The 57,340-nt window shown below is 59.6% G+C and carries 50 protein-coding genes and 2 tRNA genes (1 of these 52 cut by a window edge); 33 read left to right on the top strand and 19 right to left on the bottom strand.

Features of this window, described 5'->3' with window-relative positions; genetic code table 11:
* The 3 genes in view from carB to HBO24_RS19875 are tightly spaced (at most 28 nt apart) and all read left to right on the top strand, a layout consistent with a single transcriptional unit that may run on beyond the window.
* Nucleotides 1-1,956: the 3' portion of a carbamoyl-phosphate synthase large subunit gene (carB, locus tag HBO24_RS19885; protein ID WP_057960660.1), read on the top strand. Its footprint begins 1,266 nt before the window's first position; the window shows 1,956 of its 3,222 coding nt (coding positions 1,267-3,222); its start codon lies beyond the left edge, outside the window; the stop codon is at nt 1,954-1,956.
* On the top strand, nt 1,953-2,429 hold the full coding sequence (gene greA, locus HBO24_RS19880; RefSeq protein WP_032862903.1) for a transcription elongation factor GreA: 477 nt from the start codon (nt 1,953-1,955) through the stop codon (nt 2,427-2,429). The genes carB and greA overlap by 4 nt, the downstream gene beginning before the upstream one ends.
* 28 nt (nt 2,430-2,457) lie before the next feature.
* Nucleotides 2,458-2,862, top strand: coding sequence for an MFS transporter (locus tag HBO24_RS19875; RefSeq protein ID WP_170060191.1), 405 nt, complete (start codon nt 2,458-2,460; stop codon nt 2,860-2,862).
* A gap of 8 nt (nt 2,863-2,870) precedes the next feature.
* Here HBO24_RS19875 and HBO24_RS19870 read toward each other — a convergent pair whose 3' ends face one another.
* A complete protein-coding gene (locus tag HBO24_RS19870) occupies nt 2,871-3,179 on the bottom strand; it encodes a YhbY family RNA-binding protein (RefSeq protein ID WP_029298992.1) in 309 nt (102 codons plus the stop codon).
* 105 nt (nt 3,180-3,284) lie between these two features.
* On the opposite strand from HBO24_RS19870, the gene rlmE reads away from it, so the two are divergent.
* From rlmE to HBO24_RS19790, 16 genes are all read left to right on the top strand, one after another.
* Entirely contained in the window at nt 3,285-3,935 is a 651-nt protein-coding gene (gene rlmE, locus HBO24_RS19865) for a 23S rRNA (uridine(2552)-2'-O)-methyltransferase RlmE (RefSeq protein WP_038445965.1), read from the top strand.
* Between the two features lie 200 nt (nt 3,936-4,135).
* On the top strand, nt 4,136-6,046 hold the full coding sequence (gene ftsH / locus HBO24_RS19860) for an ATP-dependent zinc metalloprotease FtsH (RefSeq protein WP_029298988.1): 1,911 nt from the start codon (nt 4,136-4,138) through the stop codon (nt 6,044-6,046).
* An 8-nt stretch (nt 6,047-6,054) separates the two neighbouring features.
* Entirely contained in the window at nt 6,055-6,906 is an 852-nt protein-coding gene (gene folP / locus HBO24_RS19855; RefSeq protein ID WP_170060139.1) for a dihydropteroate synthase, read from the top strand.
* 16 nt (nt 6,907-6,922) lie between these two features.
* On the top strand, nt 6,923-8,260 hold the full coding sequence (glmM, locus tag HBO24_RS19850; RefSeq protein ID WP_057440170.1) for a phosphoglucosamine mutase: 1,338 nt from the start codon (nt 6,923-6,925) through the stop codon (nt 8,258-8,260).
* Nucleotides 8,261-8,326: 66 nt separating this feature from the next.
* Complete coding sequence (tpiA, locus tag HBO24_RS19845) at nt 8,327-9,082, top strand: triose-phosphate isomerase (RefSeq protein WP_057960657.1); 756 nt, start codon at nt 8,327-8,329, stop codon at nt 9,080-9,082.
* A gap of 4 nt (nt 9,083-9,086) precedes the next feature.
* Nucleotides 9,087-9,470 carry a preprotein translocase subunit SecG gene (secG, locus tag HBO24_RS19840; protein WP_029298979.1) on the top strand — a complete coding sequence of 128 codons (384 nt, stop codon included), beginning with the start codon at nt 9,087-9,089 and terminating at the stop codon, nt 9,468-9,470.
* Nucleotides 9,471-9,491: 21 nt separating this feature from the next.
* Nucleotides 9,492-9,577 (top strand) — tRNA-Leu (locus HBO24_RS19835).
* 96 nt (nt 9,578-9,673) lie between these two features.
* A tRNA-Met gene (locus HBO24_RS19830) sits at nt 9,674-9,750 on the top strand.
* A gap of 140 nt (nt 9,751-9,890) precedes the next feature.
* Nucleotides 9,891-10,349: a ribosome maturation factor RimP gene (gene rimP, locus HBO24_RS19825; protein ID WP_032862957.1), complete on the top strand. Its 459-nt coding sequence runs from the start codon at nt 9,891-9,893 to the stop codon at nt 10,347-10,349.
* Nucleotides 10,350-10,408: 59 nt separating this feature from the next.
* A complete protein-coding gene (gene nusA / locus HBO24_RS19820; RefSeq protein ID WP_038445977.1) occupies nt 10,409-11,890 on the top strand; it encodes a transcription termination factor NusA in 1,482 nt (493 codons plus the stop codon).
* 27 nt (nt 11,891-11,917) lie between these two features.
* Nucleotides 11,918-14,443, top strand: a complete 2,526-nt coding sequence (gene infB, locus HBO24_RS19815; protein ID WP_057440169.1) for a translation initiation factor IF-2 — start codon at nt 11,918-11,920, stop codon at nt 14,441-14,443.
* Between the two features lie 159 nt (nt 14,444-14,602).
* On the top strand, nt 14,603-14,998 hold the full coding sequence (gene rbfA, locus HBO24_RS19810; RefSeq protein ID WP_029298974.1) for a 30S ribosome-binding factor RbfA: 396 nt from the start codon (nt 14,603-14,605) through the stop codon (nt 14,996-14,998).
* Between the two features lie 3 nt (nt 14,999-15,001).
* Nucleotides 15,002-15,919 (top strand): tRNA pseudouridine(55) synthase TruB, encoded by a 918-nt coding sequence (gene truB / locus HBO24_RS19805; RefSeq protein ID WP_003176136.1) that lies wholly within the window; start codon nt 15,002-15,004, stop codon nt 15,917-15,919.
* A 115-nt stretch (nt 15,920-16,034) separates the two neighbouring features.
* A complete protein-coding gene (rpsO, locus tag HBO24_RS19800; RefSeq protein ID WP_003176135.1) occupies nt 16,035-16,304 on the top strand; it encodes a 30S ribosomal protein S15 in 270 nt (89 codons plus the stop codon).
* A 194-nt stretch (nt 16,305-16,498) separates the two neighbouring features.
* On the top strand, nt 16,499-18,604 hold the full coding sequence (gene pnp, locus HBO24_RS19795; protein ID WP_057960656.1) for a polyribonucleotide nucleotidyltransferase: 2,106 nt from the start codon (nt 16,499-16,501) through the stop codon (nt 18,602-18,604).
* 296 nt (nt 18,605-18,900) lie between these two features.
* Nucleotides 18,901-19,248, top strand: coding sequence for a BON domain-containing protein (locus HBO24_RS19790; RefSeq protein WP_057440167.1), 348 nt, complete (start codon nt 18,901-18,903; stop codon nt 19,246-19,248).
* Nucleotides 19,249-19,480: 232 nt separating this feature from the next.
* Here HBO24_RS19790 and HBO24_RS19785 read toward each other — a convergent pair whose 3' ends face one another.
* From HBO24_RS19785 to dksA, 14 genes are all read right to left on the bottom strand, one after another.
* Nucleotides 19,481-22,414 carry a DUF748 domain-containing protein gene (locus tag HBO24_RS19785; protein WP_170060138.1) on the bottom strand — a complete coding sequence of 978 codons (2,934 nt, stop codon included), beginning with the start codon at nt 22,412-22,414 and terminating at the stop codon, nt 19,481-19,483.
* Nucleotides 22,415-22,521: 107 nt separating this feature from the next.
* A complete protein-coding gene (locus HBO24_RS19780; RefSeq protein ID WP_057444148.1) occupies nt 22,522-23,538 on the bottom strand; it encodes a class I SAM-dependent methyltransferase in 1,017 nt (338 codons plus the stop codon).
* A gap of 130 nt (nt 23,539-23,668) precedes the next feature.
* On the bottom strand, nt 23,669-24,538 hold the full coding sequence (locus HBO24_RS19775) for an oxygenase MpaB family protein (RefSeq protein WP_057440165.1): 870 nt from the start codon (nt 24,536-24,538) through the stop codon (nt 23,669-23,671).
* Nucleotides 24,539-24,554: 16 nt separating this feature from the next.
* Complete coding sequence (gene acs, locus HBO24_RS19770) at nt 24,555-26,492, bottom strand: acetate--CoA ligase (RefSeq protein WP_169961055.1); 1,938 nt, start codon at nt 26,490-26,492, stop codon at nt 24,555-24,557.
* 122 nt (nt 26,493-26,614) lie between these two features.
* Nucleotides 26,615-28,279 carry a glucose-6-phosphate isomerase gene (gene pgi, locus HBO24_RS19765; protein WP_115127384.1) on the bottom strand — a complete coding sequence of 555 codons (1,665 nt, stop codon included), beginning with the start codon at nt 28,277-28,279 and terminating at the stop codon, nt 26,615-26,617.
* A gap of 317 nt (nt 28,280-28,596) precedes the next feature.
* Entirely contained in the window at nt 28,597-29,451 is an 855-nt protein-coding gene (gene panC, locus HBO24_RS19760; RefSeq protein ID WP_057960651.1) for a pantoate--beta-alanine ligase, read from the bottom strand.
* Complete coding sequence (gene panB / locus HBO24_RS19755; protein ID WP_115127386.1) at nt 29,448-30,248, bottom strand: 3-methyl-2-oxobutanoate hydroxymethyltransferase; 801 nt, start codon at nt 30,246-30,248, stop codon at nt 29,448-29,450. The genes panC and panB overlap by 4 nt, the downstream gene beginning before the upstream one ends.
* Before the next feature lie 272 nt (nt 30,249-30,520).
* Entirely contained in the window at nt 30,521-31,006 is a 486-nt protein-coding gene (gene folK, locus HBO24_RS19750; protein ID WP_057440161.1) for a 2-amino-4-hydroxy-6-hydroxymethyldihydropteridine diphosphokinase, read from the bottom strand.
* 5 nt (nt 31,007-31,011) lie between these two features.
* A complete protein-coding gene (locus tag HBO24_RS19745) occupies nt 31,012-32,409 on the bottom strand; it encodes a polynucleotide adenylyltransferase PcnB (protein WP_057960649.1) in 1,398 nt (465 codons plus the stop codon).
* A gap of 712 nt (nt 32,410-33,121) precedes the next feature.
* The gene (locus HBO24_RS19740) at nt 33,122-34,549 is read right to left on the bottom strand and encodes a sigma-54 dependent transcriptional regulator (protein ID WP_170060137.1); all 1,428 of its coding nucleotides are present in this window, start codon (nt 34,547-34,549) and stop codon (nt 33,122-33,124) included.
* A gap of 22 nt (nt 34,550-34,571) precedes the next feature.
* Nucleotides 34,572-37,526: a sensor histidine kinase gene (locus HBO24_RS19735; RefSeq protein ID WP_170045325.1), complete on the bottom strand. Its 2,955-nt coding sequence runs from the start codon at nt 37,524-37,526 to the stop codon at nt 34,572-34,574.
* A complete protein-coding gene (locus tag HBO24_RS19730) occupies nt 37,510-37,686 on the bottom strand; it encodes a hypothetical protein (RefSeq protein WP_003176118.1) in 177 nt (58 codons plus the stop codon). The genes HBO24_RS19735 and HBO24_RS19730 overlap by 17 nt, the downstream gene beginning before the upstream one ends.
* A 62-nt stretch (nt 37,687-37,748) precedes the next feature.
* The gene (gluQRS, locus tag HBO24_RS19725; RefSeq protein WP_057960646.1) at nt 37,749-38,636 is read right to left on the bottom strand and encodes a tRNA glutamyl-Q(34) synthetase GluQRS; all 888 of its coding nucleotides are present in this window, start codon (nt 38,634-38,636) and stop codon (nt 37,749-37,751) included.
* Between the two features lie 84 nt (nt 38,637-38,720).
* Nucleotides 38,721-39,164 carry an RNA polymerase-binding protein DksA gene (dksA, locus tag HBO24_RS19720; RefSeq protein WP_057440158.1) on the bottom strand — a complete coding sequence of 148 codons (444 nt, stop codon included), beginning with the start codon at nt 39,162-39,164 and terminating at the stop codon, nt 38,721-38,723.
* A 320-nt stretch (nt 39,165-39,484) separates the two neighbouring features.
* Here dksA and HBO24_RS19715 point away from each other — a divergent pair, with 320 nt between their 5' ends.
* On the top strand, nt 39,485-40,657 hold the full coding sequence (locus HBO24_RS19715; protein WP_170060136.1) for a pyridoxal phosphate-dependent aminotransferase: 1,173 nt from the start codon (nt 39,485-39,487) through the stop codon (nt 40,655-40,657).
* Nucleotides 40,657-41,370 (top strand): DNA/RNA nuclease SfsA, encoded by a 714-nt coding sequence (gene sfsA, locus HBO24_RS19710; RefSeq protein WP_057440157.1) that lies wholly within the window; start codon nt 40,657-40,659, stop codon nt 41,368-41,370. Before HBO24_RS19715 ends, sfsA begins: the two co-directional genes overlap by 1 nt.
* Here the strand turns inward: sfsA and HBO24_RS19705 are convergent.
* Nucleotides 41,367-41,684, bottom strand: coding sequence for a Rieske (2Fe-2S) protein (locus tag HBO24_RS19705; protein WP_170060135.1), 318 nt, complete (start codon nt 41,682-41,684; stop codon nt 41,367-41,369). The two genes, sfsA and HBO24_RS19705, sit on opposite strands and share 4 nt — an antisense overlap.
* A 174-nt stretch (nt 41,685-41,858) precedes the next feature.
* On the opposite strand from HBO24_RS19705, the gene HBO24_RS19700 reads away from it, so the two are divergent.
* The 3 genes from HBO24_RS19700 to HBO24_RS19690 are packed head-to-tail and all read left to right on the top strand — an operon-like array spanning nt 41,859 to nt 44,538.
* Entirely contained in the window at nt 41,859-42,737 is an 879-nt protein-coding gene (locus tag HBO24_RS19700) for an ABC transporter substrate-binding protein (protein WP_170060134.1), read from the top strand.
* Nucleotides 42,734-43,771, top strand: coding sequence for an iron ABC transporter permease (locus HBO24_RS19695; protein ID WP_057440154.1), 1,038 nt, complete (start codon nt 42,734-42,736; stop codon nt 43,769-43,771). The genes HBO24_RS19700 and HBO24_RS19695 overlap by 4 nt, the downstream gene beginning before the upstream one ends.
* Nucleotides 43,771-44,538 (top strand): heme ABC transporter ATP-binding protein, encoded by a 768-nt coding sequence (locus HBO24_RS19690; protein WP_170060133.1) that lies wholly within the window; start codon nt 43,771-43,773, stop codon nt 44,536-44,538. The genes HBO24_RS19695 and HBO24_RS19690 overlap by 1 nt, the downstream gene beginning before the upstream one ends.
* 270 nt (nt 44,539-44,808) lie before the next feature.
* Here HBO24_RS19690 and HBO24_RS19685 read toward each other — a convergent pair whose 3' ends face one another.
* From HBO24_RS19685 to HBO24_RS19675, 3 genes are all read right to left on the bottom strand, one after another.
* The gene (locus HBO24_RS19685) at nt 44,809-45,081 is read right to left on the bottom strand and encodes a TfoX/Sxy family protein (protein WP_057440152.1); all 273 of its coding nucleotides are present in this window, start codon (nt 45,079-45,081) and stop codon (nt 44,809-44,811) included.
* A 201-nt stretch (nt 45,082-45,282) separates the two neighbouring features.
* Nucleotides 45,283-45,627, bottom strand: coding sequence for a pentapeptide repeat-containing protein (locus HBO24_RS19680; protein ID WP_057960641.1), 345 nt, complete (start codon nt 45,625-45,627; stop codon nt 45,283-45,285).
* A gap of 91 nt (nt 45,628-45,718) precedes the next feature.
* Nucleotides 45,719-47,275, bottom strand: a complete 1,557-nt coding sequence (locus HBO24_RS19675) for a bifunctional aminoglycoside phosphotransferase/ATP-binding protein (RefSeq protein ID WP_115127392.1) — start codon at nt 47,273-47,275, stop codon at nt 45,719-45,721.
* 117 nt (nt 47,276-47,392) lie between these two features.
* On the opposite strand from HBO24_RS19675, the gene mrcB reads away from it, so the two are divergent.
* From mrcB to msrQ, 9 genes are all read left to right on the top strand, one after another.
* Complete coding sequence (gene mrcB, locus HBO24_RS19670) at nt 47,393-49,717, top strand: penicillin-binding protein 1B (RefSeq protein ID WP_057444144.1); 2,325 nt, start codon at nt 47,393-47,395, stop codon at nt 49,715-49,717.
* Between the two features lie 16 nt (nt 49,718-49,733).
* Complete coding sequence (locus HBO24_RS19665; protein WP_057440150.1) at nt 49,734-50,465, top strand: tetratricopeptide repeat protein; 732 nt, start codon at nt 49,734-49,736, stop codon at nt 50,463-50,465.
* Nucleotides 50,465-50,794: a YqcC family protein gene (locus tag HBO24_RS19660; RefSeq protein WP_057960637.1), complete on the top strand. Its 330-nt coding sequence runs from the start codon at nt 50,465-50,467 to the stop codon at nt 50,792-50,794. The genes HBO24_RS19665 and HBO24_RS19660 overlap by 1 nt, the downstream gene beginning before the upstream one ends.
* 431 nt (nt 50,795-51,225) lie before the next feature.
* Nucleotides 51,226-52,950, top strand: coding sequence for an acetolactate synthase 3 large subunit (locus tag HBO24_RS19655; protein WP_057960672.1), 1,725 nt, complete (start codon nt 51,226-51,228; stop codon nt 52,948-52,950).
* Between the two features lie 2 nt (nt 52,951-52,952).
* Complete coding sequence (gene ilvN / locus HBO24_RS19650; RefSeq protein ID WP_003176102.1) at nt 52,953-53,444, top strand: acetolactate synthase small subunit; 492 nt, start codon at nt 52,953-52,955, stop codon at nt 53,442-53,444.
* A gap of 47 nt (nt 53,445-53,491) precedes the next feature.
* On the top strand, nt 53,492-54,508 hold the full coding sequence (gene ilvC / locus HBO24_RS19645) for a ketol-acid reductoisomerase (RefSeq protein WP_003194132.1): 1,017 nt from the start codon (nt 53,492-53,494) through the stop codon (nt 54,506-54,508).
* Nucleotides 54,509-54,651: 143 nt separating this feature from the next.
* Entirely contained in the window at nt 54,652-55,509 is an 858-nt protein-coding gene (gene pssA / locus HBO24_RS19640) for a CDP-diacylglycerol--serine O-phosphatidyltransferase (RefSeq protein ID WP_090292973.1), read from the top strand.
* Between the two features lie 63 nt (nt 55,510-55,572).
* Complete coding sequence (gene msrP / locus HBO24_RS19635; protein WP_170060132.1) at nt 55,573-56,586, top strand: protein-methionine-sulfoxide reductase catalytic subunit MsrP; 1,014 nt, start codon at nt 55,573-55,575, stop codon at nt 56,584-56,586.
* Entirely contained in the window at nt 56,586-57,206 is a 621-nt protein-coding gene (msrQ, locus tag HBO24_RS19630; RefSeq protein WP_170060131.1) for a protein-methionine-sulfoxide reductase heme-binding subunit MsrQ, read from the top strand. Before msrP ends, msrQ begins: the two co-directional genes overlap by 1 nt.
* Nucleotides 57,207-57,340: the final 134 nt, after the last annotated feature.

Genomic DNA, 57,340 nt, shown 5'->3' with positions numbered 1-57,340 from the left:
ATCCTCAAGCGCGAGCTGACCGTGCCGGGCGCCGAGCGTATCTGGTACGTGGCTGACGCCTTCCGCGCGGGCATGACCGTCGAAGACATCTTCGGCATGAACATGATTGATCCGTGGTTCCTCGTGCAGATCGAAGATCTGATCAAGGAAGAAGAGAAGGTCAAGACCCTGGGTCTTTCCTCTATCGACCGCGACCTGATGTTCCGTCTCAAGCGCAAAGGCTTCTCCGACCAGCGTCTGGCCAAACTGCTGGGCGTGACCGAGAAAAACCTGCGCACCCACCGCCACAAACTGGACATCTTCCCGGTCTACAAGCGTGTTGACACTTGCGCCGCAGAGTTCGCCACCGACACCGCGTACCTGTACTCCACCTACGAGGAAGAGTGCGAAGCCGCGCCGTCGGGCCGCGACAAGATCATCATCCTGGGCGGCGGTCCAAACCGTATCGGTCAGGGCATCGAGTTCGACTACTGCTGCGTACACGCCGCCCTCGCCCTGCGCGAAGACGGGTACGAGACCATCATGGTCAACTGCAACCCGGAAACTGTTTCCACTGACTACGACACTTCCGACCGCCTGTACTTCGAGCCGGTAACGCTGGAAGACGTGCTGGAAATCTGTCGCGTCGAGAAGCCAAAAGGCGTGATCGTGCAGTACGGCGGGCAAACCCCGCTGAAACTGGCGCGTGCCCTGGAAGCGGCTGGCGTGCCGATCATCGGTACCAGCCCTGACGCCATCGACCGTGCCGAAGACCGTGAGCGCTTCCAGCAAATGGTCGAGCGCCTGAACCTGCGCCAGCCGCCAAACGCGACCGTGCGCAGCGAAGACGAAGCCATCCGTGCAGCCAGCAAGATCGGCTACCCGTTGGTGGTGCGTCCGTCCTACGTGCTGGGCGGCCGGGCGATGGAAATCGTCTACGAAGAAGAAGAACTCAAGCGTTACCTGCGTGATGCGGTGAAAGTGTCCAACGACAGCCCGGTGCTGCTGGACCACTTCCTCAACTGCGCCATCGAGATGGACGTGGATGCGGTCTGCGACGGTACCGACGTGGTGATCGGCGCGATCATGCAGCACATCGAGCAGGCGGGTGTTCACTCCGGTGACTCCGCGTGCTCCCTGCCGCCGTACTCGCTGCCGCTGCACATCCAGGACGAGATGCGCGAGCAGGTCAAGAAAATGGCCCTGGAACTGGGCGTGGTCGGCCTGATGAACGTACAGTTGGCGCTGCAAGGCGAAGACATCTACGTCATCGAAGTCAACCCGCGTGCTTCGCGTACCGTGCCGTTTGTTTCCAAGTGCATCGGTGTGTCCCTGGCGATGATTGCCGCCCGTGTCATGGCCGGTAAGACCTTGAAGGAAATCGGCTTCACCAAGGAAATCATTCCGAACTTCTACAGCGTGAAAGAGGCGGTATTCCCATTCGCCAAATTCCCTGGTGTGGACCCGATCCTGGGCCCAGAGATGAAGTCCACCGGTGAAGTGATGGGCGTGGGCGATACCTTCGGCGAAGCATTCGCCAAGGCCCAGATGGGCGCCAGCGAAGTGCTGCCGACCGGCGGTACTGCGTTTATCAGCGTGCGTGATGATGACAAGCCGCTGGTTGCAGGCGTGGCCCGTGATCTGATCAACTTGGGCTTCGAAGTCGTGGCCACCGCCGGGACCGCCAAGCTGATTGAAGCCGCTGGCCTGAAAGTGCGTCGCGTGAACAAGGTAACGGAAGGTCGTCCGCACGTGGTCGATATGATCAAGAATGACGAAGTCACCCTGATCATCAACACCACCGAAGGTCGCCAGTCGATCGCGGATTCCTACTCCATTCGTCGTAACGCCTTGCAGCACAAGATCTACTGCACCACCACCATTGCTGCTGGCGAAGCCATCTGTGAAGCGCTCAAGTTCGGTCCGGAAAAGACCGTGCGTCGCTTGCAGGATTTACACGCAGGATTGAAGGCATGATCAAATACCCAATGACTGTCCAGGGCGCCAAGGCCCTGGAAGAGGAGCACGCCCATCTGACCAAGGTCGTACGTCCAAAGCTGAGCCAGGACATCGGTACGGCCCGTGAGCTGGGCGACTTGAAGGAAAACGCCGAATACCATGCTGCCCGTGAGCAGCAGGGGATGGTCGAGGCGCGGATCCGTGATATCGAAGGGCGCATGCAGAATGCGGTCATCATTGATGTCACGACTATTCCCAAGACCGGCAAGGTGATTTTCGGCACGACTGTAGAAATCGCCAACGTCGAGACGGATGAAAGCGTGACTTACCACATCGTGGGTGAGGACGAGGCTGACTTCAAGCTCGGCAAGATCTCCGTCGGTTCGCCCCTGGCCCGCGCCTTGATTGCCAAGGAAGAGGGTGATGTGGTGGCCGTCAAGACGCCCGGTGGCGTGATCGAGTACGAGATTGTCGAAGTTCGTCACATCTGAAAAACGGCGCCCGCTTCGAGCGGGCGCCATGCTTTGGCAGTTTGCCCAGATGCTTTGGGTTGGCGGGCTATGGCTGCTGCATCTTGGTGTATTGCCGGTGCTGGGCATGATTGGCCTGGCGCCGTTGCTGATCGATGAGATCGGCGGATTATTGAGTGCGCTGCTGGTGGGATTTGCGGCGGCGTGCGTGATTCTCCAGGCATTGGTGCTGGTCAAGGCCGAGGGCTTGGGGAGTTTGTGGCGGGATATGCGCGGGCAACTGCTGTTGATGGCGCTGTATGCGTGCGCAATGTATTGCGTGGTGCGCATATTGCTGCCGGAAGCGTTGCGCTGGCAGCTGTTCAGCTATCTTGTGCTAGGGTTTTCTGGCTTGGTGCTGGTGGTGCAGCCTGCGCCGGGATGGAGTGGCAGGGCGCGCGAAGCGCGCCCGTGACCCTTGCATCATTTGAAGCGATGAACGTTCGACAGTTGCTTGTTGGCGCTGAAATTCTTGCGATACAGCAGCGCCATCTTGCCGATGACCTGAACCAGGTCCGCTTTGCCCACCTTGCACAGTTCTGCAATGGCGGCCAGGCGCGCTTCGCGATCAAGGATGTTGACCTTGATCTTGATCAGCTCGTGATCGCCTAATGCGCGTTCAAGTTCGGCTAACACACCTTCAGTCAAACCGTTGTCGGCCACAATCAAAACTGGTTTCAGATGGTGGCCAATGGATTTGTACTGTTTCTTCTGCTCTTGAGTGAGCGGCATAATCTGACCCCTGCGTCTGATCTTGTAAAAAGCGGCGGCCAGTTTACCCGAGCGAGTCCGGGACCGCCCAGTTAATCACGACCCGTTTTATTTTCGAGGTGGCCCGTGGCCCGTTCCAAAACTAGCCTTAACTGGCTTAAAGAGCATTTCAACGATCCTTACGTAAAAAAGGCGCAAAAGGATGGCTACCGTTCCCGGGCCAGCTACAAGCTGCTGGAGATCCAGGAAAAGGACCGGTTGATCCGTCCCGGCATGAGCGTAATTGATCTCGGCGCAGCCCCCGGTGGCTGGTCCCAGGTGACCAGTCGTCTGATTGGTGGGCAAGGCCGTTTGATCGCTTCCGATATCCTGGAAATGGATAGCATCCCTGATGTGACCTTCGTCCATGGCGACTTTACCCGTGATGATGTATTGGCACAGATCCTCGAGGCTGTCGGAAATTCGCAGGTAGACCTTGTGATTTCGGATATGGCCCCCAATATGAGTGGATTACCAGCCGTGGATATGCCACGCGCCATGTTCCTGTGCGAATTGGCACTGGATCTGGCAGGAAGGGTTCTGCGTCCGGGTGGTGATTTTCTGGTCAAGGTCTTCCTTGGGGAAGGTTTTGACGAGTACCACAAGAACATGCGCAAGCTGTTCGACAAGGTGCAGACCCGCAAGCCTGACTCCTCGAGGGACAGGTCTCGCGAGCAGTATTTGCTGGGCCGCGGCTATCGCGGTGTCGAAGGCGCTGCCAGTGATGAGCGTCTTTAAAGGTTTTAAGGGAGTCGATAGGTATTTTTATATCGCTTTCGTCACGAAGCTTTACGAATATTGTGTAGTCAAAGTTTCACAAAGGGTTACAGACGGCGCCTGCCAGAGTTGTAGGTAATGTAGTAAGTTAGGCCGGTGAATATCATGCGAAGCGCGCGCCAGTAGCGGAGCTTGCTTCAGAGGGTAGTTAATTGAACGATATGGCAAAGAATCTGATCCTGTGGTTGATCATCGCGGCTGTCCTGGTGACGGTGATGAACAACTTCTCCAGCCCTAACGAGCCGCAGACCCTCAACTATTCCGACTTCATCCAGCAAGTTAAGGATGGCAAGGTCGAGCGCGTAGCGGTTGATGGCTACGTGATCACTGGCAAGCGCAACGATGGCGACAGCTTCAAGACCATCCGTCCGGCGATCCAGGACAATGGTCTGATCGGCGACCTGGTGGACAACAAGGTGGTCGTTGAGGGCAAGCAGCCTGAGCAGCAGAGCATCTGGACCCAGCTCCTGGTGGCCAGCTTCCCGATCCTGGTGATTATCGCCGTGTTCATGTTCTTCATGCGCCAGATGCAAGGCGGCGCAGGGGGCAAGGGCGGACCGATGAGCTTCGGCAAGAGCAAGGCCCGCCTGCTTTCCGAAGACCAGGTAAAAACCACCCTGGCTGACGTTGCCGGTTGCGACGAAGCCAAGGAAGAAGTTGGCGAGTTGGTCGAGTTCCTGCGCGATCCGGGCAAATTCCAGCGCCTGGGTGGCCGTATTCCTCGCGGTGTACTGATGGTCGGTCCTCCGGGTACCGGTAAAACCCTGCTCGCCAAGGCTATTGCCGGCGAAGCCAAGGTGCCGTTCTTCACCATTTCCGGTTCCGACTTCGTCGAGATGTTCGTCGGTGTGGGCGCCAGCCGTGTGCGTGACATGTTCGAGCAGGCCAAGAAGCACGCGCCATGCATCATCTTCATCGACGAAATCGACGCTGTTGGTCGCCATCGTGGTGCTGGCATGGGCGGTGGTCATGACGAGCGTGAGCAGACCCTCAACCAGTTGCTGGTCGAGATGGACGGCTTTGAAATGAATGACGGCATCATCGTGATTGCCGCCACCAACCGTCCTGACGTACTTGACCCGGCGCTGCTGCGTCCGGGCCGTTTCGACCGTCAGGTTGTGGTTGGCTTGCCAGATATCCGTGGCCGCGAGCAGATTCTCAAGGTCCACATGCGCAAAGTGCCAATGGGCGACGACGTCGCTCCAGGCGTGATTGCTCGCGGTACCCCTGGTTTCTCCGGTGCCGACCTGGCCAACCTGGTGAACGAGGCCTCGCTGTTCGCTGCCCGTACCGGCAAGCGCATTGTCGAGATGAAAGAATTCGAGCTGGCCAAAGACAAGATCATGATGGGTGCCGAGCGCAAATCCATGGTCATGTCCGAGAAAGAGAAGCAGAACACCGCTTATCACGAGGCTGGTCACGCCATTGTCGGTCGCGTTGTGCCTGAGCACGACCCGGTCTACAAAGTGTCGATCATTCCTCGCGGCCGGGCACTGGGTGTCACCATGTTCCTGCCGGAAGAGGATCGTTACAGTCTCTCCAAGCGCGCTCTGATCAGTCAGATCTGCTCGCTGTACGGCGGTCGTATCGCTGAAGAGATGACCTTGGGCTTTGACGGTGTGACCACCGGCGCTTCCAACGACATCATGCGTGCCAGCCAGATTGCCCGGAATATGGTTACCAAGTGGGGCCTGTCCGAAAAACTCGGCCCGCTGATGTATGCCGAGGAAGAAGGCGAAGTGTTCCTGGGTCGTGGTGGTGGCGGTCAAAGTGCCAGCTTCTCCGGCGAGACTGCCAAGCTGATCGACTCTGAAGTGCGCAGCATCATTGACCAGTGCTACGGCACGGCCAAGCAGATCCTCACCGATAACCGTGACAAGCTCGACGCCATGGCCGATGCCCTGATGAAGTACGAGACCATTGATGCCGAGCAGATCGACGACATCATGGCTGGTCGTACGCCTCGCGAGCCTCGTGATTGGGAAGGTGGTTCGGGTACTTCAGGCACACCGCCAGTGGTACAGAACGAACGCCCGGAAAACCCAATCGGCGGCCCGGCTGCCGACCTTTAAGGCTTGAAATGACTTCTGTGTTGTCCTCCACCCGGTTGCCTTGCGGCAGCCGGGTTCTTGATTTGGCCCATACGCATGTTATGGGCATTCTCAATGTAACCCCTGATTCCTTTTCCGATGGTGGTCGCTTCAGCCAGCTGGATGCGGCGTTGCGCCATGCAGCGGCAATGGTAGCTGCGGGTGCGACCATTATTGATGTGGGGGGCGAATCAACCCGGCCTGGCGCGCGTGCTGTTTCCCCTGTGGAGGAAATGGAGCGTGTTGCGCCGATTGTCGAGCGTATTCACCGCGAACTGGATGTCATTATTTCGGTGGACACCTCGACCCCGGCGGTCATGCGCGAAACCGCGCGGCTCGGGGCCGGACTGATCAATGACGTGCGCTCGCTGCAGCGCGACGGCGCGCTGGATGCGGCGGCGGCCACCGGGTTGCCTGTCTGTCTGATGCATATGCTCGGCGAGCCCGGGACGATGCAGGACGCGCCGCACTATGATCACCTGGTCGAAGAAGTGACGGAATTTCTTGTCGATCGCATTGCCCAATGCGCCGCTGTGGGAATTGCCCCTGAGCGGATCATTCTCGATCCCGGGTTTGGTTTTGCCAAAACCCTGCAGCACAATCTGAGCCTGTTCAAACATATGGAATCGCTGCATGCCCTTGGTCGCCCCCTGTTGGTTGGGGTGTCGCGCAAGAGCATGATAGGCATGGCCTTGAATCGCCCTGTGGGTGAGCGTCTGTACGGCGGCCTGGCCCTGGCGGCGCTTGCTGTGGCCAAGGGCGCGCGTATTCTGCGGGTGCACGATGTGGCCGAGACAGTTGACGTTGTACGGATGATCGAAGCAGTAGAATCAGCCGAATAAGAATGATGGAGCACTTATGACAAAGAAATATTTTGGCACCGACGGTATTCGTGGTCGGGTCGGCGAATTCCCGATCACTCCGGACTTTATGCTCAAGCTGGGCTGGGCGGCCGGGATGGCCTTCCGCAGCATGGGGGCATGCCGCATCCTGGTGGGTAAGGATACGCGGATTTCTGGCTATATGTTCGAGTCTGCACTCGAGGCGGGCCTGTCTGCCGCCGGGGCAGATGTGATGTTGCTGGGGCCGATGCCTACGCCGGCGATCGCTTATCTGACGCGTACCTTTCACGCTGAAGCCGGTATTGTGATCAGTGCCTCGCACAATCCCCATGATGACAATGGCATCAAGTTCTTCTCGGGCCAGGGCACCAAGCTGCCGGACGCGATCGAGCACATGATTGAAGAGTTGCTGGATGCGCCGATGACCGTCGTCGAATCGAGCAAGCTGGGCAAGGTTTCACGGATTAACGATGCGTCTGGCCGTTATATCGAGTTTTGCAAAAGCAGCGTGCCTACCAGCACCAATTTTGCCGGGCTCAAGGTGGTCATCGACTGTGCCCATGGTGCAACCTACAAGGTTGCTCCCAGTGTATTCAAGGAGTTGGGTGCCGAGGTTACAGTGCTGTCGGCCCAGCCCAACGGCCTGAACATCAACGATAACTGTGGTTCGACCCATATGGGTCAATTGCAGGCAGCGGTATTGGCCGAGCACGCGGACCTGGGTATTGCCTTCGATGGCGACGGTGACCGCGTGTTGATGGTCGATCATACCGGCGCCATCGTCGACGGTGACGACCTGCTGTTCATCATTGCCCGCGACCTGCATGAGCGTAACAAGCTGCAAGGTGGTGTGGTCGGTACCCTGATGAGTAATCTGGGGCTGGAGCTGGCCCTGGCAGACCTGGGGATCCCGTTCGTGCGGGCCAATGTGGGCGACCGCTACGTGATTGCCGAGCTGCTGGAGCGCAACTGGCTGGTAGGTGGCGAGAATTCGGGGCATGTCGTGTGCTTCCAGCACACCACTACCGGGGATGCGATCATCGCGGCGCTGCAGGTGCTGTTGGCCCTGCGTCGGCGTGACGAAAGCCTGGCCCTGGCGCGCCAGGCACTGCGCAAGTGCCCGCAGGTGCTGCTCAATGTGCGTTTTTCGGGCGGCGAAAACCCTATCGAGCACCCGGCGATCAAGGAAGCCTGTGAGCGCGTAACCGTCGCTATGGCGGGGCGTGGTCGGGTCTTGTTGCGCAAGTCGGGGACCGAGCCTTTGGTGCGTGTGATGGTCGAAGGCGATGATGAAACACAGGTTCGCGGCTACGCCGAAGAGCTGGCAAAACTGGTAACTGAAGTTTGCGCCTGAATTCGGCTTGCCAGTGTTGATGTGGTTGGGTAACATCTGCGCCCACTTTGACCGACGAGGTACAGCATGCGTCGCACTATGGTAGCTGGTAACTGGAAGATGCACGGTACCCGCGCCAGTGTCGCTGAGCTGGTCAATGGCCTTCGTCACCTGGCCCTGCCGAGCGGTGTTGATATCGCGGTATTCCCGCCTTGCTTGCATATCAACCAAGTGGTTGATGGCTTGAAAGGCAAGTCGATCCAGGTCGGCGCGCAGAATTCTGCGGTGGAAGCCATGCAGGGTGCGTTGACCGGTGAGATTGCACCGAGTCAGCTGGTGGATGCGGGTTGTTCCTATGTGCTTGTTGGGCACTCCGAGCGCCGTCAGATGATGGGCGAACGTGATGGGATACTCAATCGCAAGTTCGCAGCAGCACAGGCTTGTGGCTTGATTCCGGTGTTGTGCATAGGGGAGACCCTTGAGCAGCGTGAATCGGGCAAAACTCTTGAAGTTGTCTCGCGTCAGCTGGGCAGCATCATCGAGGAGCTGGGTGTTGGTGCGTTTGCAAAGGCAGTGATTGCTTACGAGCCGGTCTGGGCCATTGGCACCGGGCTGACTGCTACACCGCAACAGGCGCAGGATGTGCACGCAGCCATCCGCGCGCAGTTGGCGGCAGAGAATTCTGAGGTCGCACAAGGTGTGCGGCTTCTATACGGCGGCAGCGTGAAGGCGGCCAATGCGGTCGAACTGTTCGGCATGCCGGATATCGATGGGGGGCTCATTGGTGGAGCTTCCCTGAATGCAGATGAGTTCGGTGCGATTTGTCGCGCCGCGGGAAACTGAGAAAATGCTGGAAACAGTCGTAGTCGTTTTTCATCTGTTGGGTGCACTGGGCGTTGTTGCCCTGGTATTGCTGCAACAGGGTAAAGGTGCGGACGCTGGTGCGTCTTTCGGGGCAGGTGCTTCAAATACTGTGTTCGGAAGCCAAGGTTCCTCTACCTTTCTTAGTAAGTTTACTGCTATACTTGCCGCCGGTTTCTTCATAACCAGTCTGGGGTTAGGTTACTTTGCTAAAGAGAAAGCTCATGTGCTGACTCAAGCAGGTTTACCAGATCCAGCAGTGTTGGAAGTTCCAAAAGCAAAACCGGCTTCTGATGATGTCCCGGTGCTTCAAGAGCAAAAGTCGGCTACTCCAGCGACTGACGTGCCTCCAGCTCAAGAGCAGAAGTAAGAAGGTTGTAAACGCTGTATTGCCGAGGTGGTGGAATTGGTAGACACGCAACCTTGAGGTGGTTGTGCCCATAGGGTGTAGGGGTTCGAGTCCCCTTCTCGGTACCAATTATCAGGAGAGCCCGCTGTTGCGGGCTTTCTTGTAGGTGGAAGGTTACATTGACCCTGTAAGGGATCGGTCGTATACTTCCGCCCCAGCTTTGTCGCGGGGTGGAGCAGTCTGGTAGCTCGTCGGGCTCATAACCCGAAGGTCGTCGGTTCAAATCCGGCCCCCGCAACCAGTTTTAGCGGAGCCCCTTTTAAGGGGCTTTTTGTTAGCTGGACACTTTCAACGCCGCTGTTCGACGGCGTTTCAAGGATGGGCGTTTCGCCCATTTTTTTATTTTGCACAGCATGCACATACATGCACGAGGGGGTTCAGGTGTCGAGCAAGCTAGAAGAGTTGCAGGCCTTGCTGGCCCCGGTGGTCGTGGCCCTAGGCTATGAATGCTGGGGTATTGAGTTTTCGGCTCAAGGTCGCCACTCAATGTTGCGCGTTTATATCGATAAAGAGGGCGGTGTGCTGGTGGACGATTGTGCCATCGTCAGCCGTCAGATCAGCGGTGTCCTGGATGTTGAAGATCCGATCGCCGTTGAATACACCCTCGAAGTTTCCTCGCCAGGCATGGAACGCCCACTGTTCACTATTGAGCAGTTTGCTAAATATGTCGGTGAACAAGTGAAGATCAAGCTGCGATCCCCTTTCGAAGGGCGACGCAACTTTCAGGGCCTTCTGCGCGGTGTAGAAGAACAGGATGTAGTGGTGCAGGTAGAAGACCACGAGTTCCTGTTGCCGATCGATATGATCGACAAGGCCAACATTATTCCCAGTTTTGACTGAGACGTGCCAGAAACTGCGGATCCCGCGGATCCAATGGCTTGCGAAAGGCGAGGCGTACGATGAGCAAAGAAGTACTGCTGGTTGTTGAGTCGGTATCCAATGAAAAGGGCGTACCGGCTAACGTGATTTTTGAAGCGCTGGAGTTGGCCCTGGCCACTGCTACCAAAAAGCGTTTTGAAGACGAAGTTGATCTGCGTGTGGAAATCAATCGCCACACCGGAGCTTATGAGACTTTCCGTCGCTGGACAGTCGTTGAAGAAGCCGATCTTGATGATCCGGCCATCGAAACCTGGCCAAGCAAGGTTGCGCAAACGCATCCGGGCGCCCAGGTGGGTGACGTCGTCGAGGAAAAGATCGAGTCCATCGAGTTCGGCCGCATCGCTGCACAGACTGCCAAGCAAGTCATTGTGCAAAAGGTCCGTGAAGCCGAGCGCGCTCAAGTCGTTGACGCCTATCGCGAGCGCCTGGGGGAAATCATCTCCGGCACCGTGAAGAAAGTGACCCGCGACAACGTGATCGTCGATCTGGGTAACAATGCTGAAGCGTTGCTGGCCCGTGAAGACATCATTTCCCGCGAAACCTTCCGTGTCGGCGTGCGTTTGCGTGCGCTGCTCAAGGAAATCCGCACTGAGAACCGTGGCCCTCAACTGATCCTGTCGCGTACCGCGCCGGAAATGTTGATCGAGCTGTTCCGTATCGAAGTGCCGGAAATTGCCGAAGGCCTGATCGAAGTCATGGCTGCGTCCCGCGACCCAGGTTCGCGCGCCAAGATCGCGGTCCGCTCCAAGGACAAACGCATCGACCCGCAGGGTGCTTGCATTGGTATGCGCGGTTCGCGCGTCCAGGCAGTGTCGGGCGAATTGGGCGGTGAGCGTGTGGATATCGTGCTGTGGGACGATAACCCGGCGCAGTTCGTGATCAACGCCATGTCCCCGGCTGAAGTCGCGGCAATTATTGTTGACGAGGATGCCCATGCAATGGACATCGCCGTTGGCGCAGACAATCTGGCCCAGGCCATCGGTCGCGGTGGTCAGAACGTGCGTCTGGCCAGCCAGTTGACTGGCTGGACCCTGAACGTCATGACCGAATCGGACATCCAGGCTAAGCAGCAAGCAGAAACCGGCGACATCCTGCGCAACTTCATCGACGAGCTGGAAGTCGACGAAGATCTGGCACAGGTGCTGGTAGATGAAGGCTTTACCAGCCTGGAAGAGATTGCCTACGTACCGGTGGAGGAAATGCTCAACATCGACGGCTTTGACGAAGACACCGTCAACGAGCTTCGCGCTCGGGCCAAGGATCGCTTGTTGACTAAAGCCATCGCTACTGAGGAAAAGCTGGCAGACGCCCATCCGGCCGAAGACCTGCTCTCGCTTGAGGGTATGGACAAGGATTTGGCGATGGAACTGGCGGTGCGCGGCGTAATTACCCGCGAAGACCTGGCCGAGCAGTCTATTGACGACCTGCTCGACATCGACGGCATTGACGATGATCGTGCCGGCAAGTTGATCATGGCCGCCCGAGCCCATTGGTTCGAGTAATTAGGCGCGGCCTGAGGAGAGAAGTGCATGACGCAAGTCACGGTGAAACAACTGGCCGATGAGGTCAAAACACCGGTAGAGCGCCTGTTGCAGCAGATGCGTGAGGCAGGTCTGCCGCACACCGCCGCCGAGGAACATGTGAGCGACAGTGAGAAGCAATCGTTGCTGACTCACTTGAAAAGCAGCCACAAGGCGAAAGTGGAAGAACCGCGCAAGATTACATTGCAGCGCAAAACAACCAGCACCCTGCGGGTGGCTGGTAGCAAGAGCATCAGCGTTGAAGTGCGTAAGAAGAAAGTCTTCGTACAGCGCAGCCCGGAAGAAATCGAAGCCGAGCGCAAACGCGAGATGGATGAACGTCGCGCAGTAGAAAATGCTGCACGTCAGAAGGCTGAAGAAGAAGCCAAGCGTCGCGCCGAAGAAGAAGCGCGTCGCCAGCCTGCTGCTGCGCAACCTGCTGGTACTGACGCAGTCGCTGCGCCTAGCGCGCCTGTAGAAGCTGTGCGTGAGGCCGCTCCGGTTGCCGCTGCACCAGCGCCTGCTGCTGACGCTCGCAAGCGCGACGAACCTCGTCGTCCGGACAAACCACGTGCCGACGATAACAATCGTCGTAGCGGCGGTGGCGATGGCGAGCGTAAAAACGCTCCACATCGTGCTTCGGTCAAAGAGAAAGCGCCTGCTCCGCGCGTTGCCCCACGTACTACCGACGAAGAAAGCGATGGCTTCCGTCGTGGTGGTCGCGGCAAGGCCAAGCTGAAGAAACGCAACGCCCACGGTTTCCAGAGCCCAACCGGCCCTGTCGTGCGTGAAGTGAAGATCGGCGAGACCATCACTGTTGGCGATCTCGCTCAGCAGATGTCGGTCAAGGCTGCTGAAATCATCAAGTTCATGTTCAAGCTGGGTACTCCAGCCACCATCAACCAGGTACTGGACCAGGAAACTGCCCAACTGGTTGCTGAAGAGCTGGGCCACAAAGTGACCCTGGTCAGCGACACCGCCCTGGAAGATTCCCTGGCCGAGTCCCTGAAGTTTGAAGGTGAAGCGGTTTCCCGTGCTCCAGTCGTGACCGTCATGGGCCACGTTGACCACGGTAAGACTTCCCTGCTCGACTACATCCGTCGTGCCAAGGTTGCAGCGGGCGAAGCCGGCGGCATTACCCAGCACATCGGTGCCTACCACGTTGAAACCGACCGTGGCATGGTGACGTTCCTCGACACCCCTGGTCACGCCGCGTTTACCGCCATGCGTGCCCGTGGTGCCAAGGCGACCGACATCGTGATCCTGGTGGTTGCAGCGGACGACGGCGTGATGCCGCAAACCATCGAAGCTGTTCAGCATGCTAAAGCAGCTGGCGTGCCGCTGGTGGTTGCCGTGAACAAAATCGACAAGCCGGGCGCTGATCTCGATCGCATCCGTAGCGAACTGTCGGTTCATGGCGTGACTTCCGAAGAGTGGGGTGGCGACACTCCATTCGTACCGGTCTCGGCGAAGATGGGTACCGGCGTTGACGAACTGCTCGAAGCAGTCCTGTTGCAAGCCGAGGTCCTGGAACTGACCGCTACCCCATCGGCTCCTGGCCGTGGTGTTGTGGTTGAATCCCGCCTCGACAAGGGCCGTGGCCCGGTTGCGACCGTTCTGGTTCAAGACGGTACCCTGCGCCAAGGCGACATGGTGCTGGTCGGTTCGAACTACGGCCGTGTACGTGCCATGCTCGACGAGAACGGCAAGCCAATCAAGGAAGCCGGTCCAGCCATCCCTGTCGAGATTCTCGGCCTGGACGGTACCCCGGACGCTGGCGACGAGATGAGCGTAGTTGCCGACGAGAAGAAAGCCCGTGAAGTGGCTCTGTTCCGTCAAGGCAAGTTCCGCGAAGTCAAGCTGGCCCGTGCTCACGCCGGCAAGCTGGAAAACATCTTCGAGAACATGGGCCAGGAAGAGAAGAAGACGCTTAACATCGTCCTCAAATCTGACGTCCGTGGTTCCCTCGAAGCGTTGAACGGCGCCTTGAACGGCCTGGGTAACGACGAAGTGCAAGTGCGTGTTGTCGGTGGCGGTGTCGGTGGTATCACCGAATCCGACGCCAACCTGGCACTGGCTTCCAACGCTGTACTGTTCGGCTTCAACGTGCGTGCCGATGCTGGCGCACGGAAGATCGTCGAGCAGGAAGGCCTGGACATGCGTTACTACAACGTCATCTACGACATCATCGAAGACGTCAAGAAAGCCCTCACCGGCATGCTTGGCAGTGACGTTCGGGAAAATATCCTGGGTGTCGCCGAAGTCCGTGACGTGTTCCGTTCGCCGAAGTTTGGCGCGATCGCCGGTTGCATGGTTATCGAAGGTACTGTGCACCGTAACCGTCCAATCCGTGTACTGCGTGAAGACATCGTTATCTTCGAAGGCGAGCTGGAATCCCTGCGCCGCTTCAAGGATGACGCTTCCGAAGTACGTGCCGGCATGGAGTGCGGTATTGGTGTCAAGAGCTACAACGACGTCAAGCCTGGCGACAAGATCGAAGTCTACGAGAAGGTTCAGGTTGCTCGCAGCCTCTAACTCGCGCACTTCAGGAGCCACGCCGCGTGTGGGCATGCAAATGCCCCGCGCAGTGTCCGGACTCTAAACGCAACGCCCGGTCTGGCTTTTGTCAGGCCGGGCGTTTGCCGCTTTCAGACCCCACGGGTTTCACCGTGTGGCAGTAACAGGTAACAAGACATGGCAAAAGAATACAGCCGTACCCAACGTATCGGCGATCAGATGCAGCGCGAGCTGGCCCAACTGATCCGTCGCGAAGTCAAAGACCCGCGCGTTGGCCTGGTCACCATCACCGCTGTTGAAGTGAGCCGTGACGTCGGTCACGCCAAGATCTTCATCACCGTGATGGGTCAGGACAACAGCGAAGAAATCGCGCAAAGCATCAAGGTGCTCAACTCCGCTGCAGGTTTCCTGCGTATGCAGTTGGCCCGTGAGATGAAGCTGCGCAGCGTGCCCCAGTTGCACTTCCACTACGACGAAAGCGTCGTGCGTGGTGCGCACCTGTCGGCCCTGATCGAGCGCGCCGTGGCTGAAGACAATCAGCATCCGTCCACACCTGAAGACGCCAAGGAGTAAGCGGTGGCTCAGGTCAAACGTATCCGTCGTAACGTCAGCGGCATCATCCTGCTCGACAAGCCCATTGGTTTTACCTCCAATGCGGCGTTGCAGAAGGTCCGCTGGCTGCTCAATGCCGAAAAGGCCGGGCACACTGGTAGCCTCGACCCCCTGGCTACTGGCGTGTTGCCATTGTGCTTTGGCGAGGCCACCAAGTTCTCGCAATACCTGCTCGATTCGGACAAGGGTTACGAAACCCTTATGCAACTGGGCAAGACCACCACCACGGCAGACGCCGAAGGTGATGTTCTGCAGGTTCGCGACGTGACCGTTGGTCGTGCAGATATCGAGGCTGCCTTACCCGCTTTTCGTGGGCAAATCAGTCAGATACCGCCGATGTACTCGGCTCTCAAGCGTGATGGCCAGCCTCTTTACAAGCTGGCACGTGCGGGCGAAGTAGTGGAGCGTGAACCGCGTTCTGTTACTATTGCGCGCTTGGAATTGCTCGCCTGTGAAGGCGACACCGCCCGCTTGGCCGTGGACTGCAGCAAAGGCACCTATATCCGTACCCTGGTGGAAGATATTGGTGAACAGCTCGGTTGCGGCGCGTACGTTGCAGAACTGCGACGCACCCAGGCTGGCCCTTTCACCCTGGCCCAGACGGTCACGTTGGAAGAGTTGGAAGCTGTACATGCCGAAGGCGGCAATGAAGCTGTTGATCGCTTCCTGATGCCATCGGACAGCGGTTTGCTGGATTGGCCATTGCTGCACTTCTCGGAACACAGCGCGTTCTACTGGCTCAACGGCCAGCCGGTCCGCGCACCGGATGCTCCGAAGTTCGGCATGGTGCGGGTACAAGATCATAACGGTCGCTTTATCGGTATCGGTGAGGTGAGCGAAGACGGGCGCATCGCGCCGCGTCGGCTGATTCGGTCAGAATGACCGAACGAGTGTGGCTGTTAACAGGCACGGTCAACACTCATTTTTAGATACAGGGATTTGTCCCTGGCCTGTTGAAACTGCCCTTTGGGTGGTTTCCTGAAAAAAGGATTGCCTCATGGCTCTCGACGTTCAAGAAAAAGCACAAATCGTAGCTGACTATCAGCAAGCTGTTGGTGACACTGGTTCGCCAGAAGTGCAAGTTGCACTGCTGACCCACAACATCAACAAGCTGCAGGGTCACTTCAAGGCCAACGGTAAAGATCACCACTCCCGTCGTGGTCTGATCCGCATGGTAAACCAGCGCCGTAAGCTGCTGGACTACCTGAAAGGCAAGGATCTGGGCCGTTACCAGGCTCTGATCGGTCGCCTGGGTCTGCGTCGCTAATCAGCGATTGCGCTAGAGGTTGGTTGTTTGCCGTGTGTCAGTGGGTTTCCCGCTGGCCCATGGCAGGCTCCCAGCCTCAAGTTTTATCTGGATACACGTTTTACCCTGGACAAGGGTTGGGCCGATTCCCGACATTGCCCAAGAATTTCGCAAGAAGACAAGTTCCCCAAGAGCCACAAAGAAGGTAGGACACCGTGAACCCGGTAATCAAAAAATTCCAGTTCGGTCAGTCGACCGTTACCCTCGAGACAGGCCGTATTGCCCGTCAAGCCTCCGGCGCAGTGCTGGTCACCGTTGACGACGACGTTACCGTATTGGTAACCGTTGTAGGCGCCAAGACCGCTGACCCAAGCAAAGGCTTCTTCCCTCTTTCCGTTCACTACCAGGAAAAGACTTACGCTGCCGGTAAGATCCCTGGTGGTTTCTTCAAGCGCGAAGGCCGTCCTTCCGAGAAAGAAACCCTGACTTCCCGACTGATCGACCGTCCGATCCGTCCGCTGTTCCCAGAAGGCTTCATGAACGAAGTGCAGGTTGTCTGCACCGTCGTTTCCACCAGCAAGAAGACCGATCCGGACATCGCTGCGATGATCGGCACCTCGGCTGCCCTGGCCATCTCCGGTATTCCTTTCGATGGCCCGATCGGCGCAGCTCGCGTTGCTTTCCACGAAAGCACCGGCTACCTGCTGAACCCAACTTACGAACAACAGAAAGCTTCGAGCCTGGACATGGTCGTTGCCGGTACTTCGGAAGCCGTGTTGATGGTTGAATCGGAAGCCAAAGAGCTGACCGAAGACCAGATGCTGGGCGCTGTACTGTTTGCTCACGACGAGTTCCAGGTTGTGATCAACGCTGTTAAAGAACTGGCTGCCGAAGCCGCCAAGCCGACCTGGACCTGGGCTCCTCAGCCAGAAGCCACTGAGCTGCTGGGCGCTATCCGCTCCGAGTTCGGTGCTGCGATCTCCGACGCCTACACCATCACCATCAAGGCCGACCGTTACGCTCGCCTGGGTGAACTGAAGGACCAGGTTGTTGCCAAGCTGTCCGGTGAAGAAGGCCAGCCTTCTTCCAGCGAAGTCAAAGCAGCCTTCGGCGAAATCGAATACCGCACCGTTCGCGAAAATATCGTTAACGGCAAGCCACGTATTGACGGTCGCGACACCCGCACCGTACGTCCGCTGAATATTGAAGTCGGCGTTCTGCCGAAGACCCACGGTTCGGCCCTGTTCACCCGTGGTGAAACCCAGGCCCTGGTAGTCGCGACTCTGGGTACTGCCCGTGACGCACAACTGCTGGACACCCTGGAAGGCGAGAAAAAAGACCCGTTCATGCTTCACTACAACTTCCCTCCGTTCTCGGTAGGTGAGTGTGGTCGCATGGGTGGTGCTGGTCGCCGCGAAATCGGTCACGGCCGCTTGGCCCGTCGTTCGATTGCAGCCATGCTGCCTGCCGCCGACGTGTTCCCGTACACCATTCGTGTGGTGTCGGAAATCACCGAGTCCAACGGTTCCAGCTCCATGGCTTCCGTTTGCGGTGCTTCCCTGGCATTGATGGACGCTGGTGTGCCGATGAAGGCGCCAGTTGCCGGTATCGCCATGGGTCTGGTTAAAGAAGGCGAGAAGTTCGCCGTCCTGACCGACATCCTGGGTGACGAAGACCACCTCGGCGACATGGACTTCAAAGTAGCCGGTACCGCCAAAGGTGTTACCGCGCTGCAGATGGACATCAAGATCAAGGGCATCACCGAAGAAATCATGGAAATCGCTCTGGGCCAAGCCCTGGAAGCGCGCCTGAACATCCTCGGCCAGATGAACCAGATCATTGGTCAGTCCCGCACCGAGCTGTCGGAAAATGCTCCGACCATGATCGCGATGAAAATCGACACCGACAAAATCCGTGATGTCATCGGTAAAGGCGGCGCGACCATCCGTGCGATCTGTGAAGAAACCAAGGCTTCGATCGACATCGAAGACGACGGTTCGATCAAGATCTTCGGCGAAACCAAGGAAGCGGCTGAAGCTGCACGCCAGCGCGTCCTGGGCATCACCGCTGAAGCCGAGATCGGCAAGATCTACGTCGGTAAGGTTGAGCGCATCGTCGACTTCGGCGCGTTCGTCAACATCCTGCCGGGCAAGGACGGTCTGGTTCACATCTCCATGCTGAGCGATGCTCGCGTAGAGAAAGTGACCGACATCCTGAAAGAAGGCCAGGAAGTGGAAGTGCTGGTACTGGACGTGGACAACCGCGGCCGTATCAAGCTGTCCATCAAGGACGTAGCAGCAGCCAAGGCTTCGGGCGTTTAATAACTCCCAGGCTTTACGCTGAAAAAGAGGACTCTTCGGAGTCCTTTTTTTTGGGCTGCAGGAAAGTGAAGGTAAATCAGCCGTTTAGCCCAGGACAAAAGCCGCAACTTGCATGCAGGCACGATGGGCTTCATGCAAGTTGCACGATTCTGAATTTCGGCAAAAAACATAAGCTATTGAATTTAAAGGTTTTTATTCGTATGCGAAAGTTGGCACAGCGCCTGCAACAGTACTGGTAACCCTGCAGCATTAACGTTGAAACGCTGCAGACCTTCGAAAAAACAGGAGTTACTCGTATGAAGAAGTTCGCTATCGCTGCTGCAACTGCCACCGCGCTGACCCTGACCATGGCTAACGTTGCGTTCGCCCAAACCTCCCAGGCTCCAATGGTTGTAGCCGCCGGTGAAGTGACCAAGGCCAAAGAAGCGACCACCGATACCTGGATCACCACTAAAGTCAAAGCTGACCTGGTTACCGAGAAAGGCATTCCTGGCACCGACATCAAAGTCGAAACCAACAAAGGTGTGGTCTCCCTGTCCTCCACTGTTGCTGTGACTGATGCACAAAAGGAAATGGCAGTAGCCATCACCAAGAAAATCAAAGGCGTTAAAGCTGTATCGGCCGACGGCCTGAAAGCAGAGTAACGTGCAACGACTCGACTGGACTTAGGCAAGGCGGCCACGAGCGAGGCAGATATCCGCTCAATGCACCTTACAGGTTCATGCGACCGACCACAGGGATGTGGTCACTACGGGCCCCGGCACTTGTGTCGGGGCCCGTTTTATTGTGGCGGGGAAAACATGTTTGCGGATTATGCAGATCAAGTGTGGGAGCAGGCAGCCAGTTCCCACACTTTGGACTTATGGTGTCCGGTAGTTACTCGGCATCCAGGTGCATTGGCGTAATTACCCGGCCATCTTTCTCGGCCTGGCCGAGGCTGGCATCAATGAAGTACACCCGATCGTCTTCCAGCTGGCCCTTGTCGACCAGAAAGTCCTTGATCGCACTCGCGCGGTCCTGGCCCAGTTTGCGTAGCAACACATCACTGCCGCTCCAGAACTTGATCACGCCGTCGCGCAGCTTTGCCGAGCGCTCATCGCTGCCCAGGTCTTTCCACTCAGCCGGCGGCTGTTGCTTCAAGCGGGTGCGATAGATGCCTTCGAGCAGTGGCGCCTTTTCCTTTTCCGGTACTACAAGCAATGACGCCTGGGCCGGGACTTTATCGCCACGGCGCTGGAGTATCTTGTAGTAGTTGTACTGATACTCACGCTCAAGCCGCTCGGCGGCCAGGAACGGACCATCGCTGCTGGCTGCCGCAGTGCCTTCGATTTCCAGGCGCAGGGCAGGGCGCTCCTTGAGGGCTTTGGCGAGGCTGTTGAGGGCCGACTCGGCGTCTTTGCTCAGGGCGCTGGAGCCTGCGGCGAACGACACGTTGCCCAGGTCTTCCGAGCCTCCACCGGTCACCAGCCCGCCAATGAACTTGAACGGCGCCGTCGCCGCGCGCACTACCAGGTTGCGCAGGGTTTGCCAGACAATCGGCATCACACTGAACTGCGGGTTGTTCAAGTCGCCGGTCACCGGCAACTCGATGGAGATCTTGCCGTCGGTGTCCTTGAGCAGGGCAATTGCCAGGCGAATCGGCAGGTCCACCGCGTCGGCGCTGTCGACTTTCTCGCCCAGTTGCAGTTGCTCTACCACCACCTTGTTCTCGGCCTTCAACTGGCCCTTGGTGATCACGTAGTGCAGGTCCAGGTTGAGTCGGCCCTTGCGGATACGGAACCCGGCAAACTTGCCCGAGTACGGTGTCAGGGTGGTCAGCTCGACGCGTTTGAAGCTGGTGGCGATATCCAGCGCGGCCATCGGGTCAAACGGGTTGACGCTGCCCTTGATCGTCACGGGTGCATAGCGGTCAACCTTACCCTTGATGTCCACGCTGGCCGGTTTGGCCTGGCGGCTGTCGATGGTGCCGATCTGGCCATTGAGTTGCTGGATCGCCGTGGCAAAGTTCGGCGTCAGGCTGAAGTCGGCAAAGTTGGCCGAGCCGTCATTGATCGCGATCTGCCCGATACGGATGCCCAGGGTTTTTTCATTGCTCGCGCTGGATTTGGCCGTCGATTTGGCGCCACTGTCGGCAGGCTGTGGGATCAGCAGGTCATCGACGTTGGTGGTGCGATCATCGTTGATCATAAAGCGCGCATAGGGTTGCAGCAGGTTGATCTTGTCGATCGACAGGCTGTTGCCGTGCTGGTAGTTCAAGCCTTCCACCACCAGTCGCTGCCACTTGAGGAAGTCGCGGGTCTTGAGCGTGTCCAGGGTGTGCAGCTGATCCACTTGGGCGCGGCCGGTGATCTGCAGCGCGAGGGGCTCGGTGCTCTTGAGGTTCACATCGAGGTTACTGCCGAGCATGCCGCTGCGCAGTTCCAGGCGGATAAAGGGGCTGATATAGGACTGGGCAACCCGCAGGTCGATATCCTTGGTGTCGACTTTCAACTTGGCGCTGACCGGGTTCAGGTTCACCTGGCCGCTCGCCTGGATCTTGCCCTGCTTGCCCAGGCCACTGTCGATCTTGAGGGTGAAGGGGCTTTGATTGAGGCTGTCGAAGTCTTGTACATCGACATTCAGCGGGCCCAGCTCCAGGGCCACCGCAGGTTTTACCTGGCGATCAGCCAAGTGCACCTGATAGTTACGCAGTTGCACATCCTTGAGCAGCACTTGCCAAGGCTTGCTCGGCGCTGTCGACTCGGGTTTTGGCGAATCGGCCGCGGCGGGAGCGCTTGCTGGTTCAGGCTTGGTGGCTGGCTTGCTCGGCTGGCTGGCGAACAGTTTCTGCCAGTCCAGTTGGCCATCGGCTTCACGGGCGGCCCAGGTTTCGAGCTTGTTACTGCGGATTTTGCCCACGATCACTTGCTGCTTGGCCAGGTCGATCGAGGTTTCGCTGACATCCAGGCGCTCCAGGCGGGCCAGTGGCCGGCCATCCGGGGCCTTGATCGCGAACGGCGCGATGCTCGCCGAGACGTTGGTCAGGTTCAGTTCGGTTTCTTTGGCCAGGTTCAGCTTGTAGTCGGTACTGAAATTAAGGGTGCCGTCTTCCAGGACCAGGGGCACGGCGTCCCGCACATAGGGCCACCAGACTTTCATCTTGCCATCTGTGACCTTCAACTTACCCTCAGAGGCGATCGGCACCAGGCTGAAATTGCCGGTCCAGTCGATCTGCCCGCCCTCGGGGCCAGCGGCGACCAGGGTCATGTCGGCATTGTCTTCTGGCAGGGTGCTGAGGTTTTTCAGCTCGAAGTCGAGTTTGTCGTAGAGGAACTCGATAGGCTCGCTGGGGCGCACGTCTTCGAAGTGCACGTAACCGCTCGCCAGCTTGATGCGTTCGATGCGCAGCGGGAACGGTTTGCTTTCGGGGTCATCGGGGGTCGGTTCGCTCGGCGGCAACTTGAACAGTTGGGCCAGGTTGAGGGTACCGGTCTTGTCGAAAAGGATTTCGGTCTTCGGCTTGTCCAACTGCACATCGGCCAGGTGCAGGGCGCGGGTCCAGAGGCTGTCGATCTGCAGGTTGGCATAGAGGCGTTCAAAACCCACCTGTTCCTTGCCCGGCTCACCGATTTTCAGGCCCCAGAGGGTCAGTTCCAGGCTGAACGGGTTGAGCTCGATACGCTCGATACGGGCCGGCACGGTAGCGTAATTGGCCAACTGTTGGTTGGCCACGCGAAGCGCAATACCGGGCAGAATCAAAAAGCCCAGCAAGCTGTAGAGTGCAAGGGCGGTCAGCAAGGCGCCTGTGGCGCGAATCAATCCTTTGGGCATGGGTGACGCCATCTATGTCGATCAGGAGTGCCTTGGAGTATGGCACGGGTTTACGGTTCCGAAGAACCGCGCCTTTATTACGCCAGTCAGGTTCTTTCAGGGCAATCCTACAACTGCAGGATCAGAGTCTTCAGCGGCGGCTGCTGGTCTTGTGAGGGAAAGTCAGCGCCGGGTGTCATCACTGTCCAGTCGCGTACGGGGCGGCCAGCCTTTTCAGCACAGCGCAAGACCTGCTCGCGCCAGTCATCCATGCTGACCTTTGCCAGGTTGTTGCAGCAGATCAGTACACCGTTTTGCGCGGTGGCCAGCAATGCCGGCTTGAGCAGGCTCTGGTAGTCACGCAACAGGTCCACGGTACCAAAGGCGCTCTTGGCCCAGGCGGGTGGGTCGAGCAGCACCAGGTCATATTGACGTTGCTCCAGGCGCGGGTAGCTCGGCAGTTTTTGCCCGCGACGCTGGGTGATCGGCAGCCCGGCCAGTTGGCGGATTGCCGGGAAGTAATCGGACTGTACAAACGTCATGGCTGGCAGTTGAGGGTTCAACTCGCCGTTTTCGCGACCGACTGCCAGGTTGCCCTCGGCGAAGTCCAGGTTGCATACCTCGCGGGCCCCGCCGGCCGCTGCACTGAGGCCGACGCCGCAGGTGTAGGCAAACAGGTTCAGCACGCTTTTGCCGGCACTGTGCGCCTTGACCCAACCGCGGGTATTGCGCAGGTCCAGGAACAGCAGCGGGTCCTGCCCCGGGTGGCGACCGCGCACGCGATAGTTCAGGCCCCATTCGTGGCCAACCAGGTCTTCCAGGGCCGCAGGTTCGGCGCGGTACACCGTGTCTTCGCGGTCGATACGCGAGTTGCCTCGGGAGCGGTCGTTATAGACCAGCAGCAACTCCAGGCCCAGGTACTGGTTGATCATCAGGTGCAATTGCAGGAGCGCATCGCGGTCCAGGGACTGGTGAAAGCTCTGCACCATCAATTGCGGGCCGTAACGGTCGATGGTCAGGCCCCCCGCGCCTTCCTGGCTGCCATGAAACAGCCGATAGCAATCGGTGCCTTGGGCATGCAGCTCGGCGAGCAGGTCTTGGCGGTGATCGAGGGCGGCGCGCAGCGCCTGATTCAGGGACGACATGGAGCGCGCCTTGCTGGGGAATTTAAGCGCGCAAGTTTAACAGCTCCTGTGGGCGTCGGCTTGCCGGCGATGGCGCGGGTGCAGGTCGATCAGTATCGCGGGCAAGCCAGTTGCCACAGGGTGTATGTCGTTACAGCAGGCCCATCCGCCTGTGGGCCCGTTGCACCGAACCATTGCGCATCGCCCAGCGCAGCAGCGGCGCGCTACGCCTGACCCCGGCGCGGATCAGTTGGCGTTGCAGCGGGCTTTGCTGTTGACCCAGCATGTCACCCGCCCAGTCCGGTAGCAGGTCGATCCCGGCCTGCATCATCAGCGCCCCGAACGGCTTGGCCAGGGCGCTGGGAGCCGGGGCATCGAGCAACAGGCGCAGTACTTCGCGGCTGCGTTCGTCACACAGCAGTTGTGGGCGAATACGTTGCAGGTAATCAGCAATTTCCTGCCTTGAGCGCGGCACGTGGCGAGCCCCCAGTTGTTCGGCGACCAGGGCAATCTCGCTGTAGTACCGATCCTGGTCTCTGGGCGATAAATCCGGGTTTTTGTAGCGCAAATGCGCCGCCAGAAAGCTGCTGACTTCGGCGACGTGAACCCACGTCAGCAATTCAGGATCACTGGCCGCGTAGGGGCGCCCGTCAGGTGCGTGCCCGACCACTTGCAGGTGGATGGTGCGCACCTTTTCGATCAGCCATAACGCGTCGCGGCGCGAGCCAAACGTAGTACCGGAAATAAACTGCGAAGTGCGGCGCAAACGCCCAAGCATGTCCTGGCGGAAATTCGAATGGTCCCACACGCCGGCCAGCGCCAGGGGATGCAGCGCCTGCAACATCAAGGCGCTGATACCCCCGATCAGCATGCTGCTGAAGTCACCATGGACCTTCCAGCTCACCGAGTCCGGCCCGAACAGCCCTGGGTCGCCCTTGGGGCTTTCCAGGTCCAGATTGCCCAGGGACAGCCCCGTCAGGCTCATCAGTTGGGATTCGATACGGTTGCGCAGAAATTCCATGGTGGCTTGGGGGTTCCTATCGGTTCAGGCGCTTGTCGATCAGGCCGTCGACCACGCTCGGATCGGCCAGGGTAGAGGTATCGCCCAAGCTGTCCAGTTCGTTGCAGGCGATCTTGCGCAGGATACGCCGCATGATCTTGCCTGAACGGGTTTTCGGCAAGGCCGGCGCCCATTGGATCAGCTCAGGCTTGGCAAAGCTGCCGATTTCCTTGCTGACCAGGTCCAGCAGGTGTTTTTTCAGCGCATCGCTGGGCTCGACGCCATTCATCGGTGTGACAAACGCATAGATGCCCTGGCCCTTGAGGTCATGGGGATAGCCGACGACGGCAGCCTCGGCCACTTTGTCATGCAGCACCAGCGCGCTTTCCACCTCGGCGGTGCCGATGCGATGGCCGGAGACGTTGATCACGTCATCAATGCGCCCGGTGATCCAGTAGTCGCCATCCTCGTCGCGCCGCGCACCGTCGCCGGTAAAGTAGTAGCCGGGGTAGGGCTTGAAGTAGGTGTCGATCATCCGCTGCGGGTCCCCATACACGCTGCGGATCTGCCCCGGCCAGCTGGCTTTGATCGCCAGGACGCCGCTGCCGGCGCCGCTGATTTCCTTGCCCTGCTCGTCGAGCAATACCGGCTGCACCCCAAACATCGGCTGGGTCGCGCAGCCGGGCTTGATGCGCTGGGCGCTGACCAGCGGGCTGAGCATGATGCCGCCGGTCTCGGTCTGCCACCAGGTATCGACAATCGGGCAGCGCTGCTCGCCGACGGCGTTGAAATACCACTCCCAGGCTTCCGGGTTGATCGGTTCGCCGACACTGCCGAGCAATCTCAGGCTGGCCCTGGACGTACTTTCCAGCGGGCCATGACCCTCGCGCATCAAGGCCCGCAGGGCGGTGGGCGCGGTGTAGAAAATATTCACCTGATGTTTATCGATCACCTGCCAGAAGCGCGAGCTGTCCGGGTAACTCGGCACACCCTCGAACATCAGGGAGGTGGCGCCATTGGCCAGCGGCCCGTACACGATATAGCTATGGCCCGTGACCCAGCCGACATCGGCGGTGCACCAGAACACTTCGCCCTCGCGATAATCGAGCACGTATTTGAAGGTCATCGCCGCTTGCAGCAGATAGCCGCCGGTGGTGTGCAGCACGCCCTTGGGCTTGCCGGTACTGCCGGAGGTATAGAGGATAAACAGCGGGTCTTCGGCAGCCATCGGCTCGGGCGGGCATGCGTCGCTGACCGCGTCCACCGCCTGTTGGTACTTGAGGTCGCGCCCTTCAGTCCAGGCTACGGCCGCACCGGTTCGTTCCACCACCAGCACCGTCGTGACATTCGGACAGCTGGCCAGGGCCTTGTCGACATTCTGTTTCAGCGCCACGGGTTTGCCGCCGCGTACGCCTTCGTCGGCGGTGATCACGGTGCGGCAGTCGGCATCCAGGATACGGTCGCGCAGGGCATCTGGTGAGAACCCGCCAAACACCACGGAATGCACCGCGCCAATCCGCGTGCAGGCCAGCATCGCGTAGGCGGCTTCCGGAATCATCGGCATGTAGATACACACCCGGTCGCCTTTTTTCACGCCACGGCTTTTCAGCACATTGGCCAGGCGGCTGACGTTTTGGTGAAGTTGGCGGTAGGTGATTTTGGAAGATTTTGCAGGATCATCGCCTTCCCAGATAAAGGCCGGCTGATCGGCGCGTTGCGCCAGGTGACGGTCAATGCAGTTGTAGCTGACGTTCAACTGGCCACCGGCAAACCACTGCGCGGCGCCGGTGTTGATATCGCAGTGCTGGACGGTCTGCCAGGGCGTGATCCAGTCGAGCAGCGCCTTGGCCTGTTCGGCCCAGAACGTATCGGGGTGTTCGATGGATTGCCGATAGAGGCGCTGATAGTCCTCTTGACTGAGTTGCGCGCCCCGGCGCACTGCATCGGCATGGGGAAACTGGCTGATATCGAACATTAGGGATCCCTCTTCTTGTTATAGAGACAAGAGTTCAAGGCTGGTCCCTGTGGGAGCTGGCAAGCCAGCTCCCACAGGGGGCGCTTGTGCAGGTTCAATCCCTGATTGTAGTGCCGATCACATCAACCGCGGTGACGACCACGGAAGTAGTTGATCAAGCCTTGGGTCGAGGCATCGTCGGCCGAGGTTTCCTCGGCGCCCGTCAGGCGGTTGTAGACGCCCTTGCCCAGCTCCTTGCCCAGCTCCACGCCCCATTGGTCAAAGGCGTTGATGCCCCAGATGACGCTTTGTACAAACACTTTGTGTTCATACATCGCCACCAGCGCGCCCAGACGGCGCGGGCTGATCCGCTCCACCACCAGGGTGTTGCTCGGGCGGTTGCCCGGGATCACCTTGTGCGGCGCCAGCTTTTGTATTTCGTCTTCGGCCATGCCTTTGTCACGCAACTCGGCTTCGGCTTCGCTGCGGGTCTTGCCGAGCATCAGCGCCTGGCTCTGGGACAGGCAGTTGGCATACAGCCACTGATGGTGGTCGGAGACCGGGTTGAAGCTGACGATCGGCACAATGAAGTCGGCCGGGATCAGCTGGGTGCCCTGGTGCAGCAACTGGTGGTACGCGTGCTGACCGTTGCAGCCCACGCCGCCCCAGATAACCGGGCCGGTATCGGTGGAAACCGGCGTGCCGTCCTGGCGTACGCTCTTGCCATTGGATTCCATGTCCAACTGTTGCAAGTGCTTGGTGATGTTACGCAGGTAGTGGTCGTACGGCAGGATCGCGTGGCTCTGGGCGCCCCAGAAGTTGCCGTACCACACACCCAGCAGGCCCAGCAGCACCGGCATGTTTGCCTCGAACGGCGCGGTCTGGAAATGCTGGTCCATGGTGTAGGCACCCGACAGCAGCTCCTTGAAGTTGGACATGCCAATGGCCAGGGCGATTGGCAAGCCGATGGCCGACCACAACGAGTAACGGCCGCCGACCCAGTCCCACATCGGGAAGATGTTCTCTTCACGGATACCGAAGGCCACGGCCGCCGCGTTGTTGCTCGACACGGCGATAAAGTGGCGATACAGCTCGGCTTCCGAGCCACCCTGGGCCAGGTACCAGGCGCGGGCGGCCTGGGCGTTTTTCAGGGTTTCCAGGGTATTGAAGGACTTCGACGAGACGATAAACAGCGTGGTCTCGGCGCGCAGCTTCTGGGTCAGCTCGTGGAATTCACTGCCATCGATATTCGCCAGGTAGTGGCAGCGCACGCCTTTATGGGCGTAGGACAACAGTGCTTCGGAGACCAGCTCAGGGCCGAGGAACGAACCGCCGATGCCGATGTTGACCACGTCGGTGATCGGCTTCTCGGTGTAGCCGCGCCACAGGCCGTCATGGATGCGGCCCACCAGGTCGGTGATCTGGTTCAGCACCTTGTGCACGTCGGGCATGATATTGGTGCCGTTGACCGACAACTTATCGCCCACCGGGCGGCGCAGTGCGGTGTGCAGCGCCGGACGACCTTCCGAAGAGTTGACCGGCTCGCCATCGAACAGCGCCTTGATTGCGCTTTTGAGATCGACTTCGTTGGCCAGGCCCACCAGCAGGTCGCGGGTTTCAGGGGTAATCAGGTTTTTCGAGTAATCGAGGAAAAGTCCGCAGCTGCTCAACGTGAACTGGGTAAAGCGCTGGGGATCGGCATTAAACGCTTCGCGCATGCTGAAATCCTGCATGGCTTGGCGATGTTGATTGAGCGCTTGCCAGGCGGGCAGAGCGGTAACGTCATGAGGGGTGCGGTAATACGCCATCGCTGCGGGTTTCCTTTTTATTACTGGGACTGCTTTTAGGACACTTCTAAACCCGGAACATCCAGTTTTGTATCAAGGTTTGGGTTCCAGACAGCGCTAACTATAACGCCGGGCGATTACATTAAACCTAGCGTGTCGATATGTCTTGGCTTTGTCTGCGCGCAAGCCGGTACTTTTTTATACCGGGGCCTGGGAGGCGCTAAAAACTGAATGTGGGAGCGAGCTTGCCCGCGATGGTGCTGGGTCAGCGACAAATACATCGAATGACCGTCCGCCATCGCGGGCAAGCCTGCTCCCACATGGGGAGATTGCCAGGCTTAAGCGCTGAGGTTGAGGTGCAGGTTGTCGATCAACCGGGTCGCGCCCAGGTACGCGGCGACCAGGATCACCACATCACGATCCTCGGCGGTTGCCGGACGCAGGTGCTGGCCCTGGCAGACTTCCAGGTAGTCCATGCGCAGGCCGGCGGCCTCGATGTGCTGGACCTGCTCGGCCCGCAGCTTGGCGAAGTCGCGGTCGCCGTTTTCAATGGCGGTGGCGATATGACGGAGGCTGCGGTACAGCACCGGGGCGATGGCGCGCTGTTCTTCAGTCAGGTAACCGTTGCGCGAGGACAGCGCCAGGCCGTCCTCGGCGCGCACGGTGGGCTCGCCAATGATCTGGATCGGCATGTTCAGGTCGCGCACCATGGCGCGGATCACCGCCAGTTGCTGGTAGTCCTTTTGCCCGAACACCGCCAGGTCAGGCTGGACCATGTTGAACAGTTTGCTCACCACCGTCGCCACGCCCTCGAAATGACCCGGGCGGCTGGCGCCGCACAGGCCTTCGGACAGTTGCGGCACGCTGACCCGGGTCTGCACCGTCATGCCGTCGGGGTACATCTCGTCGACGGTGGGGGCGAACAGCAGGTTGCAGCCCGCCACCAGCAGCTTTTCCTGGTCGGCGGCCAGAGTGCGCGGGTACTTGTCCAGGTCTTCACCGGCGCCAAACTGCAGCGGGTTGACGAAAATGCTCGCCACCACGAAGTCGGCTTGTTCGGCGGCGCGCGTCACCAGCGTAGCGTGGCCGGCATGCAGGTTGCCCATGGTCGGAACGAAGCCAATGCGCTTGCCGGCGTTACGCGCGTGAGTGACGGCGGCCCGCAGTTCGCGCAGGGTTTTTACGGTGTTCATGCAGAGAATCCGTGTTCGAGGCCAGGGAAGGTAACGGCTTTGACTTCAGCCACGTAGGCGCTCAGCGCGGCCTGGATGTTGTCCTGGCCGGTCATGAAGTTCTTCACGAATTTGGGGGCGCGGCCGGTGAGGTTCAGGCCGAGCATGTCGTGCAGCACCAGGACCTGGCCGTCGGTCGCGCTGCCGGCGCCAATGCCGATCACCGGGATTTTCACCGCCTGGGTGATTTCTTCCGCCAGTTCGCTAGGCACGCACTCGAGCACAATCATTGCAGCGCCGGCCTGCTCCAGGGCGATGGCGTCGGCCCGCATCTGCCGGGCTTGGGCTTCATTACGGCCCTGGACCTTGTAGCCACCCAGGATATTGACGGACTGTGGCGTGAGGCCCATGTGTGCGCATACCGGAACGCCGCGTTCAGCTAACAAGCGGATCGACTCGGCAAGCCACAAGGCACCTTCGATCTTGATCATATGTGCCCCGGCCTGCATCAGCTTGCCGGCGTTCTGGAAGGTCTGCTCAAGCGTTGCGTACGCCATGAACGGCAGGTCGGCGATGATAAACGCGCCTTCGTTACCGCGCTTGACGCTGGCGGTGTGGTAGGCGAGTTCATCGGTGGTGACCGGGAGGGTGCTGTCATTCCCTTGAAGAACCATGCCCAGGGAGTCGCCCACCAGTAACACCTCGACCCCGGCCTGGCAGCAAGCCTGGGCGAACGTGGCGTCATAGCAGGTCAGCATGGTGATTTTTTCACCCTTGAGTTTGAGGCTCTGCAAGGTGGTCAGGGTAATGTCTGGCATGAAAAGGGTCCTCGTTCAGGCGCTTGGAAACAGCGAGTAACGCGCGTGAGTCTTCGTTTATACAGGCGCACTTTCTTCAGAGCAGTGCTTATAAGGCCTGGATTGCGCCCTTCAGCGCCGGGTTGGCGGCAGCGGGACGCCTATAGTCGTGAGGAGGACTCTGGAAGTCAATTGGATGTGTTACCGCATTGTTACGAGCGGGGTGTTACCGCTGTTACTGATGCGATTCAGCAGGTAAAAGGCGTGTTCGGCCAGCGCCTACAGGGCTTGAGTCAAGCAGGAGGCAGGCGTTCCAGGCCGACGAATGGGCATTGATCGAGCAGATCACTGAGTAGGCGACCGTCAGGCAGTTGCAAAGTGGCCGGTGCCAGTTCGGCAAGTGGATACAACACAAAAGCCCTTAGATGCATCTGGTAATGAGGCACCTTGAGGCGCGGCTCATCAATCAGGCGATCGCCAAACAGCAGGATATCCAGGTCCAGGGTGCGCGGGCCCCAGCGCTCAAGGCGTTCGCGGCCCTGGTCGTTCTCGATGGCTTGCAGCGCATCCAGCAGTTCCAGTGGCGCGAGGGTACTGTCCAGCGCCGCCACCGCATTGGTATAGCGGGGCTGGCCGGGAAGCAGGGAATCACTTTGGTAGAAGGCAGAAACACCGACGAATGTGGTGTTCGGCAACTGCGCCAACGCCTCGATGGCGTTGCGCAATTGCTGTTGCGGGGCAGCGAGGTTGCTGCCCATACCGATGTAGATACGCTCCACGGTGCTTATTCGCCAGAGGTATCGGCGGCACTGCGCTTGCGTTTGCTACCGCTGCTACGGCGGCGCTTTTTCGGGCCGTCGCCAGTGGGTTCGCCTTTGCTGCTCAGTTCACGAATCATCTCGCGACGTTCGCTGTCATTGGCGTCCTGGTAGTCGGTCCACCATTCGCCCAGGCCATCGGTCTGCTCGCCGGCGCTTTCACGCAGCAGCAGGAAGTCATAGCCGGCACGGAAGCGCGGGTTGTCCAGCAGCAGGTCGGCACGTTTGCCACTGCGCCGTGGCAGGCGTTCCTGCATGTCCCAGATCTCGCGGATCGGCATGGTGAAACGCTTGGGGATTGCGATGCGCTGGCATTGCTCGGCGATCAACTCGTGCGCCGCTTCCTGCATCGCTGGAATCGGCGGCATGCCACGGTTCTGCAGGCGCAGCACGCGGGCGGGCAGTGCCGGCCAGAGCAGGGCGGCAAACAGGAACGCCGGGGTCACCGGTTTGTTCTGTTTGATCCGCAGGTCAGTGTTGATCAACGCTTCACTGATCAGCGTGTGGGTGTACGTGGGGTTGTGCTCCAGTGCATCGGCGCTGGCCGGGAACAGTGGGTCGAACAACTGCAGGTCCACCAGCATTTCGAAGGTGTCGGCGGCATGCCCGGAAAGGAACAGCTTGAGCACTTCCTCGAACAGGCGTGCCGAAGGGATTTCCCGCAGCATCGGCGCCAGCTCGCGAATCGGCGCGGCCGTATGTTTCTCGATGCCGAAGTTCAGCTTGGCGGCAAAGCGCACGGCCCGCAGCATGCGCACCGGGTCTTCCTGGTAGCGCTGCGTAGGGTCGCCGATCAGGCGGATCAGGTGGTTGCGAATATCGTGTACGCCGTTGGCGTAATCGAGGATGCGCTCGCTGACCGGATCGTAATAGAGGGCATTGATGGTGAAGTCGCGGCGTTGCGCGTCTTCTTCCAGGGTGCCGTACACATTGTCCCGCAGGATGCGTCCGCTTTCGTTGCGGGAAGACTGGTTGCTGTCTTCCTCTTCATCGTTTTGCGGGTGGCCTGCTCGGAAGGTGGCGACCTCGATGATCTCGCGACCAAAGTGGATATGCACCAACTTGAAGCGCCGACCGATGATCCGCGCGTTGCGAAACTCGGCGCGCACTTGTTCAGGCGTGGCGCTGGTGGCGACGTCGAAATCCTTGGGAGTGATGTTGAGCAACATGTCGCGCACACAACCACCGACCAGGTAGGCCTGGTAGCCAGCGTTCTGCAGGCGTTCGACGATGTTCACCGCATAACGGCTGAACTGGGCGCGCTGCAGCGAATGTTGATTGCTGTTGAGCACTTCAGGCGTGCTGCGAATGTGTTGCGTACGACGCAAGGGGGAACGGAATGACTGGAACAACTTCTTCAGCATGGGATGCACTGTTTGAAGGAATGTTCGGCCATAACGAAGAATGACCGCATGATGGGCCGGGATTCTAGCATTTAGTCAGGGGATGGTGTAGGAACTAGCTGCAAGCGTTGAGCCAGATGCTTAAATAAGCCGGTGTGGCGCTCAAATCGCAGAAACTACAAGGGGAGCCGAAGCTCCCCCAGAAAGTAGTTGCGTGCTCTATTTTTATTATTGGTTTCGGGCTTCTTGTTTTTGTTGATCGCCCTCGCCATGAGATTTGACCTTCATGACACTCCCAATCGGGAGTCAAGAGCAAACGGATTGCTTTGGTCGCTGTGTTGCGATGATCAATGATCCAACCAGTTCAGGCTCTGCCTTAGGGCAGTTTTTGTTGTTCTCGGCCTGGTTGCGGGGCAAGCCCCAAATGCAACGCCTCTCCAAAAGAATCAGTTAGCTGCGCCTCCGCCGTGTTGTTTTTATTGTGCGTGAGTCGATTCGTCTTATTTTTATTGTGTGTGTACGGTGCTTTTTATTGTTCTTGTACTAAGCATATAGCAGGGTGCGTGCCAACTTTTGCGAGCCCCAGCAAAATCAGGGGGTTGGCCGGGTTTTGGGTGTTTGGAGGGCGAAAAAAAGCCGGGGCTTCGTTACCGTAAGCCCCGGCTTTTTGTTACGTGAATATCTGAGGTAACAGTTTTTTCACGTTTGGGGTGTTACCCAATGTGAGTTGACCTCAGCTTTCGCTGGCAACCCCGGTCTTGCGCCGTGGAATGCCCAGGCGCTGGCGCCGTTCCCACAGGCATTTGCGGCTGACGCCCAGTTTGCGCGCCAGTTCGGTCTCGGTCATATGGTCCTGGTGCTCCAGGACGAAGTGCTGGAAGTAGTCTTCCAGGGACAAGTCTTCCGTAGGCTCATGGCTGGTGTTACTGCCGCCCTGTTGTGGTGCCAGGCCAATGAAGTCGTCATCGTCCAGGTCACTCAGTTCGATATCAATGCCCAGCAGCTCGGCCGAGATCTGCGGGCTCTCCGAAAGAATCACAGCCCGCTCCACGGCGTTTTCCAGCTCGCGCACGTTACCTGGCCACGAATAGTGGCGGATAGCTTGCTCGGCGTCGGCCGCAAACGTCAGGTCGGTACGGTTGACGCGCGCGCTCTGGCGCAACAGGAATGCATTGGCAATCTCGTTGACGTCGGCACCGCGTTCGCGCAGGGCCGGCAGCTTGAGGGCGATTACGTGCAGGCGGTAATACAGGTCTTCGCGGAACTGGCCGATTTTCGCCAGGCTCTTCAGGTCCCGGTGAGTCGCGGCGATCAGGCGCACATCGACTTTTTGTGACTGCACCGAGCCGACCCGGCGAATCTCGCCCTCCTGCAATACGCGCAGCAGGCGTGCCTGGGCTTCCAGGGGCAGCTCACCGATTTCGTCGAGGAACAGCGTGCCGCCGTCCGCCGCTTCCACCAGGCCGGCGCGTCCGGCGCTGGCGCCGGTAAAGGCACCTTTCTCGTGGCCGAACAGTTCGGATTCGATCAAGGATTCGGGGATTGCCGCGCAGTTCACCGAGATCATCGGGGCCTTGGCGCGCTTGGACAGGTTGTGCAGGGCGCGGGCCACCAGCTCTTTGCCGGTGCCGGACTCGCCCTGGATCAGGACATTGGAGTCCGTGGGCGCAACCTTGCGGATCTTGACGTACAGATCCTGCATGGGCGGGCAGGAGCCGATGATGCCGATTTCGCCATTGCTGTTGTCGACCCCGGGTTTGTCGCCGGCGGTCTTGCCGGCCGGCCGTTCCGCCGGGGCACTGTTGGTCGACTGGCGGTCACGCAGGATGCGCGCCACGGCCTGGAGCATTTCGTCGTGGTCGAAGGGCTTGGCGATGTAGTCCACCGCGCCCATCTTCATGGAGTCTACGGCCGAGCGCAGGCTGGCATAGCTGGTCATGATCAGCACCGGCGTGCCCTGGCCCAGCTTGATCAGTTCGGTACCGGGCGCGCCAGGCAGGCGCAGGTCACTGACAATCAGGTCGAATGTGGGAATGCTGAAACGCTCTTGGGCTTCCTGCACCGAGCCGGCTTCGCTGACCTGGTACTGATTACGTTCAAGCAGGCGACGCAAGGCAGAGCGGATAATGGTTTCGTCTTCGACGATCAAAATGTGCGGCATTGATTCAATTCTCTCGACGGTCTCAGTTCACAGCGGACGTCGCTTCGACATGACGCGGCAAGGTCACCCGAATACGGGTGCCGCGTTGGCTTTCGGTGTCAGCCGGGCTGTCGATGGTGATTTGTCCATAATGCTCTTCAACGATGGAATAGACCAGTGCAAGGCCCAGACCGGTACCTTCACCAGGATCCTTGGTGGTGAAGAAGGGTTCGAACAATCGGTCCATGATGTTCTGTGGAATACCGCTGCCTTCGTCTTCGACGATCAGGTCTACCGTGTGCTCGTAAGCCTCGCTCTTGACCCTTACCGCACTGCCGGCGGGTGTCGCGTCGCGGGCATTGGACAGCAGGTTGATCAGCACCTGGGCCAGGCGTTGTGAGTCGCCGACCACCCAGTGTTCCGGATCGCACAAGTTATAGAACTGTACTTCGAAATTACGCCGGTTCAAGGCCAACAGCCCAATGGCATCCTGGGCGACTTCGGCCAGGCACACCGCTTCATCGTGATTCTGGTGGCCGCCGGCATGGGCGAAGCTCATCAGCGATTGCACGATGCGCGAGACGCGTTTGGTCTGCTCGAGGATCTGCCCACTGATTTCGGTGATTTCGTCGTCTTCTTCGCGCTCCTCGCGCAGGTTCTGCGCCAGGCAGGCGATACCGGTGATCGGATTGCCGATCTCGTGGGCTACGCCTGCCGCCAGGCGCCCGATACTGGCCAGGCGCTCGGAATGCACCAGCTTGTCTTCGAGCATCTGGGTTTCAGTGAGGTCTTCGACCAGCAATACCAAGCCACTGTTGCCTGGGGCCAGGGGTTCGTCGATGGCCGCTTTGTGCAGGTTCAGCCAGCGGGTCTGGCCATCCAGGGCCAGGTGCTGTTTGTGCAAGTGTTCGTCTGGCAGGTTGATAAAGCCCTGCAGCAACTCTCGCCAGGGATCGCCGATGGTGGTCAGGCGCGAGCCGACCACACGCTGGGCGGCGATGCCGGTCAGCTCTTCCATGGCCTTGTTCCACATCAGGATCTCCTGGTCCTTGGCCAGGGAGCACACGCCCATGGGCAGTTCCTGCAGGGTCTGGCGGTGGTAGCGGCGCAGGGCATCGAGTTCGGCGGCAAGGCCGGTGAGGCGTGAGTGGTAGTCTTCCAGCCGGCTCTCGATAAAGTGGATATCTTCAGTTACATAGTTTTCGCCGCCGGCCTTGTAGGGCAGGAAGGTCTCGACCATGTCCTGGGACACGCTGGGGCCCATCAACCCGGACAGGTTGGCCTCGATGCGGTCGCGCAGGCGGCGCAGGGCATAGGGGCGGCGCTCGTCGAAAGGCAGGTACAGATCGCGCAGTGCCTGTTCCACTTCCTTTTGTGCAGCCTTGGCGCCCAGGGGCTTGGCCAGTTGCGTGGCGAATTCCTGGGGCGAGGCGGCATGCAGTTCGCGGCGTTGCGGGCGGCGTACGTTATCCACCGCGCAGGCTTCGGCGGCGCTGGTTTCTTCGGGGCTGGCGTTGGTGAACAGGGAGATCAGGGTGAACATCAGTACGTTGGCCGCCAGCGAGGCGATGGCTGCCATGTGCCAACTGGTGTCATCCAGCACGTAGATCATGTTCAGCAGCGGGATGTAGAAACCCTGCAGGTTGCCGACCAGCGGTAGCAGCATGGTCACCAGCCACACCAGGATCCCCGCCAGCAGCCCGGCGATAAACCCACGCCGATTGGCGGTTGGCCAGTACAGCACCGACAACACCCCCGGCAGGAACTGCAAGGTGGCGACGAAGGCCACAATGCCGAGGTTGGCCAGGTCTTGCTCGGCCGCCATCAGCAGGTAGAAGCCATAGCCGGCCATGATGATGGCCACGATCAGCGCGCGGCGTGTCCATTTCAGCCAGCGGTAGATATTGCCTTCGGCGGGCGGCTGATACAGCGGCAGCACCAGGTGGTTGAGGGCCATGCCCGACAGCGCCAGGGTGGTGACGATAATCAAGCCACTGGCCGCCGATAACCCACCGACATAGGCCAGCAGCGCCAGGGATTTACTGTTGGCCGCGATGCCGATGCCGAGGGTGAAGTATTCAGGGTTAGTGGTGGCCCCCAGTTTCAGCCCGGCCCAGAGGATCAGCGGCACCGCCAGACTCATCAGCAACAGGAACAGGGGCAGGCCCCAGCTGGCGCTGACCAGCGAACGCGGGTTGAGGTTCTCGGTGAAGGTCATGTGGTACATGTGCGGCATGACGATGGCCGAGGCAAAGAATACCAGCAGCAACGTGCGCCAGGGGCCCTCCTGCAGCGGGGTGTGCAGGGCGGCGAGGGCGGTCTGGTTTTGCAGCAGCCACAGCTCAAGTTGTTGCGGGCCGTCGAACACCCCGTACAGCGCGTACAAGCCCACGCCACCGATGGCGATCAGCTTGATCACCGACTCGAAGGCAATCGCAAACACCAGGCCTTCGTGTTTTTCCCGGGTGGCGATATGCCGCGAGCCGAAAAAAATCGTGAACAGGGTGATCAGCGCACAAAAGCTCAGGGCCACCCGATGTTGCACCGGCTCGTGGGTAAGAATACCGATGGAATCGGCCACTGCCTGGATCTGCAGGGCCAGCAGCGGCAGCACGCCGATCAGCATGAAGATCGTGGTCAGTGCGCCGGCCCAGGTGCTGCGAAAGCGGAAGGCAAACAGGTCGGCCAGCGACGACAGTTGGTAGGTGCGGGTGATTTTCAGGATCGGGTACAGCAGCACCGGCGCCAGCAGGAAGGCCCCGGATACCCCGAGGTAGCTGGAAAGAAACCCATAGCCATATTGGTAGGCCAGGCCCACCGTGCCATAGAACGCCCAAGCGCTGGCATAGACGCCCAGGGACAAGGTGTAGGTCAGCGGGTGGCGAATGATCGCCCGCGGGATCATCCCACGCTCACTGATCCAGGCCACCCCGAACAGCGCGGCCAGGTAGGCGGCGCTGATCAGCAGCATCTGGGTCAGGCTAAAGCTCATCGGCATCTTTTTGGCTCTGCAGGATGAAAGTCACGACGATCAGGATCAACCACAGCAGATAGGGGCGATACCAGGCGCCCGTGGCGTCGATCCACCAGTCCATGATGGCGGGAGAAAACAGGTAGATCCCGACGACCAGCAGCAGGACCAATCGATAGATGTACATGTTGGCCTCTGATTGAAAAACTGCGGCGATGTTAACGGATGGTTGGCAGGCTGCAAGCGTCTTCAGTGCAATTGCGCTTCGGCCAGGGTCAGTGTGCGCGGGATCCGGGTGGCATCCCAGTGCCGGATGCCCCAACCCAGCAGTTCCTGTGGGCTGGCGTGGAGCAGCTCATCCCCCGGCTGCTGGCCGAGGGCGCGCAGGGCCCTGAGTAGCAGAGGTGTGGCCTGGTCGGGCGTTAGCGGTGGCGAGCGGTAGGATTTACCCAGCTTGTTACCGTCCGGCTGGATGATCAGCGGTACATGCAGGTAGCGCGGCTGGCGCAGGCCCAGCAGTTCTTGCAGGTACAGCTGGCGCGGCGTGGAGTCCAGCAGGTCGGCGCCGCGCACGATATCGGTGACACCTTGCCAGGCATCGTCGAGCACCACCGCCAGTTGGTAGGCATACAGGCCGTCGCGGCGGCGGATGACGAAATCGCCTACATCGCGGCCCAGGTGTTGTCGGAATTGGCCTTGTACACGGTCGGTGAAATGGTATTCCAGTTCGGGTACCCGTAGGCGAATGGCGGCATCCTGCTGAGCGTGGCCGGCGTTGCGGCACAGGCCCGGGTAAATGCCGTTATACGGTTCCAGTTGCTTGCGTGAGCAGGTGCAGGCGTAGGCCAGGCCATGGTTGAACATGTCGTTCAGGACTTTGGCGTAGGCATCATGCCGCTCGCTTTGTCGGACCAGTTCCCCGTCCCATTCAAAACCATAGCTTTCCAGAGCATGCAGGATCGCCGCCTGGGCGCCGGGCTCTTCACGGGGAGGGTCGAGGTCTTCCATGCGCATCAGCCAGCGGCCTTGATTGGCGCGGGCGTCGAGATAGGAAGCGAGGGCTGCAACCAGGGAGCCGAAGTGCAAATGGCCGCTGGGGGTGGGGGCGAAACGCCCGATATAGGGAGAGGCTGTCATGGCCTGGATATTACTGGAAAACCGCCAAACCCCAGAAACAAAAATGGGGCGTTTGCACGCCCCATTTGTTCGGCCCGGCAGGGATTACTTGCCGACCTGTTTTTCCTTGATTTCTGCAAGGTTCTTGCAGTCCACACACATGTCTGCGGTAGGACGGGCTTCCAGGCGACGAATACCGATCTCGATGCCACAGGATTCGCACCAGCCGTATTCTTCGTCCTTGATCAGTTGCAGCGTCTTGTCGATCTTCTTGATCAACTTGCGCTCGCGATCGCGCGCACGCAATTCCAGGGCAAATTCTTCTTCCTGGCTGGCACGGTCTGCCGGGTCAGGAAAGTTGGCTGCTTCGTCCTTCATATGGCCAACGGTACGATCGACCTCCTGCATCAAGTCCTGTTTCCACTTGTTCAGGATCTTGGTGAAGTGCTCGCGCATGGGCTCGCCCATGTATTCCTCGCCCTTCTTTTCTACGTAAGGTTCGAAGCCGCCGAGACCTTGAGTCTGCTGTTGCTTTGCTTGGGTGGACATGAATAGACCGCCTCTCACTCTTCTAATCCATTGCGCAGGATTGCAACATCACCGACACCTGCCGGCCCTGCGGCTGCAAGCGGGCGAACTTACCAGATAGCTTCGGGGTGCGCCACTCCCGGTTGTCGAGGCCCGTCGTGCCGGGGTTGCAAACTGCTGCGACCGGCAATGGCTGGGTATACATTGTCTCGAATGTTGATTTTAGTCGTTTTGCAGGTGCTTGCCCGGCTCATTGCCCTGGGCCAGGCAGGCAATAGAGCATGTTTTACCTCGCGGGTTCGGTAGAATCCCGATTTTGTCCTCATTGTTAAGGAAGGCTAATGGCTCAGCCCTACAGTGCTCGCAGTCGAGCTATCGAACCTTTTCATGTCATGGCGTTACTGGCGCGGGCCAATGAGCTACAGGCCGCAGGCCATGATGTGATTCATTTGGAAATCGGCGAGCCGGACTTCACCACCGCCGAACCGATCATCCAGGCCGGCCAGGCCGCGCTGGCCAACGGCAAAACCCGCTACACCGCCGCCCGTGGCTTGCCGGAACTGCGCGAGGCCATCAGTGGTTTCTACCAGCAGCGTTATGGCTTGCGTATCGACCCCGAGCGCATCCTGATCACCCCGGGCGGCTCCGGAGCCTTGCTCCTGGCCAGTAGCCTGCTGGTGGACCCCGGCAAGCATTGGTTACTCGCGGACCCGGGCTACCCCTGCAACCGGCATTTCCTGCGCTTGGTGGAGGGTGCGGCGCAACTGGTGCCGGTCGGCCCCGAGGTGCGCTACCAACTGACTGCCGATCTGGTGGAGCGCTACTGGGATCAGGACAGCGTGGGGGCCTTGGTCGCTTCGCCGGCCAACCCGACCGGGACCATCCTGACCCGTGATGAACTGGCGGGCCTGTCCAGCGCGATCAAGGCCCGCAACGGCCACCTGGTAGTGGATGAGATCTATCACGGCCTGACCTACGGCACTGACGCGGCCAGCGTGCTGGAAGTGGATGACGAGGCGTTTGTCTTAAACAGTTTTTCGAAGTATTTCGGCATGACCGGCTGGCGTCTGGGCTGGCTGGTGGCACCCCCCGCAGCCGTGGGCGAACTGGAGAAGCTGGCGCAGAACCTGTACATCAGCGCGCCGAGCATGGCCCAGCATGCGGCATTGGCCTGCTTTACCCCGCAGACTCTGGCGATCCTTGAAGAGCGACGGGCCGAATTCGGTCGCCGGCGAGACTTTTTGCTACCGGCCTTGCGCGAGTTGGGTTTTGGTATTGCGGTCGAGCCTGAAGGGGCGTTTTACCTGTATGCCGATATCAGCGCCTTTGGTGGCGATGCCTTTGCATTTTGCCGGCATTTTCTTGAAACCGAGCACGTGGCATTCACGCCCGGGTTGGATTTTGGTCGCTTCCAGGCGGGGCATCATGTGCGTTTTGCCTACACGCAAAATCTCGATCGACTACAGGAGGCGGTGGAGCGGATTGCCCGTGGTTTGCGGAGCTGGCAAGGCTGATGCGCTTTCATCCTCCCCTCGAAGAAGGTCGGCTGATTCGCCGCTACAAGCGTTTTCTGGCCGATATCGAAACCGCTACCGGCGAATTGCTCACCATTCACTGCCCGAACACGGGCTCGATGTTCAATTGCATGGTCGAGGGCGGACAAGTCTGGTTCAGCCGCTCCAACGACCCCAAGCGCAAGCTGCCGGGCACCTGGGAAATCGCTGAAACGCCCCAGGGGCGCCTGGCGTGCGTCAACACCGCGCGCGCCAACCCGTTGGTCGAAGAAGCGCTGCATGCCGGGGTGATCACCGAGCTCAATGGCTTTACCGGACTAAAGCGTGAAGTGCCGTATGGCCAGGAAAAAAGCCGCATCGACTTTCGCCTGGACTATCCCGACGGCGCGGCCTATGTCGAAGTCAAAAGTGTCACCCTGGGGTTTGACGGCACCTCTGTCGCGGCGTTTCCCGATGCGGTGACTCAGCGTGGGGCCAAGCATTTGCGCGAATTGGCGCATTTGGCCCGCAGCGGCGTGCGGGCGGTGCAGTTGTACTGTGTGAACCTGTCGGGCATCGACAGCGTAAGGCCGGCCGAGGAAATCGACGCGGGCTACGCGGCGGCACTGCGTGAAGCCAAAGCTGCCGGGGTGGAAGTCCTGGCGTACGGCGTCCAGGTGGGGGCGCAGCAAATCTATATTGATCGGCCATTGACGGTGTTGCTCAACGACTAGAGTTGCACCCACAACCCCTGTGCGTCTTCGCGGCCGGGCAGGGGGCTGAGGCTTTGGCCCGCGCACGGGCCGGCCACGCACTCACCGTTTTCGATCAGAAACAACGCGCCGTGGGTGGCGCATTGGATCATGCTCGCGCTGGGATCGAGAAAGCGGTCCGGCTGCCATTCCAGCGGAACGCCGCGATGAGGGCAGCGGTTGATATAGAAATATACCCGGTCTTCGCGGCGCACGACAAACAGCTTGCGGCCGTCGATATCGAAGCCGCGGCTGCTGTCGGGTGCCAGTTCGTGGGAGGGGCATAGAAACTTCATAAGCGTTCTCAGGTGGTGCGGGTCAAGGGCTGTAGAGTGATCCGGGGTTTGCGGGTGAGCCCGGTGCTTGACGTTCAAATGCAAACAATTATCAAATGCCGGCTTCGCCTGTTAGCTGACTGCGTGCTCAGACGGTCGCATGACTGGCTCCACCCCCTGGAAGGAAACCCTTTTATGCGCCTGAGTACCAGCGCTATTGCGCTTGTTGTCGGACTGCTGGTCAACCACGTGGCGCAAGCCGCTGAACCGCCACAACGCTGGGTCAGCGCCGGCGGGGCGTTGTCGGAGTGGGTGGTGGCCCTGGGGGGCGAGTCAAAGCTGGTGGGCGTCGACACCACTAGCCAGCACCCACAATCGCTCAAGGCATTACCCAGTATTGGTTACCAGCGCCAGCTGTCGGCCGAAGGGATCTTGAGCCTGCGCCCGCAAATCCTGGTGGGCACTGAGGAAATGGGACCGCCCCCGGTGCTGGCGCAGATTCGCAATGCCGGGGTGCAAGTGGAGCTGTTCTCCGCACAGCCGGACCTGCCGACCCTGCAAGGCAACCTGCAACACTTGGGTACGCTGCTGGGGGCTGAAGAACGGGCCATGGCACTGTTCAGTACGTATCAACAGCAACTAAACCTGCAAAAAGCCGCCGTGACCCAGGCGCAAACCCGGCAAAAGGCCCCAGGCGTGCTGTTGGTGCTCGGACATGCCGGCGGCAAGCCATTGATCGCCGGCAAGGACACCGCCGCCGATTGGGTACTGCGACAAGCCGGTGGGCGCAATCTGGCGACGCACACCGGGTACAAGCCGTTTTCGGTGGAGTCCCTGGCGGGGCTGAGCCCTGAAGTGCTGGTGTTCTCCGACCGTGCCCTGAGTGGCGAGGCGGCCCGCGCAGCCTTGTTCAAGGAAAATCCGATTCTGGCGAACACCTCGGCGGCCAAGACCGGTCGGGTCGTTGAGTTGGACCCCACCTTGTTGGTCGGGGGCCTGGGCCCACGGTTGCCGGCCAGCCTGCAAGCCTTGTCCGCCGGGTTCTACCCCGCTAAAACCCAAGCCGCCCCATGACCACTCTGGTTAAACCACGCGCCCTGTTTATAGGCCTGAGCCTGTTGTGTGTATTGGCGATCTGGCTGTCCTTGGCTTTGGGGCCGGTCAGCCTGCCGTTGCTCGACACATTGCGCGCCGCGTTACGCTTGCTTGGCGTGCCCCTTGAGGCTCAGGGGCTGGAGCAGGCAGAGTTGATTCTGGGGCAGATCCGTTTGCCGCGCACCTTGTTGGGGTTGGCGGTCGGCGGGGTGCTGGCGCTGTCGGGGGTGGCCATGCAGGGGTTGTTTCGCAACCCCTTGGCCGACCCGGGGCTGGTCGGTGTGTCCAGTGGCGCCGCGCTCGGGGCGGCGGTGGCTATCGTTGGTGGCGCGGCCTTTGGTGGCCTGCCGGATGCGGTGGGGCCGTATCTGCTGTCGCTGTGTGCATTCCTCGGTGGATTGGGTGTGACGGCGCTGGTCTATCGCCTGGGGCGGCGTGATGGCCAGACCAATGTCGCAACCATGTTGTTGGCCGGTATCGCCCTGACCGCCCTGGCGGCCTCGGCGGTGGGCCTGTTCACTTACCTGGCGGATGACGCCACCTTGCGCACCCTGACGTTCTGGAACCTCGGCAGCCTCAATGGCGCCAGTTACTCGCGGCTGTGGCCGTTGCTGCTGGTCAGTGCCGGGGTGGCGCTATGGCTGCCGCGCCGGGCCAAGGCGCTCAATGCCTTGCTCCTCGGGGAGTCGGAAGCCAGTCATCTGGGGATCAATGTCGAGGGGCTCAAACGTGAGCTGGTGTTTTGCACGGCCCTGGGGGTTGGCGCAGCAGTCGCCGCTGCCGGACTGATCGGTTTTGTCGGGCTGGTGGTGCCGCATCTGGTGCGCCTGCTGGCGGGGCCGGATCATCGCGTGCTGCTGCCGGCCTCGGTGCTGGCGGGGGCGAGCCTGTTGTTATTCGCCGACCTGGTGGCCCGCCTGGCCCTGGCGCCCGCTGAGTTGCCCATTGGCATTGTTACCGCCTTTATTGGCGCGCCGTTTTTTCTTTACCTGCTGTTGCGAGGGCGCGCCTGATGCTGCGAGTGGAAAACCTGCAGATCCGCCGTGGTCGCAAAACCGTATTGACCGACGTGACCCTGGACCTGAAGCCCAGTGAAGTCCTGGGTGTGCTCGGCCCCAATGGCGCCGGCAAAAGTACGTTGCTGGGCGCGTTGTGCGCGCAGTTGCAGGCGGATGAAGGCCAGGTCTGGCTGGATGACCGCGAACTCAAGGATTGGCAGGGGGCGCAACGGGCCCAGCGGCTGGCGGTGCTGCCCCAGGTGTCGACCCTGGATTTCGCGTTTCGCGTCGAGGAAGTGGTGGGCATGGGACGACTGCCCCATCAGACCGGTCGGGCGCGCGACGCTGAAATCATCGACGCCGCCTTGCAGGCCGCTGACGTGAGCCACTTGAGCGGGCGCAGTTACCTGGCCTTGTCTGGCGGCGAGCGCCAGCGTGTGCACCTGGCGCGAGTGCTGGCGCAGCTCTGGCCGGGCGAGGCGGGGCAGACATTATTGCTGGACGAACCGACGTCGATGCTCGACCCGCTGCACCAGCACACCACCTTACAGGCGATCCGCAGCTTTGCTGATCGTGGCGCGGCTGTGCTGGTGATCCTCCACGACCTGAACCTGGCGGCGCGCTACTGTGACCGCATTCTGCTGCTGGAAAACGGCCGCCCCCATGCCCAGGGTACGCCGGCGCAGGTATTGCGCCCGGAATTGCTCAAGGCCGTGTTTGGCCTGGATGTTCTGGTGCAGCCCCATCCTGAACTAGGTCATCCATTGGTCATTGCCCGCTGAGGTTCGTCGTGGCTGCAGCGATGTGCCGGGTTCATAAAACCCGGGCAAAAAAAGACCCGGCAAGAGCCGGGTCAAATAACCGTGATTAGCCTGATGAGGAGATAAACTGAGAGTCCGAACCAAGGGTCTTTCAGTTATCGGCTGATCTCGCGACCAGTTGTGATAATCATAACGATTCTCATTTGAGAGTCAACATTTGTTTTTACGCCCAGGGCGCCTTTCCTCAAACGCATGTTTGAAATTCCCGTAAACCCTGGGTTCTGGACTGTTTCAGTTCTTGTTGCGTACCGACAAAACTTCCAATTGGCGATTCAAGGCTTCCTTGCGCTCAGTTGGAATATCGTTCCAATGCACATCCATCAATGCGCCTTCGATGGCATACAGCAGGACTTTGGACGCCCGAAAGCCACGACTGCGTACCGCGCGATAGGCGTCCACGGCGCCCAGGCGACGCAGGTCTGAAGCGCTATGGATGCCCACCGCATGCAGCCATTGCGCAGAGGTCTTGCCAAGGTTTTTCAGGTGTTGCAGCTCATCGTTCATTAAGCCTCCTTGCGACGGCCGAATGGTTCGGTGGGTATCGTGACCAGGCAAGCCTGAAAGGAGTGTAGCGCTCAGTAGGAAAAGCGTAGTTCTTTGCTCAGAAACGATGTAAACGCTTCTAAGGCTGGCGCTGGATTATTGACGGCGAGTGGCGCAAGCCCCCAGCCCGCGTTGCGCGTAGCTGGGGATAAGGGCGTGTTGTCAGCGGGTGCGGTAACGCAGGCGAGTGCCGAAATTGACCGACATCAGGATCTCGTCAGCGCTCAGCTCAGGCGGGAAGTAAGTGCCCGAAATCTGCGCATGGGCCAGGCTGGCGCCTTCCAGCGCGCAAGCGCGCAGGTCCAGGCCACGCAAATCGGCCGAACGGAAATAGGCGTCGGTAAAATCCACGCCCTCGGCATCCAGGTGGCGCAGGTCGAGCCCGCGGAAGTCCCCGCCACGCATATCAATGGGGCCATCCTTGGGGCGTTCCTGATTGAAGCCATGGATGTCATCTTTATGCAGCAGCGCGTAGAGCGGGGTATCAAGCAACTTCGGCTGGCCCATGGCGGCATCTCCTGTTGGATTTATGGCGCCATTATAGTGCCACTATTGCTGGCTGTGAGCTGTTAACTGCTTCACAGCCAGGAAATATTTCTTACAGCCCTGGCAGGTGTTGACGAACATGGGCAACCAACGCGTCCAGCGTCCCGCTTTCATTGGTCTCGACCCGCTTGCTCAGCAGCAGTTCCTCGGCGCTCAGAGGATCGCGGCTGGCTTGCTGCTGCTCAATGACCTCCAGGGTGGCGTCAGAAGGATCATTTTTATCTGCCTGACGTTTCGCCAGCCAGTTGGCGATCACTGCCTGTGGTGCATTGCAATCGAGGATCAGGAAGGGCGCGCCAGTGGCCTCTGCGACTTTGGCGGCGGCGTCGCGTTGTTCACGCTTGAGGTAGGTGGCGTCCAGGACCACCGGGAAGCCCGCGCGCAGCACGGTTTCGGCGAGGGTATGCAGGCGGGCGTAGGTCGCTGCGCTGGCATCCGAGGCATAGATCCCGGCTTGTGGGGTGTTCTCCACTTGCTGCTCGCCAAACAGGCGCTTGCGTTCTACATCGGAGCGCAGGCGTATGGCACCGAGCGCGTCGACCAGGCGCATTGCCACATGGCTTTTGCCGGTGGCCGACACACCGTGGGTAATTGCCAGGAAGCGTGAAGGGATGGTGCTGTAGCTTTCGGCCAGGTTGGCGTAGTTACGGTATTGGCGCAGGGTGGTCGCACGCTCTACAGGCGTTGCTTCGGACGGCATGCTGAACAGGGCGACCTTGGCCCGCACCAGGGCACGGTAGGCCTTATAGAAGTTCAGCAGTTCGAGGCTCTGGTAATCGCCAGTCAGTTCCAGGTACTGGCTGATAAAACGTCGGGCCAGGGACTTGAGGCCACGGTCTTCCAGGTCCATGGCCAGGAAGCCAGTGTCGGCACACACGTCGGTGAAGCGGAACGGCTCGTTGAACTCGATGCAGTCGAAGATCACCACGTGATCGTCGATCATCGTTGCGTTGCCCAGGTGAATGTCGCCGTGGCACTCGCGGATAAAGCCATTGAGCTTGCGTTGCTCCAGCAGTGGCTTGAGGCGTTCGAAGCTGCTCTGGGCCCAGGCTTGCAGTGCTTGCAGTTGGGCCAGGTCGGCCTTGTCGCTGAGGAACGGGCGGATCTGCTCGAAGTTCTGCTGTACAGGTGCCATCACCTCGTCCGGCGTGCCGGCCGGGTGCGCCGCGGGAACCTTGGGCGCGTTCAAGTGGAACTGCGCAATCTGGCTGGCCATTTCGTCGATGTGGCTGCTGGTCAGCTCGCCATTGGCCTGCAAGGTGCTCAGCAGTTGGCTTTGCGGGAACTGGCGCATTTTCAGCACATATTCGATGGCCGGACCTTCGCCGCCCAGTTGCGGGGCTTCAACGCTGCCGGTGATCGGTAACACTTCAAGATACAAATCTTGTGTCAGGCGCTGGTTGAGGCGCAGTTCCTCGTTGCAGAAGTGGGAGCGGGCGTCCAACTGGGTAAAGTCGAGGAAGCCGAAGTTCACCGGTTTCTTGATCTTGTAGGCGTAGGGGCCAGTGAGCAGAACCCAGGAAATATGGGTTTCGATGACTTGAAACGCTTCGACCGGATGAGGAAACAGGGCCGGGTTTTGCAGGGCGGCAATCAGGGGCTGGCTCACGGGCGATCCTTCGGAGTCTGGGAAAATAATGGAGCGCATTATGGCCGCTCAAGTCGGTCATGCAAACCGCCGTCCGGTTCATGTTGATCATCAATAAAATGCGTATAATCCGCCGCCATGACTCGTACCCGATCTCCCCGTTCCCGTAAAAAACCTCCTCCCCGCAGCCTGCGCCCCTGGCTGGGCTGGGCGATCAAGCTCGGCCTGGTTGGCCTGGTGGCACTCGCAGGCGTCGCGGTGTACCTCGATGCCGTGGTCCAGGAGAAGTTCTCTGGCAAGCGCTGGACCATCCCGGCGAAGGTCTACGCTCGCCCGCTGGAGCTGTTTACCGGCCAGAAGCTGAGCAAGGAAGACTTTCTCACCGAACTCGATGCGCTGGGCTACCGGCGCGAAGCCGTGGCCAACGGTCCGGGGGCGGCGGCGGTCAGCGGCAATACCGTGGACTTGAACACCCGGGGCTTCCAGTTCTATGAAGGCCTGGAAAAGGCCCAGCCGGTGCGTGTGCGTTTCTCCGGGGATTACGTGGCCGAGCTTTCCGCACTCAACGGCGGCAAGCTGCCGGTGGTGCGCCTTGAGCCATTGCTGATCGGCGGGATTTACCCGAAGAACCTTGAAGATCGCATCCTGATCAAGATTGATCAGGTCCCGCCGTATCTGTTGGAAACCCTGGTCGCGGTTGAAGACCGGGATTTCTACAGCCACTGGGGCGTATCGCCCAAGTCCATCGCCCGCGCCATCTGGGTCAACACCTCGGGTGGCCGCATGACCCAGGGTGGCAGTACGCTGACGCAACAATTGGTCAAGAATTTCTACCTGACCAGTGAGCGCAGCCTGACCCGTAAACTCACTGAAGCCATGATGGCGATGTTGCTGGAGCTGCATTACAGCAAGCAGGAGATCCTGGAGGCCTACCTCAACGAGGTGTTCGTCGGCCAGGATGGCCAGCGCGCCGTGCATGGTTTCGGCCTGGCCAGTCAGTTCTTCTTCGGCCAGCCATTGTCCGAGCTCAAGCTGCATCAGGTGGCGTTGCTGGTGGGCATGGTCAAGGGGCCGTCCTATTACAACCCGCGCCGCAACCCGGAGCGGGCTCTGGAGCGTCGTAACCTGGTCCTCGACGTGCTGGAACAGCAGGGCGTGGCCACCGCAGAACAGGTCGCCGCCGCGAAGAAGATGCCCCTGGGTGTCACTACCCGTGGCAAGTTGGCCGACAGTTCATTCCCCGGCTTTATCGACCTGGTCAAGCGCCAGTTGCGCGAAGACTATCGCGACGAGGACTTGACCGAAGAAGGCCTGCGGATCTTCACCAGTTTCGATCCGATCCTGCAGATGAAGGCCGAAGCTTCGGTCAGCGATACCTTCAAGCGCCTGGCCGGACGCAAGGGGTCGGATGAGGTTGAGGCGGCCATGGTGGTGACCAATCCGGAAACCGGTGAAGTCCAGGCCATGATCGGCAGCCGCCAGGCCAGTTTTGCCGGCTTCAACCGTGCCCTGGATGCCGTACGGCCGATTGGCTCGCTGATCAAGCCGGCGGTGTACCTCACGGCGCTGGAAAAACCGAGCAAGTACACCCTGACCAGTTGGTTGTCCGACGAAGCGTTTTCGGTCAAGGGCGCCGATGGCCAGGTGTGGAAGCCGCAGAACTATGACCGTCGCTCCCACGGTACGGTGTTCCTGTACCAGGGCCTGGCACATTCCTACAACCTGTCCACGGCGCGGCTGGGCCTGGAGCTGGGGGTGCCGAACGTCCTCAAGACCTTGGCGCGCCTGGGCGTGAGTCGCGAGTTCCCGGCGTTCCCTTCGATGTTGCTGGGGGCGGGGGGCTTGAGCCCGATGGAAGTGGCGACCATGTACCAGACCCTGGCCAACGGTGGTTTCAATACACCGATGCGCGGGATCCGCAGTGTGCTCACGGCGGAAGGCGAGCCGCTCAAGCGCTACCCGTTCCAGATCGAGCAGCGCTTTGATCCGGCCTCCATCTACCTGATCCAGAACGCCATGCAGCGGGTCATGCGCGAAGGGACCGGGCGCTCGGTGTACAGCTCACTGCCGGGCAACCTGACGCTGGCCGGCAAGACCGGCACCAGTAACGATTCCCGGGACAGTTGGTTCGCCGGTTTCAGCCAGGACCTGCTCGCGGTGGTGTGGCTGGGGCGCGATGACAATGGCAAGACACCCTTCACGGGGGCGACCGGCGCCTTGCAGGTCTGGACCAGTTTTATGCGCAAGGCCGACCCGCTGCCACTGAACATGCCGCAACCCGACAACATCGTGCAGGCCTGGATCGACCCCCATACCGGGCAGGGCTCCGATGCCAACTGTCCGGGCGCGGTGCAGATGCCGTATATTCGCGGCAGTGAACCGCCAGCCGGCGCTCCATGTGGCACAGGTGTGCCCACGGATGCCGATTCGGTGATGGATTGGGTCAAGGGCTGGATGAATTAAGCAAAGAGGATTTCAAGTGAACAAGTGGTTGATTCCGGCTATTACAACGTTAGCTTTGCTCAGTGGTTGCTCCAGCGTGCAGCGCGGGTCCATCCCGGTGGTGGATTCCGGCACGGCCGTGTCCAACAATGACCGGATCTCGGCCAACGGCGGCTTCCGCCAGACCGTGACCACGCGTCCAAACCCTGCCACAACCCAGGCTGTACCCCAGGATTCCGGAGTGGTGGTAATGGTTCCGGGGGGCGGCGCTACTACGTCTGCGCCGATCAGCTCGGCGCCATGGACACCGGGCCCGATCACACCTGGGCCGTCGAACTCCGCGCCGATTGATACCGCGCCGATCAACCAGGGCACCTACAACATGCCCTCGACCCCGAGCGGGATTCCTTCGGCCAACGCCGGCGGCCTGTCCGCCGACGAGCAGTTGGACGGTCCGGTCCTGGCCTTGCTCACCACTGCGCAGCAACAGCAGGCCGGTGGCGACTTGAACGGTGCATCCTCCAGCCTCGAGCGCGCCCAGCGTGTTGCGCCACGTGAACCGCAGGTGCTCTACCGCCTGGCGCAAGTGCGCATGGCCCAGGGGGATGCGCCACAAGCCGAACAGTTCGCCCGTCGTGGCCTGACCATGGCTAACGGTCGTCCTGACCTGCAGGCCAGTCTGTGGGCCCTGATTGGCGACGCGCGCGCTGCGCAAGGTGATGCTGCCGGTGCTGCCCAGGCTCGGCAGAAGGCCAAGGTCAGTCTCTGATGGATCCTCGTTTTCCGGCAATTGCCGAGCAGTTATTGCTGATTGAGCGCGAATTGCGCCTGGCGGGCTGGTGGGATGAAGTGTCCCCCAGTGCCGAGGCGCTGAGCAGCGTCGAGCCGTTTTCGGTTGATACCCTGGATTTTCATCAGTGGTTGCAGTGGATCTTCCTGGGTCGCATGAAACAGATCCTCGAGCAGGACCTGCCGTTGCCCAATGCCTCGGGCATTCTGGAGATGGCCGAGATGGTCTACGCCGATCGTCTTCAAGAGAGCCTCGGCCTACGGTCGGCGCTGAAAAAGTTCGACCAACTGATCGTCGGCGCTCGTTAATTGCCTGACTGCCGGGTTTTCCGGCAGTCTTGCGCACATTTCTACCGCTTGACGACATTCAGGCGAGTTTTATCCCTCCTCAAAGCCCTTTCTTCTACGTTCACATGCGCTTAGTTGGAAAAAAGCGCAATTATTGCTTGACTTGAAGGGGCTGAAACAGAAGAATCCAAAGTCCGCTGTATCGGGACTGCCAGAAGCAGGCCCGCTCAGCAGATCATGAGGCGCACATCCGCGCCGACCTGTTACACCCGCAACGCGTTACCTCGCGCTGGGTGGGAAAAGCCCGCAACACTTGGGACGATCCCAATACTTGCTCAGTCAGTGCTGACGTAGTCGGCGACCACCGTCGCTCATGCTCTGTTGAGAAGTAAACCTATTAAGACCCGTCGGTTTTCAACGGACGGTATTCTGGCGTTTTAGAGGTGAACAACGTGGAGCTTTTATCTGGCGGTGAGATGCTCGTCCGCTTTTTGCGTGACGAAGGCGTCGACTATATCTACGGGTACCCAGGTGGTGCTCTGCTGCATGTCTACGACGCACTGTTCAAGGAACCGGCTGTCAACCACATACTGGTTCGCCATGAGCAGGCCGCGACCCATATGGCTGACGGTTATGCCCGTGCCACCGGCAAAGCCGGCGTGGTACTGGTAACGTCCGGCCCAGGCGCAACCAATGCCATTACTGGCATCGCGACTGCGTATATGGACTCTATTCCGATGGTGATCATTTCCGGCCAGGTGGCGAGCACCATGGTGGGCACTGATGCATTCCAGGAAACCGACATGATCGGTATTTCCCGGCCGATCGTGAAACACAGTTTCATGATCAAGCACGCCTCGGAAATCCCGGAAATCATGAAAAAGGCCTTCTACCTCGCGCAATCCGGTCGCCCGGGTCCTGTGGTGGTCGATATCCCGAAAGACATGACCAACCCGGCGGAAAAATTCGAATACGTTTTCCCGAAGAAAGCCAAGCTGCGTTCCTACAGCCCGGCCGTTCGTGGGCACTCGGGGCAAATCCGCAAGGCGGCAGAAATGCTCCTGGCGGCCAAGCGTCCAGTGCTGTACTCGGGTGGCGGCGTGATCCTGGGCGGTGGTTCCGCACCTTTGACCGAACTGGCCAAGATGCTCAACCTGCCGGTGACCAACACCTTGATGGGCCTCGGCGCCTTCCCGGGTTCGGATCGTCAGTTCGTCGGCATGCTCGGCATGCACGGCAGCTACACGGCCAACCTGACTATGCACCACGCTGATGTGATCCTGGCCGTGGGTGCACGGTTCGATGACCGGGTGATCAATGGCGCGAGCAAGTTCTGCCCGAATGCCAAGATCATCCACATCGACATCGACCCGGCGTCCATCTCCAAGACCATCAAGGCCGACGTGCCGATTGTCGGTCCTGTGGAGAGCGTATTGACCGAAATGGTCGCCGCGCTCAAGGACATTGGCGAAACTCCGAACAAGGAGTCGGTCGCCAGCTGGTGGAAGCAGATCGACGAATGGCGCGGTGATCGCGGCCTGTTCCCTTACGACAAGGGCGACGGCAGCATCATCAAGCCACAGACCGTGATCGAAACCCTATGTGAAGTGACCAAGGGCGACGCCTTTGTGACCTCGGACGTGGGTCAGCACCAGATGTTTGCCGCGCAGTACTACAAGTTCGACAAGCCTAACCGCTGGATCAACTCCGGTGGCCTGGGCACGATGGGCTTCGGTTTCCCGGCGGCCATGGGTGTGAAGCTGAGCTTCCCGGACACTGACGTGGCCTGCGTCACCGGTGAAGGCAGCATCCAGATGAACATCCAGGAGCTGTCGACCTGCCTGCAATATGGCTTGCCGGTGAAGATCGTCTGCCTGAACAACGGTGTGTTGGGCATGGTTCGCCAATGGCAGGACATGAGCTACAACAGTCGCCACTCCCATTCCTACATGGAATCGCTGCCAGATTTCGTCAAGTTGGTTGAAGCCTATGGCCATGTCGGCATGCGCATCACCGATTTGAAGGATCTCAAGCCGAAGATGGAAGAGGCGTTCGCCATGAAGGATCGTCTGGTGTTTATCGACATCCAGGTCGACACCAGCGAGCACGTCTACCCGATGCAGATCAAAGACGGCTCTATGCGCGACATGTGGCTGAACAAGACGGAGCGGACCTAATCATGCGGCACATTATCTCCCTGCTTCTGGAGAACGAACCGGGCGCTCTGTCTCGTGTGGTCGGCCTGTTTTCGCAGCGCAACTACAACATCGAAAGCCTGACGGTGGCCCCGACCGAAGACCCGACCCTGTCGCGTCTGACGTTGACCACTGTGGGCCATGATGAAGTGATCGAGCAGATCACCAAGAACCTCAACAAGCTGATCGAAGTGGTCAAGCTGGTCGATTTGTCGGAAAGTGCCCACATCGAGCGCGAGCTGATGCTGGTTAAGGTCAAGGCCACGGGCGCCCAACGTGCCGAGATCAAGCGGACTACCGATATTTATCGTGGGCAGATCGTCGATGTGAGCGCCAGCGTTTATACCGTTCAACTGACCGGTACCAGCGACAAGCTGGACAGCTTCATCCAGTCGATCGGGACGGCCTCGATTCTGGAAACCGTACGCAGTGGCGTCACCGGGATTGCCCGTGGCGACAAAGTACTCAGCATCTAACCCAAATTAGCGAATGGCCTTACGGCCTGGATATATAGAGGAACCTCATGAAAGTTTATTACGATAAAGATTGTGACCTGTCGATCATCCAGGGCAAGAAAGTCGCCATCATCGGTTACGGCTCCCAGGGCCACGCCCAGGCGTGCAACCTGAAAGACTCCGGCGTCGACGTCACTGTCGGCCTGCGTAAAGGCTCGGCTACCGTTGCCAAGGCTGAAGCCCACGGCCTGAAAGTCACTGACGTGGCTTCTGCTGTTGCGGCTGCCGACCTGGTCATGATCCTGACCCCGGACGAGTTCCAGTCCTCGCTGTACAAGAACGAAATCGAGCCGAACATCAAGAAAGGCGCCACCCTGGCCTTCTCCCACGGCTTCGCGATCCACTACAACCAGGTCGTGCCGCGTGCTGACCTCGACGTGATCATGATCGCGCCGAAAGCACCGGGCCACACCGTGCGTTCCGAGTTCGTCAAAGGCGGTGGTATCCCTGACCTGATCGCGATCTACCAGGACGCTTCGGGCAACGCCAAGAACGTTGCACTGTCCTACGCTGCTGGCGTCGGTGGCGGTCGTACCGGCATCATCGAAACCACCTTCAAGGACGAGACCGAAACCGACCTGTTCGGCGAGCAAGCCGTTCTGTGTGGCGGTACCGTTGAGCTGGTAAAAGCCGGTTTCGAAACCTTGGTTGAAGCTGGCTACGCGCCAGAAATGGCCTACTTCGAGTGCCTGCACGAACTGAAGCTGATCGTTGACCTCATGTACGAAGGCGGTATCGCCAACATGAACTACTCGATCTCCAACAACGCTGAGTACGGCGAGTACGTGACAGGTCCGGAAGTGATCAACGCCGAATCCCGTCAGGCCATGCGCAACGCCCTGAAACGTATTCAGGACGGCGAGTACGCCAAAATGTTCATCAGCGAAGGTGCAACCGGCTACCCTTCGATGACCGCCAAGCGTCGTAACAACGCTGCTCACGGTATCGAAGTCATCGGCGAGCAACTGCGCTCCATGATGCCGTGGATCGGTGCCAACAAGATCGTCGACAAAGCCAAAAACTAAGTCGGATGCATCAAGGGAAAACGCGGCCTAGGCCGCGTTTTTTCGTTTGCGGGCCGGTTCTGGTATAAAGCTGCATCGTTTGCGGGCGAACACTCGCCGCAAGTGTCTGTCGAATTTTTTCACACCGTTGCAAGGTAAAGTCCATGAGCGAACGTCCCGAAGAGCCAAACCAGGCCTCTGACGCCGAAAGCCTGCTACCGATCGATGAGCATGTCGAAGAAGGGCGTGACGCGGAAGGCCGCAAGGTCCGGCATCGTGGCATCTATCTTCTGCCCAACCTGTTCACCACGGCGAACCTGTTTGCCGGTTTCTACTCCATCATCAATTCCATGAGTGCCCAGAGTGCGCTGGCGGCAGGGGATGCGGCGAGTGCCAGCAAATACTTCGGTTTTGCTGCCATTGCGATCTTTGTGGCCATGGTCCTTGACGGCCTGGATGGCCGCGTAGCGCGCATGACCAATACGCAAAGTGCCTTCGGTGCCGAATACGACTCGCTGTCGGACATGGTTGCCTTTGGTGTCGCGCCTGCGCTGTTGGCGTTTGCCTGGGCCCTGGGTGATATGGGCAAGGTTGGCTGGATGGTTGCCTTCATCTACGTGGCTGGTGCTGCACTGCGCCTGGCGCGTTTCAATACCCAGGTGGGGACTGCCGACAAGCGTTACTTCATTGGGCTTGCCAGTCCTGCTGCGGCAGGTGTGGTGGCGGGTATTGTCTGGGCGTTCAGTGACTACGGTATCCAGGGGTCGAAGATGTCGTTCCTGGTGGCCTTGATGGTTGCGGCGGCCGGCATGCTGATGGTCAGCAATATCAAGTACAACAGCTTCAAGGAGTTCGACCTGAAGGGGCGGGTGCCTTTCGTGGCGATTCTGGTGGTGGTGCTGGTTTTCGCAGTGGTCTTCAGCGATCCGCCGCGGATTCTGTTGCTGGCGTTCCTGGTGTATGCGGCTTCGGGTCCGGTTCAGTACCTGTTGCATCTGCGCCGGGACAAAACATTGCCTTAATGTAATTTCCCCCATACTCCGCAGTCTATTGGTGCATCAGTTCTCCAATGCTGCGGAGTTGCCATGTTAATCAAGTTGCCTAAAGCGTCCGATTGTCACGAATCGGATGTCACCCCGGAATCCCTCTATTTCTCCCGCCGCAGTTTGCTCGGTGGTGCGCTTGCCGGTATTGCTGCCAGCAGCCTGCCGCGTTGGGCGAGTGCAGCTGATACCGCGCGTTATGCCGATGTCGAGCCGGGCAAGGCTCCCGGCTGGTTTGCCGAGAAGCTGCCAGGCACCCAATGGCAGGCGGTGACGGTCAAAGACGAAGCCATCACCCCGTTCAAAGATGCGACCCACTACAACAACTTCTATGAGTTCGGTACCGACAAGGGCGACCCGGCGGCGAATGCTGGTTCCCTCAAGACGGAGCCGTGGAGCGTCGTGATTGATGGTGAGGTCGCCAAGCCTGGGCGTTATGCCTTGGAGGACTTCATGAAACCGTATCAGTTGGAGGAGCGAATCTACCGTCTACGCTGTGTCGAGGCGTGGTCGATGGTCATTCCCTGGATCGGCTTCCCTATATCGGCTTTGCTTAAACAGGTCGAACCCAGTTCCAAGGCCAAGTACATCCGCTTTGAAACTCTGCAGGACCCCAAGAGCATGCCGGGCCAGCGTTCGAGTTTCGGCCTGATCGACTGGCCTTATATAGAAGGGTTACGTCTGGATGAAGCGATGAACCCTTTGGCAATCCTTGCGGTGGGCATGTATGGCCGTGAACTGCCCAACCAGAATGGCGCGCCGCTGCGGCTGGTGGTGCCTTGGAAGTATGGCTTCAAGAGTGTGAAGTCCATCGTGCGGATCAGTCTGGTGAGTGAGCAGCCGAAAACCACCTGGCAGAGCATTGCGGCGGATGAGTATGGGTTTTATGCAAATGTGAACCCCACGGTCGATCATCCTCGCTGGACCCAGGCGCGGGAGCGCCGTCTGCCTAGCGGCTTGTTCAGCCCGAATGTGCGCGAGACGCAGATGTTCAATGGCTACTCGGATGAGGTCGCTTCTCTTTATACGGGTCTTGATCTGCGGAAGAACTACTGATGCGCTACCCCCTCTGGCGCCTTGGCGTCTTTATAGCTGCGGCAGTGTGGCCGTTGTACTGGTTGTATGAGGCCTGGAGTCTTACCTTGGGGCCTGATCCCGGCAAAGTGCTGGTTGATCGGCTGGGGCTGGGAACGCTGATCTTGCTGCTGGTCACGCTTGCGATGACGCCTCTGCAAAAGTTGAGCGGTTGGGCGGGGTGGATCGCTGTGCGCCGGCAGTTGGGGTTGTGGTGTTTTGCTTATGTGGTGCTGCACCTTGCGGCTTATTGTGTATTTATCCTTGGGTTGGATTGGTCGCAGTTGGGCGTCGAGCTGCGCAAACGCCCTTACATTATTGTGGGAGCGTTGGCGTTCCTGTGTTTGCTGGCGTTGGCGGTGACATCCAATCGCTATAGCCAGCGTCGATTGGGTACCCGTTGGAAGAAGTTGCATCGCCTCGTGTATGTGATTCTGGGGCTTGGTTTGTTGCATATGCTGTGGATCGTGCGTGCCGACCTGAAGGAGTGGGCTATCTATGCTTCTATAGGGGGGCTGCTTTTGGTCCTGCGGATTCCACCGGTGATGCGTCGAATTCCCCGCCTTATTGCTAAAAAGGCACCTTCTGCAACAAAAGCGTAATTAACGCTTGACGGCAGATTCTGGAAGTCTATAATTCGCCCCACTTCCGGCGCAGTCGAAACGGAAAACTCCTTGGTAAACAAAGAGTTACGCAGAATTCGACAGCGAGTTGCTTCAGTTCATCGAAGCCCAGA

Source organism: Pseudomonas sp. WS 5410, assembly GCF_012985645.1.
Taxonomy (GTDB): Bacteria; Pseudomonadota; Gammaproteobacteria; order Pseudomonadales; family Pseudomonadaceae; genus Aquipseudomonas; species Aquipseudomonas shahriarae.
Note: the sequence above shows the minus strand (reverse complement) of the source record. Positions and strands in the feature narration are given on the sequence as shown.

Excerpts from the sequence above, each read along its gene's own strand:
- greA (WP_032862903.1), top strand. The coding sequence starts at position 1,953 with ATGATCAAATACCCAATGACTGTCCAGGGCGCCAAGGCCCTGGAAGAG.
- HBO24_RS19875 (WP_170060191.1), top strand. The coding sequence starts at position 2,458 with ATGCTTTGGCAGTTTGCCCAGATGCTTTGGGTTGGCGGGCTATGGCTG.
- HBO24_RS19870 (WP_029298992.1), bottom strand. The coding sequence starts at position 3,179 with ATGCCGCTCACTCAAGAGCAGAAGAAACAGTACAAATCCATTGGCCAC.
- ftsH (WP_029298988.1), top strand. The coding sequence starts at position 4,136 with ATGGCAAAGAATCTGATCCTGTGGTTGATCATCGCGGCTGTCCTGGTG.
- folP (WP_170060139.1), top strand. The coding sequence starts at position 6,055 with ATGACTTCTGTGTTGTCCTCCACCCGGTTGCCTTGCGGCAGCCGGGTT.
- glmM (WP_057440170.1), top strand. The coding sequence starts at position 6,923 with ATGACAAAGAAATATTTTGGCACCGACGGTATTCGTGGTCGGGTCGGC.
- tpiA (WP_057960657.1), top strand. The coding sequence starts at position 8,327 with ATGCGTCGCACTATGGTAGCTGGTAACTGGAAGATGCACGGTACCCGC.
- secG (WP_029298979.1), top strand. The coding sequence starts at position 9,087 with ATGCTGGAAACAGTCGTAGTCGTTTTTCATCTGTTGGGTGCACTGGGC.
- nusA (WP_038445977.1), top strand. The coding sequence starts at position 10,409 with ATGAGCAAAGAAGTACTGCTGGTTGTTGAGTCGGTATCCAATGAAAAG.
- infB (WP_057440169.1), top strand. The coding sequence starts at position 11,918 with ATGACGCAAGTCACGGTGAAACAACTGGCCGATGAGGTCAAAACACCG.
- rbfA (WP_029298974.1), top strand. The coding sequence starts at position 14,603 with ATGGCAAAAGAATACAGCCGTACCCAACGTATCGGCGATCAGATGCAG.
- rpsO (WP_003176135.1), top strand. The coding sequence starts at position 16,035 with ATGGCTCTCGACGTTCAAGAAAAAGCACAAATCGTAGCTGACTATCAG.
- HBO24_RS19790 (WP_057440167.1), top strand. The coding sequence starts at position 18,901 with ATGAAGAAGTTCGCTATCGCTGCTGCAACTGCCACCGCGCTGACCCTG.
- HBO24_RS19785 (WP_170060138.1), bottom strand. The coding sequence starts at position 22,414 with ATGCCCAAAGGATTGATTCGCGCCACAGGCGCCTTGCTGACCGCCCTT.
- HBO24_RS19780 (WP_057444148.1), bottom strand. The coding sequence starts at position 23,538 with ATGTCGTCCCTGAATCAGGCGCTGCGCGCCGCCCTCGATCACCGCCAA.
- HBO24_RS19775 (WP_057440165.1), bottom strand. The coding sequence starts at position 24,538 with ATGGAATTTCTGCGCAACCGTATCGAATCCCAACTGATGAGCCTGACG.
- acs (WP_169961055.1), bottom strand. The coding sequence starts at position 26,492 with ATGTTCGATATCAGCCAGTTTCCCCATGCCGATGCAGTGCGCCGGGGC.
- pgi (WP_115127384.1), bottom strand. The coding sequence starts at position 28,279 with ATGGCGTATTACCGCACCCCTCATGACGTTACCGCTCTGCCCGCCTGG.
- panC (WP_057960651.1), bottom strand. The coding sequence starts at position 29,451 with ATGAACACCGTAAAAACCCTGCGCGAACTGCGGGCCGCCGTCACTCAC.
- panB (WP_115127386.1), bottom strand. The coding sequence starts at position 30,248 with ATGCCAGACATTACCCTGACCACCTTGCAGAGCCTCAAACTCAAGGGT.
- HBO24_RS19745 (WP_057960649.1), bottom strand. The coding sequence starts at position 32,409 with ATGCTGAAGAAGTTGTTCCAGTCATTCCGTTCCCCCTTGCGTCGTACG.
- HBO24_RS19740 (WP_170060137.1), bottom strand. The coding sequence starts at position 34,549 with ATGCCGCACATTTTGATCGTCGAAGACGAAACCATTATCCGCTCTGCC.
- HBO24_RS19735 (WP_170045325.1), bottom strand. The coding sequence starts at position 37,526 with ATGCCGATGAGCTTTAGCCTGACCCAGATGCTGCTGATCAGCGCCGCC.
- HBO24_RS19730 (WP_003176118.1), bottom strand. The coding sequence starts at position 37,686 with ATGTACATCTATCGATTGGTCCTGCTGCTGGTCGTCGGGATCTACCTG.
- gluQRS (WP_057960646.1), bottom strand. The coding sequence starts at position 38,636 with ATGACAGCCTCTCCCTATATCGGGCGTTTCGCCCCCACCCCCAGCGGC.
- dksA (WP_057440158.1), bottom strand. The coding sequence starts at position 39,164 with ATGTCCACCCAAGCAAAGCAACAGCAGACTCAAGGTCTCGGCGGCTTC.
- HBO24_RS19715 (WP_170060136.1), top strand. The coding sequence starts at position 39,485 with ATGGCTCAGCCCTACAGTGCTCGCAGTCGAGCTATCGAACCTTTTCAT.
- sfsA (WP_057440157.1), top strand. The coding sequence starts at position 40,657 with ATGCGCTTTCATCCTCCCCTCGAAGAAGGTCGGCTGATTCGCCGCTAC.
- HBO24_RS19705 (WP_170060135.1), bottom strand. The coding sequence starts at position 41,684 with ATGAAGTTTCTATGCCCCTCCCACGAACTGGCACCCGACAGCAGCCGC.
- HBO24_RS19700 (WP_170060134.1), top strand. The coding sequence starts at position 41,859 with ATGCGCCTGAGTACCAGCGCTATTGCGCTTGTTGTCGGACTGCTGGTC.
- HBO24_RS19695 (WP_057440154.1), top strand. The coding sequence starts at position 42,734 with ATGACCACTCTGGTTAAACCACGCGCCCTGTTTATAGGCCTGAGCCTG.
- HBO24_RS19690 (WP_170060133.1), top strand. The coding sequence starts at position 43,771 with ATGCTGCGAGTGGAAAACCTGCAGATCCGCCGTGGTCGCAAAACCGTA.
- HBO24_RS19685 (WP_057440152.1), bottom strand. The coding sequence starts at position 45,081 with ATGAACGATGAGCTGCAACACCTGAAAAACCTTGGCAAGACCTCTGCG.
- HBO24_RS19680 (WP_057960641.1), bottom strand. The coding sequence starts at position 45,627 with ATGGGCCAGCCGAAGTTGCTTGATACCCCGCTCTACGCGCTGCTGCAT.
- mrcB (WP_057444144.1), top strand. The coding sequence starts at position 47,393 with ATGACTCGTACCCGATCTCCCCGTTCCCGTAAAAAACCTCCTCCCCGC.
- HBO24_RS19660 (WP_057960637.1), top strand. The coding sequence starts at position 50,465 with ATGGATCCTCGTTTTCCGGCAATTGCCGAGCAGTTATTGCTGATTGAG.
- ilvN (WP_003176102.1), top strand. The coding sequence starts at position 52,953 with ATGCGGCACATTATCTCCCTGCTTCTGGAGAACGAACCGGGCGCTCTG.
- ilvC (WP_003194132.1), top strand. The coding sequence starts at position 53,492 with ATGAAAGTTTATTACGATAAAGATTGTGACCTGTCGATCATCCAGGGC.
- pssA (WP_090292973.1), top strand. The coding sequence starts at position 54,652 with ATGAGCGAACGTCCCGAAGAGCCAAACCAGGCCTCTGACGCCGAAAGC.
- msrP (WP_170060132.1), top strand. The coding sequence starts at position 55,573 with ATGTTAATCAAGTTGCCTAAAGCGTCCGATTGTCACGAATCGGATGTC.
- msrQ (WP_170060131.1), top strand. The coding sequence starts at position 56,586 with ATGCGCTACCCCCTCTGGCGCCTTGGCGTCTTTATAGCTGCGGCAGTG.